This window comes from Pseudomonas sp. ok266 (genome assembly GCF_900110195.1).
Taxonomy (GTDB): Bacteria; Pseudomonadota; Gammaproteobacteria; order Pseudomonadales; family Pseudomonadaceae; genus Aquipseudomonas; species Aquipseudomonas neuropathica.
Genome location: NZ_FOCU01000012.1, coordinates 49207 through 104504, shown reverse-complemented (window position 1 = coordinate 104504; position 55298 = coordinate 49207). Strand labels below are relative to the sequence as shown.

The window sequence follows — 55298 nt, the reverse complement described above, 5'->3', positions numbered from 1 at the left end:
CGCGCACGAACCGCAGAGGTGATAGATCGAGCCACAGTTATCGCGGAAGTACTGCAACATCTGTTCGTCTGTTTCTACCGCCGGCCCAGGCAAAACCTCGTCAACGGTAATGGCCTTTAGCGCCGGCGCATTCATGATCTTGCGCATCAGGCGACTGCCTTGTATCACCTCGTCGATATCCTTTTGCGTGCTCAGGTAATTCGGATCGATCAGCGCCGCATCCCGGGGATTTTTCGAGGCGATTTCGATATACCCACGGCTGGTCGGCCGGCACGGATTGAAGCACAGCAGAAAGCCGGAATACGGCTCAGGCTTGAGGCTGGCCTTGTTGTTTTTCGGGATCTGGTACGACAGCGGGTTGAAATACAGCTGCAGGTTCGGGTGATTCTGCTGCGCGTCGCCACGGAAAAAACCACCGGCCTGATTGACGCTCATGGCCAAGGCGCCCTTGCGCGTCAGCAGGTATTTCACGCCGAGTTTGAACTGACCGAACAGCGAACTCAGTTCATCGTTGAGCGTCGGGATATTGGCCTTGTAGTAATAGCTGGCGCACAGGTGATCCTGCAGGTTCTGCCCGACTGCCGGCAGGTGTTTGACCAAGGGAATCTGATGTTTGGCCAGAAGCTCACGATCCGCCACGCCGGACAGTTGCAGGATCTTCGGTGTGTCGACGGCACCTGCACACAAGATCACTTCCTTGCGTGCAGTAAAGGTTCGTACCACGCCATGCTGAGTAATCGAGATCCCGGTCGCATGTTGTTGCGCGTCATCAAACAACACCCGATCCACCAGCGCGAAGTGCTCGACCGTCAGGTTCGGCCGCTTCAGTGCTGGATGCAGATGCGCGAAGCTGCTGGAGCAGCGCTGACCGTTCTTGGTGTTGACGTCGTAGAGACCCGCCCCTTCGAACTTCGCTCCGTTGAAATCTTCACTGCGCGGATAGCCGAGTTCCGAGCAGCCCTCAAGAAACACATCGCAGATCGGATGGGTCTGGCCCTTCATCGGCGTAATACTGATCGGGCCGCTGCCACCGTGATATTCGCTGTCACCCAGTGGATGATTTTCCAGTTTGCGGAAGTACGGCAACACGTCCTTGAAGCCCCAGCCGTCGTTGCCATTGGCGGCCCAATCATCAAAATCATGAGCCTGGCCGCGCACGTAGATCATCGCGTTGATCGAGCCGGAGCCGCCCTGCACCTTGCCGCGCGGTGCGTAGATTTCGCGGTTGCTCAGTTGTTTCTGTGGCTGGCTGTAATACATCCAGTTGAAGGTCGGGTTGTAATACATTTTGGCGAAGCCGACCGGAATCTTGAACCACAGGGAACTGTCCTTGCCGCCCGCTTCCAGCAACAGCACGGTGTATTGGCCCGAGGCCGAGAGCCGGTTGGCCAGCACGCAGCCAGCGGCGCCGGCGCCAGCGATGATGTAGTCGTATGTCATGCACGGTTACCGCGTAAGTCGTTGTACAAAATTCGCCGCCCTTGTGGGAGCGAGCTTGCTCGCGAAGACTGCCTGTCAGCTCGCATTTTCATTGCCTGACACCCCGTCGATTCGCGAGCGAGCTCACGCCCACAGGGGACTGGCCTGGCAATCAAAGCCTGTGTCAGCCGCGAGCTGGTGAGCTGTCTTTCACGTCCACCGGGGTCGGCGCCATCTGCAGGTGCAAACGCTCGCCGGTGTACGGCGAATGCTTGCGTACCACGTCCATGTTCAGCTCAACCCCCAGGCCCGGCTCGGTGGACGGAATGATGTAGCCGTCCTCCCACTGCAACGGTTTGGTCAGCACTTGCGCGTGGAAGCCACCCCACGTCTCGATGCTTTCCTGAATCAGGAAATTCGGCGTACAGGTCGCCAACTGGAAACTCGCCGCCGCGCCAATCGGCCCGTTGTACAAGTGCGGGGCGATTTGCGCGTAGTAGGCTTCGGCCATGCTGGCGATCTTCTTGGCTTCGAGCAGACCGCCGCAGCGCGCCACGTTCATCTGCAGAATCGACGCGCCGCCAGCCTGCAACAGCTTGAAGAATTCGTACTTGGTGGTCAGGCGCTCGCCAGTGGCGATCGGGATGCTGGTCTTCGCCGCGACCTGCGCCATGGCCTCTTCCTGTCCCGGCGGCACAGGCTCTTCGAACCACAGCGGGTCGTATTTCTCCAGACGCTTGGCCAGGCGGATTGCCGACGAGGGCACCATCTGCCCGTGGGTACCGAAGAGCAGGTCGCACTTGTCGCCGACTGCTTCGCGAATCTTGCGGCAGAAGGTTTCGCATCGCTCCAGCACTTCCAGCGAAATCTGGTGCCCGGAGTACGCGGTGTAAGGGCCGGCCGGATCAAACTTCACGGCGGTGAAGCCTTTGTTCATGTTCTCTATCGCGCACTCGGCGGCCAGATCCGGGTCGTCGTAGTCGTACTCGCCACGGCTGTTGACCGGGTACAGGTAGGTGTAGGAACGCAGACGTTCATTGACCTTGCCGCCGAGCAACTCGTAAACCGGTTTGTTCGCGGCTTTGCCGATGATGTCCCAGCAGGCCATCTCCAGACCGCTGACCACGCCCATCATGGTCAGATCGGGACGCTGGGTGAATCCGCTGGAATACGCCTGGCGAAAGAAGCGCTCGATGTGGTGCGGATCGTGATTGAGCAGGTAGCGTTCGAACACGTCCTCAATGATCGGCAACATGGCTTTCGGGCCGAAGGTCGCGGCGTAGATCTCGCCGACACCTTCAATGCCACAATCGGTCTTCAGCTTGACGAACAGCCAGTACATGCCGCCGATGTGCGGTGGCGGTACGGCAACGATATGGGTTTCAAGGGCGATGATTTTCATCTCAGGCACCTGCTTTTTTCGAAGATTGACGATTGATTCGGGCACGCAAGGTCACGGCAGCGAGGGTGCCGATCAGACCGATAGTCGCGATGTAGCCGAAGTAGAGCTTGTAGCCGAGGGCGCCGGGAAAGTGCTCAGTGAGGTAGCCGTTGATCAGCGGGATAAAGGCATCCGGCATGTAACCGACCACCGAGACGATACCGATGGCCAGACCGGTGATGCGCAGCGGAATGTTGCAGCTGTCGAGAATCGCCCAGTACAGACCACGAATCGCGTAAGTCATCAGGCCGATGAAAATCACCGTGGCAATCAACAGGCCAATGCTGTTGAGCGCGGGGAATACGATAAGCCCGACGATGGCCAGACTGGCCAGCAGCAGCGCGACGATCAGTACCGAGATATTCGAGAACCTGTCGCCCAGCCAGCCGCCACCGATGCCGCCGATCGGGCGCATCCACAACTTGATCGTGGTGATGGTGCCGGCCATGACCGCCGTCATGCCGCTGCCTTGCAAGTAATCGGAGAAACTGTAGGTCGCCCAGAAGATGTGATACCCGCAGAACACGATGGCGGTCACCAGCCACAGCTCCGGGATCTTCACCAGCGTGCCCAGATCGCTGAGCAGATTGAACTTGCCCTTCTCCACCGCGGGCGTGTCTTCCATCGACTTCGGGTCCTTGATCAGCACCAGCAAGCAGCCGATGGCGATACAGGTGAAGGCATACAGATAAACCACGTGTTTGAAGCCTTCGGCGGTCGACTCGCCGCGGGTCTCCGTGGCAAACGCGAACAGACCCAGCGCGACCGTCGCCAGCAACGCCTCAACCAGCCCGCGACCACCGTCGAGAATCCCGAAGAACCGGCCCTGTTCCGTGTGATGAGCAATCATCTTCACGCGCTTGAGCACCGAGGCCCAAAAGGTCAAACCGGTGGTCACCCCCCAGCAACCGAAGATGATCATCAGCCCGCTCATCGACGGTGCCGTCGAGTACCAAAGGCCCAGAGCACCAGTGGCCACCAGCGAGAAGAAAATCAGAAAGCGCGGCGCAATGCGGTCGGCCAGCCAACCGCTAGGCAAGTAGCTGAGCAGAAAAATCGTGCCGAGCATCGAGTACAGATAACCCAACTCGCTGTGGTTGATCTGGAACACCTCGAGCATGGTCGTTTGATAGACCTGACGAAGATAGAGAATCGGATAGATTGCGCCGGCGGCGAGCACCAGCAACATCAATTGGAAATAGCGACTTCCCTTGTCGCTCTGGCTTTTCACAGCCGACGTGGAACCCTGAACAGCGGCAGCAGAGGATGCATGCTTGGACATTGAAGTGACCTCGGGCGACCCGTGCTCCGGGCGCCCCTGATAATTGTTTTTATAGGTGCAGCGTGAGGCGTGTTGCGGTGGATCAGTACTTCATGACCACGAGTCGGGTCTGGGTGAATTCGAGCATGCCGTGCTTGCCGTCATCGCCGCCCAGGCCCGAGCGTTTCCAGCCGGCGTGGTAGCCCTGATACGGGTCGGCCGGGGTGCGATTGACGTACAACTCGCCGGCCTCGATGGCGTTGGCGACTTTCTGTGCGGTGCGGTAGTTCTCGGTGTAGAGCACCGACGACAGACCGAACTGATGATCGTTGGCCATGGCCAGCGCTTCGTCGATGTCGCGGTATTTGAGTACCGGCAGCACCGGGCCGAAGATTTCTTCCTGAACAATTTCCATGTCCTGACGGCAACCGCTGAGCAGCGTCGGCGGGTAGAAATGCCCCGGGCCTTGCGGCAGCACGCCACCGCTTTCGAGGATTGCGCCGTCAGCGATGGCGCGCTCGACTAAAGCATGGATGTTCCGCTGCGAACTGGCGTTGACCAGCGGTCCCATCAGGTTGGCGTCGGTGGCGCGGTCGCCGAATTTCACTTCAGCGATTTTGGCCTTGAGCAGTGCGAGGAACCGGTCGTAGACACTTTCCTGCACATAGACACGCTCTACCGCCGTGCACAACTGGCCGCAATGCGTGGTTTTCGACGCGATGATTGCTGTCGCGGCCGCTTCCAGGTCGGCATCCGCTTCGATGATCGCCGGGGTCTTGCCACCCAGTTCCAGCGAAGGTTTGGCGATGTTTGCCTTGCAATAATCGAGAACGATGCGCCCGGCGTTGACGCTGCCGGTCAGGGTAATAAGGCCCACGGCCTTATGGGTGCAAACCGCCGCTGCCGTGGCGTGATCCATGGTCAGGATGTTGATCACACCGGCCGGCATGCCCGATTGCTGCACCGCTTTGGCAATTTCAAATGCCGAGGTCGGTGTGTTGTTGCTCGGGCGCACCACCACGGTGTTACCGGCGATCAGCGCCGGGGCGATTTTGCGCAGCAACGTGTAAACCGGGTAGTTGAACGGGATCAGGCAGGCAACCACGCCGATCGGCTCGCGGTGCAGAAACAGGTTTTCGTCAGGGCTGTCGCTGGGGATGATTTCGCCTTCGATACGGCGCGCCCACTCTGCGTGGTAACGAGTGATCTGCGCGGCGTAACGGGCTTCGTTGCTGGCATCGCTAACGCTTTTGCCGGATTCGGCGGCCAGTGCGGCACCGATGGTTTCAGCGCGATCTTCAAGGGCGGTGGCCAAGGCTCGCAGATGTTCGGCGCGCTCGATGCTGGTGAGTTTGCCCCAGACCTTTTGTGCCGCTGCCGCCGCATCGACCGCCGCGGTGGCTTCTTCGGCGGTGGCACCCGTCACATGGCCGAGCAACGCTTCGGTGGCAGGGTTATAGACCGCGATCAACGCCGCGCTGGCAGGCTCGATAAATTGGCCGTTAACAAAATTTCGCTCGATTCGCATGTGCATCGCCCATCGTTTGTTTTTATCAATGCCACCAGTCTTGTCATCGATGGCGGGTTGAACAAACGATTTATCGGGCGGTTAAACATTCGAAAAATGCAGGTTACCCCCCGCATCGGCACAAATCCCCTGTAGGAGTGAGCCTGCTCGCGATGGCGGTGTGTCAGCCACCTATTTTTCGCTGATACACCGCCATCGCGAGCAGGCTCACTCCTACAAGGGAATCTGGGCTGATTCAGATAGCAGCGGTCGAGGGCTCTAACTGGCGCTGCGCCAGCCAGATTTCCTCTTGCAGCCATTGCGAAAAAACCTGCAACTGCGGCATCTCGGTCTGCTCCGGCCGGGTCACCAGCCAATACGACTGGTGCCCCTCCACATGCACATTCAGCACTTGCGTCAACTGCCCGCTGGCCAGTTCCGCAGCGACCATGTGCCAGTCGGCTATGGTGATGCCCAGACCATCGATCGCCGCCCGAATCGCCAGATCCAGCAGATCGAACTCGTAGCCGCCCTGGGTATCCACGCCGGTGATCCGCGCCGCATCGAGCCAATGTTTCCAGGTCAGATAACGCTGATCCTCCTTGGCCAATACGTGCAACAACGTCAGGCGATTGAGATCAATGCCCGACTCGCCACTTTCACGGGCATACAGAGAGGGGGCGCACACGGCGATATGGCGCTCCTGAATCAACAATGAACTGTCGAGACCGTCCCACTCGCCGTCGCCAAAACGGATCGCACAATCGAGCGTGCTGGTTTCCGCGAGGCTGTCCTGCAAGCGTGTGGTGATGCTCAACTCAAGCTCCGGGTGTTGCTCGCGCAAACGGCCCAGACGCGGCATCAACCAGCGGCTGGTAAAGGTTGGCGGCGCATTGATATGCAAGCGGTTGGAGTGGGTTTTCTGCTGAATGCTGCGCACTGTCAGCTCGATCTTGTCGAATGACTGGTGCAATGCCCGCAGGAGGATCTTGCCGGCACCGGTCAGCTCCAAATGGTGATGGCGGCGCTCCAGCAAACTCTCGCCGAGCTGTTCTTCCAATTGCCGCACCTGCCGGCTGACGGCGCTTTGGGTGACATTGAGCAACTCGGCGGCGCGGGTAAAACTACCGGTGCTGCCGGCCACCTCGAACGCTTTGAGTGCGTTCAGGCCGGGCATTTTGCGTTTCATATCAAGGCACTCGAAAACCACTGACAGGGCACAAAGCATCCCACGACTGTGCCGGACTGTCCTACAGGAATTTCCGAGTAACATGCATTCCATGCAGGTTTACTCACCGTTTTTATCGTTTGTTCAACCACCAGCGGATGGCAAAACTGCGCGGCATCTCTAATAAAAACAATCGAGAGCCGCTCCATGCCCTTCTCTGCTTCCTTTCGCTTGCGCACCACGTCCATCGTCCTGTTCTGCAGCATTGCCGCTCCGGCGATGGCTGTGCAGGTCACCGACAATCTTGATCTGGGCGGCGCCATTCGTGCGCGCTGGGACCTGGACCCGGATCGCGACATTCAGAAGTTCGGTCTCGACACGGTATTCCTCAGTGCCAAGTACAATTCCGACAGCTGGATCGGTGAAGCGCAGTACCGCTTTTACGGTCGTTCGTATCCCTACCAGTACACGAAAAACTACGGCGACATCCAGTTCGCCAAGTTCGCGTGGGTCGGCTACAAATTCAATCCCGATCAGCAAGTGCAGGTCGGCCTGAACACCGTGCCGTTCGGCTTGCAGCCGTACTTCGGCAGCACCTTCTACGAAACCCTTGGCAACGTTATCGGCCTCGAAGACGTGCAACAGGTCGGCGCCAAGTACATCCAGCAAAGTGGCGACTGGAACGTCCAGGCCGGTTACTACCTGCGCCCGGCGTGGCAAGGCAAAGGCACCAGCAATGGCGTGAGCTACTCCAGCATCGTCTCCGAGGCCGACAGCTATGTCGCCGATGGCAGCGACAACCAGGAACGCAACACCGTGGTGCTGCGCGTGGCCAAGGCACTCGATCTGGGTCCGTGGAAATCCGAGGTCGGCGTCTCCGGCCTGACTTCCAGCCTGCAGAACCGCGACACCCACAACGATGGCCGGCGCAACGCCGTGGCCATTCACTATCTGGGCAAGAACGGGCCTTGGGGCGTGCAACTGCAAGCGGCGCGGCAACAGATGTCGCCGCGCAATCCCGGCAGTGATGAAGTGGTCACCCTCGGCGGCTACGACGGCACCTACAACGTCGCCAGTCGCGGCAATCTGTACGTGGCCGACCTGAGCTATGACGTCGGAGGCAAATACCTCTTTGATCAGGTCAGCGGGGTCAAGCTTTACGCCAACTACAGCGCCTTCGACAAATCCGCCAGCGGCTACAAGACGTCAGAGCGGATGATCCTCGGCAGCTCGTTTTCGGTGAGCAAATTGTGGGTCGCGGCCGAGTGGTTGTTTGGCCGGAATGATCCGTACATTGGCGGCAGCAGTTACACCCAGAGTCTGGCTGCGGGTGGGCTGGATCAGTGGGAGAACCAGTTGTATGTGAACGTTGGTTACTACTTCTGATCCAGATTGTTCGAATTCATGAAATAGCTATCGCGAGCAGGCTCGCTCCCACATTGGAATGCATTCCAGGGTAGGAGCGAGCCTGCTCGCGAAGGCGCCCGCACAAACTCCACTTGCATCAAACCCTCACCAATAGTCAGATACCCCCTACAAACAAAACCTACAAAAACAAACCGAGCCAAACGCTCGATCCGGGGTTCTGCCTCCATGCGTCAACTGCCCTCCCTCAACACCCTGCGCGTGTTCGAAGAAGTCGCGCGTCATCGCAGCTTCAGCCAGGCCGCACTCGGCCTTAACGTCACCCAGGGCGCAGTCAGTCGCCAGATCAAACAACTCGAAGACTACCTCGGCGTCGCGCTGTTCGTGCGCACCCCGCAAGGCCTCTCGCTGACCGAAGCCGGCAGCAATCTCAAACCGCATCTGGCCGAAGCCTTCGATCATATGGAGCGCGCCCTGCAAGCGGTACGCGTGCCCAATCTGCGCCAGCGCCTGCGCGTACTCGCCCCACCGACCTGGGCCACGCGCTGGCTGTCGCCACACCTGCGCGCGTTCTGCCAGCGCTACCCCGACATCAGCCTCAGCGTGACCAATCAGGCCAGTCACGACAGCCTCGCGGACATCGATTGCCACATTCGTTTTGGCCTCGCCGCGTCAACGCACTGCGCCAGTCAGCTATTGGTCATGGAACGGCATATTGCGGTGGCCAGTCCGGAGCTGTTTAACGGCGATCAAGCGCCAGACCTGCACGAGTTTCCGTTGTTGCACATTCTGCATGACGGCAAACGCCTGAAGGTCTGGGAGAACTGGCTGGCGGCGATGGGGCGAGAGGATATCGATGCGGGACAAGGCTTGGAATTCAGCACACTCGATCAGGTGATTCACACCGCACTGGCGGGTGGCGGACTGGCGGTGATTGATCGGCAGATGATCGAGAAGGAGTTGGCCAACGGCAGCCTGGTGCCGATCACTCCGATTGAAGTGATCGGGCCTTATGGCTATTGGCTGGATGTGGCGAATGACAAGCAAGGCCTGTCGAAAGTGAAGCTGTTCACCGATTGGCTGAGCCTGGTGAGCAATCCCTGAAAGAGCCCCTCACCCTAGCCCTCTCCCGGAGGGAGAGGGAACTGACCGAGGTGATTATTCGAACTACGCCGACCTGAGATACCGAGTCGAACGTAGATTTTGAATATTACATAGATCGCCCCCTTTCCCCCTCGCCCCTTGGGGGCGGTCCGACGTTTCGGGAGGGCTGGGGTGAGGGGGAGGTTTTAAGCCTTGCACATCAAATCGGCGTGACGACTTTGCTCACCACAATCGAACTCCCCTCCACCGTGGTCTGCGCCTTGCACGCCTGACTCAACGTCAGCGATTTGGTCTCCGGCGCCCACGCCCACGACAGCCATGCGCCAATCGCCAGAATCGCCGCGAGAATGCCCATCGTCGGGCTCAAGCCGATCCCGGCCACACTTACCGGCAGCAGGAACGTACTCACGGCCGACCCCAAACGACTCACTGCCGTCGCCAGCCCGATACCGCTGGCGCGAACCTCGGTCGGAAAGCTCTCCGCCGGGAACACCCCGACCAGATTGCTCACCGCCGACAACACCAACGTAAACAGACCAAACACCAGCACCATCAGCCACGCCGCACTGCCCGGCAGTACCGCCAGCAGAAACAGCGCCGCCGCGAGAATGATGAACGAGTTGATGAGGAATCCACGCCGGGTGAATTTGATCGTGCACCAGATACCGATCAGCGCGCCGAGGATCAGCAGCATGTTCAACATCAACTCGGTACCAAATCCTTCGGCCAGGCCCATCTTCTGCAAAATCGACGGCAGGAACGTGTAGATCGCAAAGTACGGCATCACGATGCACACGAAGAACAGGCAGTTGAACGCGGTGCGCTTGCGGTACTCACGGCTGAACAGCACCGCATACCCGGAACGGGTTTCCGTGGAGCGGGTTTCGTCGAGTTCGACGTTATCGCCCAAGTGTTTTTTGACGATCGCCCGCGCCTCGGCGATGCGTCCCTGATTGACCAGCCAGCGTGGCGATTCCGGCGTGCCGATGCGCGCGATCAGGATCAATGCCGCCGGAATCGCCGACGATGCCAGCATCCAGCGCCAGGCATCATCGCCAAGGCTGAGCATCGCCGTGCCGACGAAGGTTGCGGCAACGTAACCGAAGGTCCAGATCACGCTGAAAGAACCGAGCAAAACGCCGCGATGTTTCTTCGGCGAGAACTCGGCCAGCATCGCGTGGCCGACGCTGAAATCGCCGCCCAAGCCGATGCCGATCAGCACCCGGCAGAGAAACAGACTCATCGCTGTTTCGACATAAAACTGCATCACCGAGGCCACGGTGATCAGCACAAAACTGACCAGAAAGATTTTCTGGCGGCCGACCTTGTCGGAGATCCAGCCGAAAAACAGACTGCCGAGAAACAGCCCGATCAACGCCGACGCGCCGATCAAGCCTTGCCAGAACGCATCCAGCTGCATCTGCGGACTGAGCAAGGTGAACGCGATACCGATCAGGCCGAGAATGTAGCCGTCGGTGAAGTGCGCGCCGAAGGTCAGGCCGGCGATCTTGATGTGAAACCGGCCGATCGGCAGGTCATCGATTTTTATGGGTTGAGCGGACATGTTCGTCTCCAATTGTTGTTATTGACGGAGAAACCGATTGCTCTTGCTTTTGCTTTTTGTGGGAGCCGAGCTTGCTCGCGAAGGCGGCATGTCAGTCACATTACTTTCCACTGATAGACCGTCTTCGCGAGCAGGCTCAGCGCCCACAAAGATTGTTGTTTTCGGGGAATCAGAGACCACCCATCAACAGGTATTTGATCTCCAGATAGTCATCCAGACCGTACTTCGAACCTTCGCGGCCGAGGCCCGATTCCTTGATTCCGCCGAACGGTGCCACTTCCGTGGAGATGATCCCTTCGTTGATCCCGACCATGCCCGCCTCCAGGCCTTCAGCCATACGCCAGACCCGGCCGATGTCGCGGCTGTAGAAATACGCCGACAACCCGAAAGGCGTGTCATTGGCGCGTTCCAGCACTTCGGCCTCGTCCTTGAAGCGGAAGCACGCTGCCACCGGACCGAAGGTTTCGTCCTGGGCAATCAACATGTCGCCGTTGACCTCAGTGAGGATGGTCGGCTCGTAGAACGTGCCGCCCAAGGCGTGACGACGACCGCCACACAACAATGTCGCGCCCTTCTCCAGGGCATCGCTGACATGGCTTTCCACCTTGGCCAGCGCCGCGCTGTTGATCAGTGGACCTTGTTCGGTATCACCGTCCAGTGCACTGCCGACGCGCATCGCCGCCACCGCTTCCGCAAGCTTGCCGGTGAAGGCTTCGTAGACGCCGTCCTGAATAAAGAAGCGATTCACGCACACGCAAGTCTGCCCGGTGTTGCGGAATTTCGAGGCCATTGCGCCTTTGACTGCGGCATCCAGATCGGCATCGTCGAAGACAATGAACGGCGCATTGCCACCCAGTTCCAGCGAGACCTTTTTCAAGGTGTCGGCGGCCTGACGCATGAGCAACTTGCCGGTGCGAGTAGAGCCGGTGAAGGACAATTTGCGCACGATGCTCGATGCCTGCAGCGCGCCACCGATGGCGACGGCATCGCCGGACACAATGTTGAAGACACCAGCCGGAATCCCCGCCTGCTCGGCCAACACGGCCAAGGCAAAGGCCGACAGCGGCGTCTCTTCCGATGGTTTGAGAATCATCGTGCAACCCGCCGCCAGCGCCGGCCCGACCTTGCGAGTGACCATCGCCAACGGGAAATTCCACGGGGTGATCGCCGCGACCACACCAATGGCTTCCTTGACCACGATGATTCGCGCATCGGCCTTGTGGCTCGGGATCACATCGCCGTAGGCCCGCTTGGCTTCCTCGCCGAACCACTCGAGAAAACTCGCCGCGTAAACCACTTCGCCCATGGCCTCGGCCAGCGGCTTGCCTTGTTCACGACTGAGCAGCGTGGCCAGATCCTTCTGGTTGGCGAGCATCAATTCGCTCCAGCGCTTGAGGCGTTGACTGCGTTCCTTCGCGGTCAATTTGCGCCACGCCGGCAGTGCGCGGTTGGCGGCGTCGATGGCCAGGCTGGTCGCTTCGGCGCCAGCCTTCTGCACCTCAGTGATCAGCTCGCCGTTGGCCGGGTTGCGCACCAGATAGGTCGCGCCGCCCTGCCCCCACTGGCCATCGATGAAGTTGCCGTGACGGATCAAATCGCTCATGCCACCGCTCCCTGCAGAGTGAAACGCTCAAGCCCCGGCCGCGCCGAGCGGAGGATGCGTTTTCCGGCGGTGTAATCGTTGATCACGTCGCACGGGGTGTAATTGCGTTCCAGCTCATGCAGTTCATCAGCGTCGAGCCTGGTTTCAAGTGCGGCCAATGCGCTGTCGAATTGCGCGGTGGTGTCGGCGCCGACCAGCATGCAATCAACGCCCGGATGGTTCGCCACCCAAGCCTGGGCGATCTGCGCATTCGACACACCGCGAGCACGGGCTACGCGCTGCACCGAGTGGGCGATTTCGAACGAGGCTTCGTCGCTGTACATCTGCTGAGTGAAAAAGTCGGTCTGGTTGCGGGTCGACTGCACGTCACCGGTCAACAGACCACGCGCCAAAGGACTGAACACCGAGACGCCGATGCCCTGATCGCGACAGAACGGAATCATTTCGCGCTCTTCTTCGCGGTAAGCACAGTTCAGTTGCAGCTGCATGTTGATCGGTTTGACCCAACCATTGCGCTCGCAGGCCATGAGGATCTTCGCCAGCTGCCCGGTGAGCATGGTCGAAACGCCGATGTAACGGGCCTTGCCGGAGCGCACGATGTCATTCAAGGCGCCCATGGTTTCTTCGACCGGGGTGTTCACATCGAAGTAATGCAGCATGAAGACGTCGACGTAATCCATGTCCAGACGCTTCAGCGAGGCATCGATGCTGTCCATGATGTGCTTGCGCGAATGGCCGCTGGCGTTGATGCCGCTGCGGGTGCCGTAACCGACTTTGGTGGTGATCACCAGGTCTTCGCGACGGGCCAGACGCTTGACGATGCGACCCACCACCTCTTCGCCGACACCGGCGGAATAGAAGTCGGCGAGGTCAATGAAGTTCACGCCGTTGTCCAGTGCGTGCGCGACGATCGGCTCACTCTGCTTTTCATTGAAGATCCACGGTTTCCAGTCCGGCGTGCCCATGTTCATGGTGCCCAGGCACAGACGCGAAACCTGCAGGCCGGAGTTGCCCAAACGGATGTATTGCATGGCGTCGACCTCAGGCTTTTGGCGTGTAGAAAGGATTGCTGATGTGCGCAACGACGTCTTTCAGTTGCGCGGTTTCCGGCTTGCCGGTCAGTGCCGCGCGGATCGCGGTGCGGCAGGCGTTGTAGTTGTTCAGGTACACCGCATCGAGGTCGTCGCACGCAGGATTGACCCAATTGGCGGTGACGATTGCCCATTCGTCTTCGGCTTCCGGCGGCAGCGTGCCGTCGAGCAGCGCTTCGAGCACGGCTTTGGCGATCCCGGCCTGCGAGGCGCCCCACGTGGCGTTGCCGTGCAGGTCGCTGCTGATCGCGGCTTTATTCACGTACAAGGTCATCGGTTTGACCGGGATGTTCGGTTGCGCGATCACCATGAACGGGCAGTGGCCCTGGCTAGGCGATGCGAGGCTGTTGGCGAACGCCTGCCCCGCCGGACCATTGCGCGGGCCGATCAGAATATTGATGTGTGCGGCGTTGACGCCCGGGCCTTCGAAACCTTCACCGATGTACAGGTCGAGTTCTTTCATCAGTCATTACTCTTGTGCGATACGAGGGATGTTCGATAGCTCACGCGCACCTGATAGCGAGCGTGTTCAATAACGGGCGGAGGGAGAGTCGGCGGGATAAAGGGGACATGGCTGCAAACGCTCTCTGGTTGTTATTGATGAGCTGTGTTTGCGATTTTTTAACACCGGGACTGGAGCCGGCTGTAACCATTAAAAATCATGGGGCAATGAGTTTTAGTCATAGCCCTTCTCGCGGGCAAAAAAAACCCGCTCAGAGAGCGGGATGGTTGAAGGCGATGCGTCCGGATTGGCCATTGATGGCGTGTGCTCGATTCACACCGCCTGCAGGCGTCGCTACAGACAGTCACGCACCGATTGGCGCAACGACCCGGACTTGGCCCACGGCGGCCCCTGATACAACGAAACCCGGCTGCCATCCTTGTACTTGACGATGTCGAGGATCTCGTCCGCCGTGATGATGCTTGGCGCGGTGATGCGGTAGCCGTTGGAAATCGACGTCTGCGAAGTCTTGGCCACATCCTTCTGCCACAACGGTAATAAACACGCAGCATAGTCCTTGGGCGACTTGGTACTGGTCTTGCTGATATTCGGCTCACCCGGCACCAGCGATGCCGGCAACGAGCAACCTGCCAACAGGCTCAACGCCAGACTCCCGATCCATATCCGCATGGTGTATTCCTGATCTGAAAAAAGTGAATGTAGCGTGTAAGCGGCGCTACATCCATCGTGGCACCGCGCCCTTGGCGCAATCTGCACAACTTTTCACAACCGTTCAGCGTGCTGACGAACAGGCTTTGCCCATCGACGAAAAATGCGACTACTCTTTTCTACCGAGAATGTTCTGGAGGTGATCATGCGGCTCAATGAATATGAACACGAACTTCAACGCGACCTGCAAAGCGTTGCATCGGACTTGAGATGGTCGGCGGTCGACCTCAAACGTATCGCAGAACAACTGCGCAAATCCGGCAACGAGGCAGATGCGCAAAGCGTGCTGAGATCCTGTGAGGTGCTGCAAAGCGATGAAGAACGGCTGCAACTCTATGCCCGGGAAGTGAAAGCCCGCGCCATCAGCCGGACCAAGGTCCACTGAGACCCACCCACCTACCTCAAACAAAAGCCCCGACACATGCCGGGGCTCTTTCGTTACGGCCTGCCTGTCAGTGGGTTTTGTGACTTTGCGCGCGCGCCGAGCGTTTTTTGTAGCCAGGCAACGCAGCGGCATAGGCCAGTGCTTCCTCCCTGCTGCCAAACGACGCCAGCCGATCGCCCTGAGTGCAAACCCGCCATGGGCCATTGTTCACGCTAAGCACGTCATAGCCGTTCATGTGCATCTTGATCAACATCGGTATGCTCATGGACACCTCCATTTTCGCTAACGGTCAGATCCAGCTTCACGCTTTTACCTTACACCCTGATCCGCCCGAAATGCCGACCGAATGTCGCAAGCCGCGACCATCATGGCGCGGGCACTTTACGCTGCAGCCAACGCTCCAAATCCAAATGAAACCTTTGTTGCTGGCCCCGGCTCAAATATTGCAGTTTTATTACTATTTCGTGACAAGCAATAAACAGGTAACAGATGAAAGTACGCGCAACCGTTATATGCGAACAGGATCGCCACGTTCTCCTGGTACGCAAACCCCGCTGCCGCTGGACATTGCCCGGCGGCAAGGTCGAGCCCGGGGAAACCCGAGCGCAGGCTGCCGTACGTGAACTGCAAGAAGAAACCGGCCTGGACGCCGACGATGTGTTGTATTTAATGGAATTGCAGAGCGGCAGCACACAGCATCATGTCTACGAGGTCTCCGTGCTGGACTTCGAACAGGTGCGGCCGCAGAACGAGATCATTGATTGCATCTGGCATCCGCTGGACGCAGTGCGCAATCTGCACACCAGTGAGGCGACATTGCGCATTGTTGAAGCGTTTCGACGACGTTTATGAGGCGTTAACCAGCAAAGGCCCGGCGACCGGCGCTCATTTCGGTGCGTAACTCACCGATGAAGTTGGAAATGTCACGGATCGTGACGAGGTGTTCCGGGGAAACGCCAGTGAGCAGCAATTCGACACGCCCGCTGTCCGGCTCATAAACCTTGATTTGCAGCAGTCCCTGCGCACTCGGAATGCAGTCACACTTGAACGCAGGAAAGCCGGATTCGACAATCCGGCAAATATCGTCAATGGCAAGCATGAGTGCACGCCTCGCAGGCGTTGGTCGGTCGACTCGTTGAGCATAGATGAGCCATTTGTGGCTTGCCCGATACAAAATGCCAACCCGATCACAACAATCCACCTCGCCCTCAGTGTGCGTCGTGATCCCAGATCCAGTTCCACATCCCCGGCAAATTTACCGGCTCCGAACTTTTTTCCACCGTACGGGCCAATGCGGCTTTCTCAAGTTCAGCGTGATCATCGTAGAAAGGCTTGTCAGCCAGCTTCACGCCCGTGGCGGCGGCGCTATCGAGCAGAATCTGCAGGTATTCGCGCGTGTGCCGCGCGGTATAGCGATTCAGATCATGAAACGTCACTACTACCGGAATCACCCCGTCAACGGTCGGAAATTCGCCAAGGGCAATCCGTTCACGAACTTCTGATAATTGTCGCAGCATGTTTGCCCGACGCCTCGGGCTGGCATTGAAGCCCCAGATCTTGCCATCGTTGGCACTTAAATCCGTGAGCAACACATGCAAATCATGCTGTTGATAAGCGGCAAAGGTACGTTTGTCGTAATTCCAGAACGGCGGGCGCAGCAACTTCGGCGGCGCGCCAGTGATGGCAGCGATATCAGCCGTGCCGTTGGTCAGCGACTCTTCGAGTTCTTGCGGATCGAGCAAGCGATGATTGGTGTGCCAGTGGGTGGCCGTGTGAAACGCCAGTATGTGGCCTTCCTCATACTCACGCCGCATGATGCCGCGACCGATGTCACTGTTGCCAGCTCGCGGTGCGCGCGTCTGCACGAAGAACACCGCTTTGATATTCGGCATCAGCGAATTGTCCTTGAGGCTGTCGAGCACCGTCGCCGACGGATTCCAGAAACTGGATGCGCTGGGGCCGTCATCGAACGTCAACAGGAAGCGCACCGGTGCCTGAGTTTTCAGGCGCGTTTCGGTTTGCGCGGTCATTTCTATCGGGGCGGCGATACAACCGGCCAGCCCGAGGGCGATGAGCGCTGCACAGAGAAGCTTGAATCCGGATGTCATGTTTTGCCTTGAGCACGGCGGCTGCCGTCATGTTGTCGATTGGCAAAACTCCCTCGCCCTTATCCATCCTTGCGCCCCGATCTGCGAGCGGAGGTTGGATAAGGTACACAGGGTTTGGTTCCGGCGCTCGCTCAGTGAGCCAATGCCTGTTGAAAGGACGTGTCAATAATGCCGGCAGTGGCTAACGGAGCCGGCAGCGCTTTCACTTTGAACAGGAAGTCGGCAGTACTTTGCAAATCCGTCGCCGCTTGTGTGTCAACGGGGCCGACCGTCATGTGCGCCTGACGCAACCAGTGGCGCGACACCTGCTGATCGAGATTGGCTTTCTTCGCCCACAGATCGGCGTATTCATCCGTGTGGCTGTCGACCCAGGCCCGCGCCTGCTTCAAGCGCCCGAGAAAATCCGCTATGGCTGCATGTTTGCTGTCGATGGACGGTGTCGACGCCGCGATAGCACTGAGGCCCGGCATCAGATTCTTGGCGGTCAGGATCGGCCGCGCGCCGGAAAATACGATCTGCTGGGAAATGTACGGTTCCCATACCGGGAAAGCGTCGATGCTGCCCTGTGGAAGGGCTGCGGCGGCATCGATCGGCATCAGTTTGACGAAATCGACGTAGTTTTCCGGCAGACCGCCCTGCTCCAGGGCGCGCAAGGTCAACTGCTGACTCCAGGCGCCAGGCCAATAAGCGACTTTCTTGCCCTTCAGATCAGCGATGGTTTTTACCGGCGAGTCCTTCGGCACGAGTAACGCGATGGTGTCCGGATTCTGCCGCGATACGCCAATCAGTTTCACCGGCGCCTGCTTGGCAGCCAGAAACAGAAAACCGGAATCACCCAGAAAGCCCAGATCCAGCGAACCGGTTTGCAAGGCTTCCGCCAAGGGTGCAGCGGCCTGGAAGTGCTTCCAGTCGACGGTATAAGGCGCGTCTTTCAACACGCCGGACGCCTCCACCGAGGCACGGATGTTGTAGTAGTTCTGATCACCGACGTGCAGGACCAAGGGCTCGGCTGCGTAGGAAAGTGGCGAGGTAAATAATGCAGTGATTAACGCACTGCGGAGGAAACGAGAAAGCTTCATGGCGAGTCCTGCGAAGGTAATTGCATAGACCATAACGCTGTTGATTCAAGGTTTTGAAATTCGATAAATGCATAAGCTCATCACGGTTGATACTTGCTGTTTGCTTGCCAACAGTAGCGAATCACACTGTTTCCCACGCAACAGCTGAAATCCTGCACCTGGCGTTAAAACCCTTATAAACCGGCGCTCTCAAGCACATGGCACAGAGCCTGCAATATTCCATTCATGCAGGAAGCATTCGATAAAAATATCTTTTTGGACATAAGAAACCTGTGCCTTTGCCGGAGCGCCCCCATGACATCGTTCTTTCCCCGACTCAAAACCCTGCTGGCTGCCAGCGCCATGGTGCTGAGCCTGCAACCGCTCGCCCACGCGGCTGAAACCGCGCCGGCTGAAGTGCATCTCGACTACGCCTATTACTCGCCAGTCAGCTTGGTGCTCAAGCACTTCGGCTTCCTCGAAAAGGCCTTGCCGCAAACCAGAGTCAGTTGGGTATTGAGCCAGGGCAGCAACCGTTCGCTGGAATACCTGAACAGTGGCGGCGTGGATTTCGCTTCCAGCGCCAGCCTGGCGGCCGTGCTGAGTCGGGCCAATGGCAGCCCGATCAAATCCGTTTACGTCTACAGCCGCGCCGAATGGACAGCGCTGGTGGTGCGCAAGGATTCGCCGTACCAGACCGTCGCTGACCTGAAGGGCAAAAAGATCGCTGCCACCAAAGGCACCGATCCGTATCTGTTTACCCTGCGCAGCCTGCAACAGGCCGGATTGAAAAAAGACGATGTCGAACTGGTTCACCTGCAACATCCGGACGGCCGCACCGCGCTGGAAAAAGGCGATGTAGACGCCTGGGCCGGCCTCGATCCGCACATGGCCGCCAGTCAGGTTCAGGCCGGCTCGCGCCTGCTCTACCGCAACCCCGCGTTCAACAGCTACGGCGTGGTCAGCGTCACTGAGCAATACGCCAAAGAACATCCGCAGACCATAGACACCGTGATCAAAGCCTACGAACAGGCCCGCGACTGGGCGCTGAAAAATCCTGATGAGTTCGCTGCCCTCCTCGCCAAGGAGTCCGGCTTGCCGCTGGACGTAGCCAAGCTGCAACTATCGCGCACCGACCTGAGCAGCCCGCAACTGACCCAACAGGACATCAGCGCCTCCAAGGCTGCGGCGCCGATTCTGGTCTCCGAGGAACTGGTGCGCCGTGGGGTGAATGTCGATCAAGTCATCGACCAACTGCTCGACAGCGGTGTACAGCAAGCCGTCGCCCGCCAGTAACCGATCAGCCTCAGGACAAATCCGCGCCCGTCGCGGATTTGTTGTGAGCGGAGCCAAAAACCATGACCACTCACTGCAAAGACTTGCCCGCGCCACTTGCCGTTCCGCGCCAGCGTCCTGCGCGTTTAAATCCGGCATGGCAGCGCCGCTGCAAGGGCCTGGCCCTGCCGCTGCTGATCATCGTTGCGCTGGAAATTATCGTACGCATCGGGTGGCTGCCGTCCTACCAGATGCCGGCACCGAGCGAGATTGCTCTGACCCTCACCGACCTCGCTGAGGGTGCGCTGTGGAAACACATCGGCGCCAGCCTGATACGCGTGCTGCTGGGTTTTACCATTGGCGCCAGTCTGGCGCTGGTGTTTGCCGCCTGGGTCGGTTTGAGCCGCGAAGCCGAGGCCTATCTGGAACCGACTTTCGCCGCGTTGCGTTCAATCCCGAGCCTGGCCTGGGTGCCACTGCTGTTGTTGTGGCTGGGCATCGACGAGACCTCGAAAATTGTCTTGATCGCCATTGGTGCGTTCTTTCCGGTATACGTCAACGTGGTCGCGGCCATTCGCAACATTGATCGCAAACTGGTGGAAGTCGGCCGCATCTATGGCTTCAGCCGCTTGCAACTGGTGCGACGAATATTGCTGCCGGCCGCCCTGCCCGGCCTGTTCACCGGGCTACGCAGTGGCATGAGCCTGGCGTGGATGTTTCTGGTGGCGGCGGAACTGATCGCGGCCACCAAAGGCTTGGGTTATTTGCTCAGTGACGGCCGGGAAACTTCGCGGCCGGACATCGTGCTGGCCGCAATCATCGTGCTCGCCTTGCTCGGTAAACTCAGCGATGGCTTGCTGGCCATGCTCGAACGCCGCTGGTTGAACTGGCGTGACACATTCACCGGCCAAGGCGCCAGCGACTAAGCTGAAATCTCCAACCGGAGATTCAGCCGATGTGCGGAAGACTCTCGCAGTACCGTGGCATTCACGACTTCGTCGCGGTGCTGAGCATTCCCGACGCGTTGATCAATCACGTCGGCGATGCACCGCTCGACCGCTACAACGCCGCGCCGACTACCGCGCTGGCCGTCCTGCACCAACAAGGGCAACAGCTGCAGGCCGACAATCTGCGCTGGGGCTGGCGCCCGCACTGGGCCAAGGATCGCCCACCACCGATCAATGCCCGGGTCGAGAAAGTCGCCCATGGCCCGTTCTTCCGGACGATCTGGCGACATCGCTTGATTGTGCCCGTGGACAACTGGTTTGAATGGGTTGATAGCGAAGACAAATCCCGACAACCGTGGCTGATTCGTCGGGCGGATCATGGGGCGGTTTTCTGCGCAGCCATCGGCCAATTTCCGACAGCCGAAACAGCGACCCGGGACGACGACGGTTTCGTGATCATCACCGCCGATGCCGCCGGCGGCATGCTCGATATCCACGATCGTCGACCGGTGGTGTTCCGCGCAGAGTTGGTGCGCGAATGGCTCGACCCCGCAACCCCCGTTGAGCGCGCCGAGCAAATGCTGTTGTTCGAAGGTGAAGGCAGTGAAGTGTTCGAATGGTACAAAGTCGGCAAAGCGGTCGGTAACGCACGCAATCAGGGGACCAGTTTGATTATTGAGCAGACTTAAACATTTGCCGACTTCACGCGTCTATCCATGTAGGAGCTGCCGAAGGCTGCGATCTTTTGACGCAGCGTTAGAAGGATAAAACTATTGCAACCTTCAGCGACTCATAAAGGCGAATCACTGCCGTTACAAACTCTGTTTCATCTTTGAAACGCTGCAAATAAAACACACGTTCGAATGAACAAACCGCCTGTCTGACATTTCAACCGTCATACATACATTTAGATGCACTACGGCTAGCATGCGCGCCGCCTTTCCGATTGGTATACCAGTTGACCAAAGAGTCAACAAACCAGGAATCCCCATAACGTCTACAAGCCTTGCAGAGAAATAAGTTGCGCGACGATTTTGCAATCAAACAGGTCAGCGGCCTGGAGTGTATTTATCTGTCCATGACAGAACGCTTTGAACTCGACTGTTTTATCGGCCACTACATCAAGACCCGAAACCTGCGTGCCGTTCCCGATATCGAACGCATCCTGCGCACCACCCTCGAAGGGTATCCCGGCCACGCGCCGGTGATGGTCAACGAGCTGAATGCATGGATCGACCGAACATTGGGATATCGGGCTTCACACCCCGATTTCACGCAGCTGGACGATCTCTGAACCCAAAAAAAGCCCCGCATGTGCGGGGCTTTTTCGTAAAAATCTTCAAAACTTGCGGTCTGGATCTGAAAGCTCTGTGGATTCATCGCGCTTCCAGGTCTGTTCGTTGTGTTTCTCCCGCTCTATTTCTTCTTGCGTCGGTTGATCCGTGTCTTGGTCATCCGTCTCTGGCTGCTTTGGCTCAGTCGTCATGTACACCTCCCGTCATCAGTTACCCGTCATCCTTGAAGCTTAGAACAGTTTCAAACGCACAACTTACAACCACCACCGCAGCAAAAAGAAGAACGCCATGCTCAACAACATACTGAGCAAAGTACTGCGCGTGTAAATCACCAGAGCGATCGCTACCAGCGAACTAAGCAGGTACGGATTGTCCCACTGCAGATTCAGCTGTTTGTCCGGCATGAAGACAATCGGCCCGCAGATCGCGGTGAGCATCCCCGGTACTGCAAAACCGAGAAACTGCCGCGCATTACTACTCAAGCGCACCGGCAAACGCGGTTCAAGAAACACGTAGCGATTGAGAAACACCAGAATCCCCATGCCGAAAATCACCGCCCAAACCATCATGTGCGCTCCCGATACAGCTTGTTGCAGATAAACCCTGCGGTCATTCCTGCCAACCCCGACAACACCAGCGCCGAGCCCCATTGCCAGTAACTGAACAACACCGAACAAAACAGCGACACTGCCACGCAAACCACCGTCGGCACGTTGCGCACTACCGGTGTAATCAGGGCAATGAAGGTGGCGGCAATCGAGAAGTCCAGCCCCAGGTGCTCAAGCCCCGGAATGCTGCTGCCGAGGACAATGCCGGCCAGGGTGAACAGATTCCACGCGATGTAGAACGTCAGGCCGACGCCCAGCGCATACCAGCGGTTGAACTGCTGGCGATCATGTTGACTGGTCAGCGCAAACAACTCATCGGTGAGCAAAAAGCCCAGACCGATGCGCCAGCGCCCCGGCAGTGGCGAAATCACCGAACGCATGCTCATGCCATACAGCAAGTGCTGTGAAGTCAGCAGCAGCGTGGTCAACAGAATCGAAAAAACCCCCGCGCCGCCCTTGAGCATGCCGATCGCGACCAATTGCGCCGCTCCGGCAAACACAATGCTCGACAAGCCCTGCCCTTGCAGCGGTGTGAGGTTGGCTTCGATCGCCATCGAGCCGGCCAGTAATCCCCAAGGCGCGGTGGCCAGAGACAACGGCATGATCGCCACAGCGCCGCGAAGGAACGCACTGCGCGGCATAAGTGAGTCAGACATATCTCTCTTCAACAGTGGAAACAGCAACAGACTCTGCCAGCAAATCCCCTTGTCCGGCTTGAACAATCTTGCGCAATTGCGCTAAATCGCGCCGACTGAGGACAGCCATCGGCGTACCATGTGAGCCATTCACAAATGCGTCAGGGAGACGACATGCTGTACCGAATCGCAGCCGACGGGCTGGTGCTGTTTCATTTGTCCTTCATTCTGTTTGTGCTGTTTGGCGGGCTGCTGGTCCTCAAATGGCCACGTTTGATGTGGCTGCATTTGCCGGCTGCGGCCTGGGGCGTGGCGGTCGAGGTGCTGCACCTGACCTGCCCGCTGACCTACTGGGAAAACCTCATGCGCCACGCGGCCGGGCAGACTGAATATGCCGGCGGCTTCATCGAGCATTACATCTGGCCAATTATCTACCCGGCAGGCCTTACCCCGCAGATTCAACTGGCGCTCGGCAGTGTGGTGCTGGCGGTCAACCTGTTGGTGTATGGCCGTTTAATCCGTTCGTGGAAACTGCGTCGAGCGGTGTAATCAACGCGAAGTCTTCAAGGCTTGCAGCCAGACCGGATCCAGGCGCGTCTGCTCGGTATCGAGTCCCAGCGCCTGCATCCGCTCCTTGTGCGTTTCAACTTCCCGCCACAGTTGCCCGTGATCACTGGAGTTGCCGTCCAGTTCGTGCATTTGCGTCAAGCCGAGATGGTAAAAGCGCAGAACCTTCATAGCCGTCGGATCATTCTGCTCCACGGCTGCAGTGACCTGATGCATGACATTGGTGATGCTCATCAGATTGCGCTTGAGTCGCCAGCTGTACACGGCTGGCGCCATCCAGCTCTGATTCCAGAAGCGCCCGCGCAGTAACGCTGCGGTCAGCAGAAACGCCACAAACACGCCGCCGACATTGAAGCGCAGGTTATCGCCGCCAGGCTCGCCGAACAGCGCCACCGCCACGCTGGAAAACAACATCGCCAGCACCAGGAACAGCACGGCGATGATGATCGTGCTGCGGCGGGTCTGCTGGCGAAAAGTGGCGGCATCCATCGGCTGAATCTCGAACATCACAAATGACTTCCTTGAGCGACAAAAGGGCTAACTGAAAAAACCGGCCGGCGCATTATCGCCTCTACCGCGGATTTAGCTATGCTGGGGCTCCTTTTCATCTTTTCAGCGTCCAACGGGGACATGGCGGTACAGCGCAGATCGTGCCATCTTCATTCATGGATACACACTATTCGGATGCCATCGCCTAGTCTTGAGATGACATCGTTTTAAGGATCATTGCATGACCCAACGACACGTAATCAATGCCTCGGTCAGCCCGAAAGGCAGCCTGGAAACCCTTTCTCAACGTGAAGTTCAGCAACTGAGCGAAGCCGGATCCGGCAGTACCTACACCCTCTTCCGCCAGTGCGCCCTGGCCATCCTCAACACCGGCGCCCATGTCGACAACGCCAAGACCATCCTCGAAGCCTACAAGGACTTCGAAATCCGCATTCACCAACAGGATCGCGGTGTACGCCTGGAGCTGCTGAACGCTCCGGCCGACGCCTTCGTTGACGGCGAAATGATCGCCAGCACCCGCGAAATGTTGTTCAGCGCCCTGCGCGACATCGTCTACACCGAAAACGAACTCGACAGCCAACGCATCGACCTGAGCACCTCGCAAGGCATCAGTGATTACGTCTTCCACCTGCTGCGCAATGCGCGCACGTTGCGTCCGGGTGTCGAGCCGAAAATCGTCGTGTGCTGGGGCGGCCACTCGATCAACACCGAAGAATACAAATACACCAAGAAAGTCGGCCACGAACTGGGCCTGCGCAGCCTCGACATCTGCACCGGCTGCGGCCCCGGCGTGATGAAAGGCCCGATGAAAGGCGCGACCATTGCCCATGCCAAACAGCGTATTCATGGCGGTCGTTACCTGGGTTTGACCGAGCCAGGCATCATCGCTGCCGAAGCGCCGAACCCGATCGTCAACGAGCTAGTGATCCTGCCGGACATCGAGAAACGTCTGGAAGCCTTCGTGCGCGTTGGCCACGGCATCATCATCTTCCCGGGCGGCGCCGGTACGGCTGAAGAGTTCCTCTACCTGTTGGGCATCCTGATGCACCCGGACAACAAGGGGCTGCCGTTCCCGGTGATCCTCACCGGGCCGAAACATGCCGCGCCGTATCTGGAACAACTCGACGCCTTCGTCATCGCCACTCTCGGCGAAGCGGCCAAGCAGCACTACGAAATCATCATCGACGACCCGGCCGAAGTGGCGCGGCAGATGACTCAGGGCCTGAAAGCGGTGAAGCAATTCCGCCGCGAGCGTAACGATGCGTTCCACTTCAACTGGCTGCTGAAAATCGACGAAGGCTTCCAGCGCCCGTTCGATCCGACCCACGAAAACATGGCCAACCTCAAACTGCACCGCGACCAGCCACCGCACGAACTCGCGGCCAACCTGCGTCGGGCGTTCTCGGGCATCGTCGCCGGCAACGTCAAGGACAAGGGCATTCGCCTGATCGAAGAACACGGGCCGTACCAGATCCGTGGTGACGCGGCGATCATGCAACCGCTCGATGCGCTGCTCAAAGCCTTCGTCGCCCAGCACCGGATGAAACTGCCGGGCGGCGCGGCGTATGTGCCGTGTTATCGAGTGGTGGCGTAACCTTTAAGCCATCACACAATCCATGTGAGAGCTGGCTTGCCAGCGATAGCGGTCTTCCAGTCAACAGAGATGTTGAAGCAGATGACCCCTTCGCGAGCAAGCTCGCTCCCACAGGTTCTGTGGCGTGGCACAAATGGTATTTGCAACCTGAATCCCCTGTGGGAGCGAGCTTGCTCGCGAAGGGGCCCGATAGAACAACCTCAACCCGCCAATCGCACAGCCAGCGCCTTGGCCTGCAACGCGACATCCGTCACCGCCGTACTCTCCCACCACATCCCGCGCAATGGCGGCCCCATGGCAAATAACCGGTCAGCGGCACATCCCTCGGCATCCAGCACCGCGCCATCCACTGCCGCTGCGATTCCCAACGCCAACGGCCCCGGCTGCACCAAACCCCGCGCCAACAACTGCTGCGGCAACGGTCGCGCTACCCGGCGCCAGTCGTACTCGATGCCACTGGAGTTGATCAACGCGGCGCCCTGCACCACGCAGGTTTGCGACTCACCGCGACGCCGAGCGCGAATACTCACGCCACCTTCCACATTCGGCTCCAGCCCCTTGAAAGACGCCGCCTGAATCCGCAATCGCCCTTCTTTGTGCAACCGTTCAACCAGCGCCGCACTCAGCGGCGGCGAACGGTGATGGTGGCTTTCCCACCACGGCCGCACATGCCGTACGAATTGTCGACGCTGCGTGTCAGTCGCCTGGCTCCATAAGCGAGCGATGTGCACGCGAACCGTGTCCAGCGGCGCTTGCCAATCGATGCCTTGTGCGATGGCTGCCTGGCATTGCTGGCGTAATTCGCGCAACAGCTGCCGAGGCGTACGCAGGCTGTGATCGTCACCAAGAAAATCCACCCAGGCCGGCGGTTGTCGCCGCACATGGGGCAACAAACCATGGCGGGAAAATACTTCGATCGACCCGCGATGCCCGGCTTGCTCCAGCGACACCACGGCATCGACCATGGTCAGGCCGGAGCCGATGATCAGCACGGTCGATTGCGGGTCGAGCTGGCGCATGGCCGCGACATCCCACGGATCGAGCGCGGCGGCGTTGAGGCCGCTGGAGGTTGTCTGCGGGGTTCGCGCGGCCGGGAACATTCCAGTCGCCAGGACCGCGTAGCCTCCGCGCAGTGCCTGACCATTGCTCAGTGTGAGCTGCACCGAATCGGCCTCGACCTGCAGGTCGACGACCTCCGCGCGAAGGTGTTCAACGCTTGAGCCATTTCTCGCACCGACAAGGCGCGCTTCGGCCAGGCGCTGCTGCACATAGACCCCGAACAATCCACGCGGCGGAAACAGTTCACTGATCGGCACCTTCTGCTCGGCAGACTCCGGCCAGCCGCCAGCGGTAATGTGCTCAGTCAGCCACTGCGTCAGATCATCAGGATTATCCGGATCAACACTCATGCGCGCGGCGTTTCCGTTGAGTGTGTGACCCAACTCGACCGCGCTATAGGCCTCGCCTCGACCGATTTCGGCACGCGGTTCGATAATCAGGACATGGCGCCGGCCCGGCAGACGCAACAATTGCACGGCCAGCATCGTGCCGCTGAGGCCGCCGCCGATAATCAGGATGTCTGCACGCTGATTCATTCAAATCACCACATTACGAACAAACCGCGCCGGCACATCGCCATCGTTGCGATAGGAATGCGGCTGGTTACTGGCAAACATAAAAAACTCGCCCGTGCCGATGTGCTGCGGCTGATCGCCGAGCATCAGGGTCAGGCAACCCTCAAAGACGAAAATCTGCTCGCTCCAGCCCTCGGCATCGGCTTGCGAGGGGTAGACCTCGCCCGGTTGCAGGCACCATTCCCATTGCTCGACTTCGCGCGTCGCCGTGGCTTTGGAGAGCAGCACCGCTTTGCTGCCCGGGTGAGTGCCCGCCCAGGCCACCTCATTGATGCGGCTCGGATCACGCGCATCCGGCGCCTGGATCAGATCGCTGAACGCGACATCGAGCGCTTCGGCGACGCGATCAAGGGTGGTCAGGCTGACATTCTTCTCGCCCGCCTCAATCGCCACCAGCATTCGCCGGCTGACACCGGACTTTTCTGCCAGCGCGGTCTGACTCAGGTCGGCGGCATGCCGCAGACGCCGGACGTTCTGGCTGACGTGTTGCAGGACGGATGCCCGTTGCATTGAATCTTTGTGCACTATATTGCTCACTCGGTGAGGTTGGGCAGTATACTGCGCAACGTTGGGCGCATTGTGCGGCCTCCTTTTTATAGTGCGCAAGGTCATGACGTCGCAGAACAACTCCCCCACTCCACTCCGTTTCTCTCGTTTCAGCAAAGCCGAGTGCGTGCTGGTGCTGATTACCATGGTCTGGGGCGGCACGTTCCTGCTGGTACAGCACGCGATGACGGTCAGCGGCCCGATGTTTTTTGTCGGCCTGCGTTTTGCGGCAGCGGCTTGTATCGTTGCGCTGTTCTCATGGCGTCATCTACGCGAACTGACCCTGTTCGAACTCAAGGCCGGCGCCTTTATCGGCGTGGCGATCATGCTTGGTTACGGTTTGCAGACGGTCGGGTTGCAAACCATTCCGAGTAGTCAATCGGCGTTCATTACTGCGTTGTATGTGCCGTTCGTGCCGTTGCTGCAATGGCTGGTGCTCGGGCGTCGTCCGGGCTTGATGCCGAGCATCGGGATCATGCTGGCGTTTACCGGGTTGATGTTGTTGTCGGGGCCGTCCGGGGCTGCGCTGAATTTCAGTCCGGGCGAGATCGCCACATTGATCAGTGCGATCGCGATTGCCGCTGAAATCATTTTGATCAGTACCTACGCCGGCCAGGTGGATGTGCGTCGGGTCACTGTGGTGCAACTGGCCACGACTTCGGTGTTGTCGTTCCTGCTCGTGGTGCCGACTGGCGAATTGATACCGGACTTTTCCTGGACCCTGCTGGTGACTGCGCTGGGGTTGGGCGCGGCGAGTGCGGCTATTCAGGTGGCGATGAACTGGGCGCAGAAAAGTGTTTCGCCAACCCGGGCGACGTTGATCTATGCGGGTGAGCCGGTGTGGGCCGGGATTGTTGGGCGAATTGCTGGCGAGCGCTTGCCGGCGATTGCGCTGTTGGGCGCGGGGTTGATTGTGGCGGCGGTGATTGTCAGTGAGTTGAAGACCAAGGGGAAGGTTGCCCCAGCAGACGTTGAGCTGGAGCGGGAAACCCAAGGTTAATCTGCAATATCTTTAGTGCTTGGACTATAGCTATCGCGAGCAGGCTCACTCCTACACTTGAAATGCGTTCCCCGCTGTAGGAATGAGCCTGCTCGCGATGAGGCCATTCCAAGCAACATCGATCTACCTGAAACAATGCCAAACAGAAAATTCCAGACTACTTTGTAGGATTCTGAGACATCCTGGCGTTTGGTGATCGGGGAGCTGGCACGTATGATGCTTCACAAACTTCCGCAGATTAGAAGCCTATGTCCCTGATAGTTCTACTGCTTCTGCCATTCATTGGCAGCTGTCTGGCAGCGGTGCTGCCACACAATGCGCGTAATACCGAATCCCTGTTGGCAGGTCTGGTCGCTTTGATCGGCACCGTCCAGGTCGCGATGTTGTACCCGCAAATTGCCCACGGCGGCGTAATCCGCGAAGAGTTCATGTGGCTGCCCAGTCTCGGTCTGAACTTCGTTCTGCGTATGGACGGTTTCGCCTGGCTGTTCTCGATGCTGGTACTCGGCATCGGCACGCTGGTTTCTCTGTATGCCCGTTATTACATGTCGCCGGACGATCCGGTGCCGCGTTTCTTCGCGTTTTTTCTGGCGTTCATGGGCGCCATGCTCGGCCTGGTCATCTCCGGCAATCTGATTCAGATCGTGTTTTTCTGGGAGCTGACCAGCCTCTTCTCGTTCCTGTTGATCGGTTACTGGCACCACCGCGCCGACGCCCGTCGCGGTGCTTATATGGCGTTGATGGTCACCGGTGCCGGCGGGTTATGCCTGCTGGCGGGGGTCATGATTCTCGGCCATGTCGTCGGCAGCTATGACCTCGACAAGGTCCTGGCCGCCGGCGACATGATTCGCGCACATTCCCTCTACCCTATCCTCCTTCCCCTTATTCTCATTGGCGCCCTCAGCAAAAGTGCGCAGTTCCCTTTCCACTTCTGGCTGCCCCACGCAATGGCGGCGCCGACACCGGTTTCGGCCTATCTGCATTCGGCGACCATGGTCAAGGCCGGGGTTTTCCTGCTCGCGCGTCTGTGGCCGTCGCTGTCCGGCAGCGAAGAATGGTTCTACATCGTCAGCGGCGCTGGTGCGTGTACGCTGTTGCTCGGCGCCTATTGCGCGATGTTCCAGAACGATCTCAAAGGTCTGCTGGCTTACTCGACCATCAGCCACCTCGGCCTGATCACGCTGTTGTTGGGTCTCAATAGTCCGTTGGCCGCTGTAGCGGCGGTATTCCACATCCTCAATCACGCGACATTCAAAGCCTCGCTGTTCATGGCCGCGGGCATCATCGACCATGAAAGCGGTACTCGCGATATCCGCAAACTCAGCGGCCTGATCAAACTGATTCCCTTCACAGCGACGCTGGCCATGGTTGCCAGCGCCTCGATGGCAGGTGTGCCGCTGCTTAACGGCTTCCTGTCGAAAGAGATGTTCTTCGCCGAAACCGTGTTCATCAATGCCACGGCCTGGGTCGAAGCGGCGCTGCCGATTGTCGCGACCATCGCCGGTACATTCAGCGTTGCCTACTCGTTGCGTTTCACCGTCGATGTGTTCTTCGGCCCACCGGCCACCGACCTGCCGCACACACCGCACGAGCCGCCGCGCTGGATGCGTGCGCCGGTAGAGCTTTTGGTATTCACCTGCTTGCTGGTGGGGATTTTCCCGGCGCAGATCGTCGGCCCATTGCTCGCGGCGGCGGCATTGCCAGTGGTTGGCGGCACACTGCCGGAATACAGCCTGGCGATCTGGCACGGTCTGAACGCACCGATGATCATGAGCCTGATCGCCATGTCCGGCGGCATCATCGTCTATCTGTTGCTGCGCAATCAGCTCAAGCGCGGACGTTTCAAATATCCGCCACTGGTGGGCCGCTTCAACGGCAAGCGCCTGTTCGAGCGCAGCCTCGTGGTGATGATGCGCCTGGCCCGACGCCTGGAGCGGCGCCTCGGCACCAAGCGTCTGCAGATGCAATTGTTCCTGATGGTATTGGCGGCGGTGCTCGCCGGTCTGATCCCGATGTTGCACAGCAGCCTGAGCTGGGGCGACCGGCCGAAAATTCCCGGCTCGATCGTCTTCGTGACCCTGTGGTTGCTGGCCATCGCCTGCGCCCTCGGCGCCGCGTGGCAAGCCAAGTATCACCGTCTCGCCGCCCTGACCATGGTCAGCGTCTGCGGGTTGATGACCTGCGTGACCTTCGTCTGGTTCTCCGCACCGGATCTGGCCCTGACGCAATTGGCAGTGGAAGTGGTCACCACCGTACTGATTCTACTCGGCCTGCGCTGGTTGCCACGCCGCATCGAAGAAGTCTCGCCACTGCCGAGCAGCCTGCGCAAGGCACGCATTCGTCGTCTGCGCGACTTGCTATTGTCGATTGCCGTCGGCGGTGGCATGGCGCTACTGTCCTACGCGATGCTGACGCGGCAAACGCCGAACGACATCTCCTCGTTCTACCTGAGCCGCGCCATGCCCGAGGGCGGCGGCAGCAACGTGGTCAACGTGATGCTGGTGGATTTCCGTGGCTTCGACACCCTTGGCGAAATCACCGTGCTGGTTGCCGTGGCGCTGACCGTGTTCGCCCTGCTGCGGCGCTTCCGCCCACCGAAAGAAAGCCTGCAATTGCCAGCCCAGCAACGCCTGCTCGCGCCGGACGTGGTCACCGACCTGGTCAACCCGCGTTCCGCCAGCGACACCGCGCTCGGCTTCATGATGGTGCCGGCAGTGCTGGTGCGTCTGCTGCTGCCGATTGCGCTGGTGGTGTCGTTCTACCTGTTCATGCGCGGGCACAACCAGCCGGGCGGCGGTTTCGTCGCCGGTCTGGTGATGTCGGTGGCGTTCATCCTGCAATACATGGTCGCCGGTACACAGTGGGTCGAGGCGCAAATGAGCCTGCGGCCGTTGCGCTGGATGGGCACCGGATTGCTATTCGCCACCGCTACAGGTCTGGGCGCGATGCTGGTCGGTTATCCGTTCCTGACCACGCACACCTGGCATTTCAGCTTGCCAGTGCTCGGTGACATCCATGTCGCCAGCGCGCTGTTCTTCGACATTGGCGTGTACGGCGTGGTGGTCGGTTCGACGCTGTTGATCCTCACCGCCCTCGCCCACCAATCGGTGCGGGGTCACAAGACCGCATCGCTGCCCAAGTCCGTCGCCAGTAAAGGAGCCGTCTGATGGAAGAAGTCATCGCAATCGCCATCGGCGTGCTCGCCGCCTCCGGCGTCTGGCTGATCCTACGGCCACGGACCTTCCAGGTGGTCATGGGCCTGTGCCTGCTGTCGTATGGCGTCAACCTGTTCATCTTCAGCATGGGCAGCCTGTTCATCGGCAAGGAGCCGGTGATCAAGGACGGCGTTACCCAGGACTTGTTGCACTACACCGACCCGCTGCCACAGGCACTGGTACTCACCGCGATCGTCATCAGTTTCGCCATGACCGCGTTGTTCCTCGTCGTTCTGCTCGCCTCGCGCGGCCTGACCGGCACCGACCACGTCGACGGCCGGGAGCCTAAAGAATGATGGCGATGACTCACCTGATCGCCGCACCGATCCTGCTGCCGCTGCTGACTGCCGCGATCATGCTGATGCTCGGCGAGCGGCACCGACCGTTGAAGGCGAAAATCAACCTGTTCTCCAGCCTCGTCGGCTTGTTCATTTCGGTGCTGTTGCTGCACTGGACGCAAACCACGGGGGTGCCCGGTTCTATCGGGGTCTACCTGCCGGGCAACTGGCAGGCGCCGTTCGGCATCGTGCTGGTGGTCGATCGTCTGTCGGCGCTGATGCTGGTGCTGACCGGAATCATCGGCGTCAGCGCCCTACTGTTTGCCATGGCCCGTTGGGACGGCGCCGGTTCAAGCTTCCACGCGCTGTTCCAGATTCAGTTGATGGGCTTGTATGGCGCGTTCCTGACCGCTGACCTGTTCAATCTGTTCGTGTTCTTCGAAGTGTTGCTCGCCGCGTCCTATGGCCTGTTGCTGCACGGCTCGGGTCGGGCGCGGGTTTCATCGGGGCTGCATTACATTTCGATCAACCTGCTCGCCTCATCGCTGTTCCTGATTGGCGCGGCACTGATCTACGGCGTGACAGGCACGCTGAACATGGCCGATCTGGCGCTGAAGATCCCGCTGGTGCCGGAAGCCGACCGTGGCCTGCTGCACGCCGGTGCGGGGATTCTCGCCGTCGCGTTCCTGGCCAAGGCTGGCATGTGGCCGCTGAACTTCTGGCTGGTGCCAGCCTATTCCTCGGCCAGTGCGCCGGTGGCGGCGATGTTCGCGATCATGACCAAGGTTGGCGTCTACACCCTGCTGCGTCTGTGGACGCTGTTGTTCTCAGGGCAGGCCGGTGCGTCGGCATTCTTTGGGGGCGACTGGCTGATCTATGGCGGCATGGCGACCATGGCCTGCGCGGCGCTGGCGATTCTGGCCGCGCAACGGCTGGAGCGCATGGCCAGCCTGAGCATTCTGGTGTCGGCGGGGATTCTGCTGTCCGCCGTCGGTTTCGCCCAGCCAAACCTGATCGGCGCGGCGCTGTTTTATCTGGTCAGCTCGACCCTGGCGCTGAGTGCACTGTTCCTGCTGGCCGAGTTGATCGAACGCTCCCGTTCGGCCAACGAGATCCCGCTGGAAGACGAAAGCGAACTGCTGCCACGTCCACAGGAATCCCTGCAACCACCCAAAGGCATCAACCTCGATGACGAGCAGAAAGCCGTGGTCGGCCAGGTTATCCCGTGGACCATGGCGTTTCTCGGCCTGAGCTTCATCGCCTGCGCTTTGCTGATTATCGGCATGCCGCCGCTGTCCGGATTTATCGGCAAACTCAGCCTGATCGGCGCCTTGCTCAACCCGCTAGGCCTGGGCACTGGCGCGCCGATATCCAACGCGGCCTGGGCGTTACTGGCGTTGCTGATCCTCACCGGGCTGACGTCGTTGATGGCGTTCTCGCGCCTCGGCATCCAGCGCTTCTGGACCCCGGAGGAGCGCCCTTCGCCGCTGCTGCGCAAACTCGAATGCGCGCCGATCTTCCTGTTGCTGGGACTGAGCATCGTCTTGACCTTCAAGGCTGAGCCGCTGCTGCGCTACACCCAGGCCACCGCCGAGGCACTGAACAATCCGCAGCAGTACGTGATGGCGGTGCTCGGCACCCGCGCCGTCCCGAGCCCGGAAGCCAAATCGGCGATGCTGGAGGTGCAGCCATGAAGCGCGTGTTTCCTGCACCGCTGTTGTCGCTGGCGCTGTGCGCCCTATGGCTGACCCTGAACCTGTCGGTCAGCCCGGGCAATCTGCTGCTCGGCGCGATACTGGGTTTTGCTGCGCCGTTGATGATGCGCAAACTGCGTCCGAAACAGGTACGCATTCGCCGTCCGGGAACGATTCTGCGCCTGTTCCTGCTCGTCGGTCGTGACGTGGTGATGTCCAACCTGATCGTCGCGTGGAGCGTGCTCAATGCCGGTCGCCGCCCTCCGCGCTCGGGATTTGTCAAAGTCCCGCTGGACCTGCGCGATGCTCACGGCCTCGCAACGCTGGCGATGATCTGCACGGTGGTGCCCGGCACGGTATGGTCAGAGCTGGCGCTGGATCGCAGCATTTTGTTGTTGCACGTATGGGATCTGGATGACGAAGCGCAGTTCATCGAGCACTTCAAGAGCACCTACGAGCGGCCGCTGATGGAGATTTTCGAATGAGCCCATTACTGTCGAACGCGATCCTGCTGACGCTGTTCCTGTTCTCGCTGGCGATGGTGCTGACCCTGGTGCGCCTGTTCAAAGGCCCTTCGGCGCAAGATCGGGTCTTGGCGCTGGACTATCTGTACATCGTCGCGATGCTGATGATGCTGACCCTGGGCATTCGGTATTCCAGTGACACTTACTTCGAAGCGGCGCTGCTGATTGCGCTGTTCGGCTTCGTCGGCTCGTTTGCCCTGGCGAAATTCCTGCTGCGTGGCGAGGTGATCGAATGAATGCTGAATTGTCGCTATGGATCGAGATTCCGGTGGCGATCCTGCTGGTGCTCAGCGGGCTTTTTGCGCTGATCGGTGCGATCGGATTATTGCGTATGAAGGATTTCTTCCAGCGCATGCATCCGCCGGCACTGGCTTCGACGCTAGGCGCATGGTGTGTGGCGCTGGCATCGATCATCTGTTTTTCGGCGCTGAAGTCCGGGCCGGTCATACATGCCTGGCTGATTCCGGTTTTGCTGGCGATTACTGTGCCGGTGACTACTTTGTTGCTGGCGCGGGCGGCGTTGTTCCGCAAGCGCATGGCTGGGGATGATGTGCCGGCAGAAGTCAGTAGCCGGCGGACTGAAAGCGGTAGCTAGTCCAGAGCTTCGTGTCTCGACTGGCCCCTTCGCGAGCAAGCTCGCTCCCACAGGGTTTTGGGTGAAGTCACATATCTGTGAATACCCACAATCACTGTGGGAGCGAGCTTGCTCGCGAAGGGGCCAGCCAGGTCATCACAAATTTCAGATCAATTTCAAACCCAAGCCACCGCCAACAACCCCGCCCCCAACACCGCACACAACGGCGAATACACCCAGGTGTCCAGTCGCGCAAACCGCGAATCCTTCACGTCCTTGAAGAATCCGACCAGATTCGAATCACCGATCGCCCGGGCAAACATCAACAGCGCAATCGCGCTGATCACCCATTGCAGCGCTTTGTGTGTCACCGCCGGCACTCCCCAGCCAACCCGCATACACACCAACGCCGCAATCACCAACAATGCCGCCGCCACAATCAACGTGAGCCAGCCTGACGGCTTGAACGCCGGCCGTACCGTTGCGACAAATCCGCGCACCGGCACCTGCGGCACCACCACCGCTGCCGCCCACTGCCCACCCAGCGCCCAATACACGTGCATCAAGGCGATCACCGCAAACGTTGTCACCAGCCATTGAGCCAACACAAAGGTCATGGTTGAAATCCTTGGAAAGGGATTTGAACAAATCAGCCTAGTCGCATTTTTTCCAAGTGCACGACCGATCAGCGGTACGGTAAAGTGCCGCCCCATGAAATTCTCCCGTTCCGATCGCTCACTACTGGCCTGGATGCTTTATTGCTGCGTCCTGTTCAACGTGTTCGCCTGCAGCATCGGTCACGGACAAATGGTTGGCATGCAGCTGAACGGTATCGGCGGCCAGTTCTGTACAGTCGACCCGGCCACTCAAGCGCCGCTCGCCAGCAACCCCACTGAAGAACAACTGCCGACCCTGTCCAAGGCATTTGGCTGCCCGCTGTGCTCGGTCGGCGGCGGCATGGGCCCGGCGTTCAACTCCAGCCTGACGCTAGCGATCCTGCCCGAACAACACAGCCCACCACTGGCGCCCATCGTCAGCGCCGACCTCCCTGCCCGCTTCACCTGGCCGTCGGCCAATCCTCGCGCCCCACCGCTCGCCTGAGTGTCTCTGCCTTTTTGATTTGTCAGCCCACTGCGCCAACGCGCGGCGTTTGCCTGTGCGCTGACTCCTAGACAAGCATTCAGGATTCAATGATGAAACAACTCACTCTGCTGGCGAGCCTGTGCGGCTGCCTGTCCGTTAACGTCTGGGCGCAATCCACCGTGGATCTGGCGCCGATCACCATCGATGGCGAGTCCGGCGCAGAACCGGGTCTGAGCCTCGACCAATCCAGCGGCATGGCGTCGCGACTGGGTTTGAGCGTGCGCGACACGCCGGCCTCGGTGGCCATCGCCAATCGCAATGACATCGAACGCCATGGCGCGCAGAACTTCCAGGACGCCGCCAACACCTTGCCTGGGGTCAACGCCAGCGCACCGCCGGGGTTCGGCGGCTTCGTCTCCTATCGTGGCTTCACCAGCAGCCAGATCACCCAGATGTTCAACGGCATCAACGTCTCCGGCGGACTCGCGCGGCCCGTCGATTCATGGATCTATGATCGTGTGGAACTGGTCGGCGGCCCGTCGTCGCTGATCAACGGCGCAGGCTCGGTGGGGGGATCGCTGAACTACGTGACCAAACTCGCCACCCGTGATGAACAAGCGGTTGAAGGCCGGGTCAGCTACGGCACCTACGACACCAGCGAAACCGCTTTCGGCCTCAACCACGCCCTCACCGACCCGAGCGCCGACGTGCAGCACTACGCGCGCCTCGACGTCAGTCACAACACCAGCAACGGCTACATCGACCGCCAGGAGCGCGATGCCTGGAGCGTGGCGTTCTCGCTGCTCAGCGATCTCACACCCGACCTGTCGCACACGTTGGCCCTGGAATATCAGGATGAACACGAAGACAGTCCGTACTGGGGCACGCCCGTGCTCAATCCCAAGGCCGGCGAGTTGAAGATCGATAAACACAACCGCTTCAATAACTACAACGTCGAGGACGGTCGCTACGAGCAGCGGACGATCTGGGTCCGTTCGATCATCGACTACCGGATCAACGACAGCACCACCCTGCGCAATACGCTGTACCACCTCGACAGCCAACGCGATTACCGCAACCTCGAAACCTACCAGTACAACGCCGACAACACCGCGGTGAATCGCTCCACAGCGTATCAGGTGCGTCATCAAGGCGAGCAGAACGGCAACCAGTTCGAGTTGCGCCATGACAACACGCTGTTCGGTCTCGATACGACGTGGTCGGGGGGCTTCGAATACAAGGTCAACCAGACCACCAACTCGCCGCTGAACGTCAAAGGCGCTAGCTCGGTTGACCCGAACAACTACCGTCCGGGGCATTTTTACGACATCCCGGGCACCAACCCCAAGCTGATCAGCGAGAAAACCAACGAGGTCACCACCAAAGCATTGTTCGTGGAAAACCGTTTAGCGTTGACCGACAAACTGTCGCTGCTCACCGGCCTGCGCTATGACGACATTGACCTCGATGTGACCAACCATCGCACGGTAACCGCCACCAACCCGAAACACCTCAAGCGCAGTTGGGAACCAGTCACCGGCCGCGCCGGCCTGACTTACCAATTCATTCCGTCGGCCAACGTCTACGTGCAATACAGCACCGCCGCCGAGCAACCGAACGGCACGCAGGACTTCGACGTTTCCACCGGCAAACAATGGGAGATTGGCAGCAAATTTGATTATCTGAACGGGCGCGGCTCGGCGACGATTGCGGCCTACACCATTGAGCGAAAGGACTTCGCCGTGACCGATCCGCTGGACCCGACCAGCAGTATTCCGGTCGGTCAGCAGACGTCGAAAGGTTTAGAGATCGCCAGCTCGTTTCGGATCACCGACAAGCTGTTGGCTGAAGGCAACTTCGCTTGGGTCGATGCGCAATACGATGATTTCACCGAAAAGAATGCCGCCGGCGTGGTGGTATCACGCAAGGGCAACACGCCGACCAACGTGCCGGATCGGGTTGGCAATCTGTGGCTGACTTATGATTTTTCGCCGCAATGGCAAGGTGGGGTGGATGCACGATATGTGGCGTCGGTGTATGCCGATACTGCGAATACCATGACCGTGCCGTCGTACACATTGTTCGGCAGCTTTCTCAGCTACAAGGTTGATTCGCATACCACCGTCACCGGGCGCGTGCGTAACCTGACCAATGAGGTGTATGCCGAGTTTGCGCATGTTTCGCCGGCGTATTACCTCGGAACACCGCGTACCTTCGAATTGGCGGTGGCTACCAAGTTCTAAAAACTTCGCGAGCAAGCTCGCTCCCACAGTGGATATGTGTCGTTCACAAAACCAATGTGGGAGCGAGCTTGCTCGCGAAGAGGCCGGCCGCTACGGCCTCTATTTAAGATCAGCCGAAACCTTCTCCGCCACATCCTTCGGCAACCAGGCCTGCCACACATCCGGGTGGGCCTTCATGAAGGCCACCGCCGCATCACGCGGCGCCGTGTGCTTCTCGCTCATCTCGGCCAACGCCTTGTTCAACGGCTCGATCGGAAAGTCCACTTTGCTGAAGAATTCGGCAATTTGCGGATATTGCTTCTGGAACGGCGTAGACACACCAATCGATAGCTTCGAAGCCAGCGACCGGGTCGGTTTCGGATTGGGATTATCGGCATCGGTCAGCGTCTTCCACGCCTCGGCATCAAACGGCGGCTCTTCCAGTTGCACCAGTTTGAATTTGCCCAGCAGCGGAGTCGGTGACCAGTAGTAAAACAGCACCGGCTTACCGCGACGAATCGAAGAACTGATCTCAGCGTCCAGTGCCGCACCGGAGCCACTGCGGAAATTGGTGTAATCGTCCTGCAGACCATAAGCCGTCAGCTTCTGCTTGTTGACCACTTCCGACGTCCAGCCGATCGGGCTATTGAGGAACCGACCCTTGCTCGGGGTTTCCGGGTCCTTGAACACGTCCTTGTACTTTTTCAGATCACTGACGCTGCGCAGATCCGGCGCCAGCGGCTTGATGCCTTTGGCCGGGTCGCCCTTGATCACGTACTCCGGCACCCACCAGCCTTCGGTGGCGCCCTTGACCGTGTCACCGAGGCTGACGACTTTTCCTTCGGCCTCAGCCTTAACCCACACCGGACTGCGACCGGCCCACTCCTCGCCAATGACCTGAATGTCATTGTTGGCCAGTGCGGTTTCCAGCGTGATGGTGGTGCCAGGCAACGTGTCGGTCGGCAAGCCGTAGCCCTTCTCGACGATGACCCGCAGAACATCGGTAATCAGGCTGCCGCTTTCCCAGTTCAGGTCGGCAAAATGGATCGGCGCCTGCGCGGCCAGCACCGATGGCGCTGATGTCAGCAAACCAAACGTGGCCACGCTGGCGGCCAATAACCGTCGAAATCCGTTCATGCATTGCACCTCGTGCTGTTCACAGCAATGGCAGGATGGCCTGACAGAAGACCGCAAGCCTCTGAATACTCAGTCAACTGACTGTAGCCGAGGTTCCTGCTTTTTCCGGGCCATGCTGCGGACGAGGTTATGAATCAGACTTTTCCTGCAGGCTTTGCAGCTCGCGTCTGACCATGCTGGCGTATTCCGCGGGGCGCAACTGATAGATCTGCGCAGCCAGCCAATTCAGCCAGGCACCTTGCAGTTGCGCCTTGGCGGCGAACAACCGCTGGGCTTCCTCGCGTGCAGTGTCGAGGTTCTGCGAATGGAAATCCGCGCGGCTCACTCGCTGGCCTTGAACGTCACCAGTTCGCCCTTGCGCCACTTGGCGGCTTTGGCCGTAACGGCTTTCAGCGTCTTGGTCAGGCCTTCCTGCAATTGCTCATGGGCGGCGAACACGGTCACCACGCTATGGCCTTCCTTGAACAGGATGGCGTGCCCGTCAGCGGTATCGACGAAAGCGTAATCGCCCAGTCCATAGACCGTGAGTTTGATTTCGCGAAAACGCAGATCCATCTTGCCGCCTTCGCGGCTGGGCAAGACCGATGCACTGAAATGATCGCCGACCTTGAGCTTGAGCCCCGGTTTGTCATCGACCACCAAGGCACTTTCGGTGTCGATCTCGGCCACGTAAATGCCTTCGGCGTTCTGCTCGGTGATGTAAACAAAACGCGACTGGAACAGCTTGACCAGCTTTGCACGCAAATCACCCAACACGAACAAAGCATGCATATCGAGATTACTGACTGCCAAAGAAACATCCCCACATCTGAAAAAACCGCACACGGAAAACGCGCACGGCAAAAAAACGGCCAGGCCGATGTCACTGCAAACAAATCAATAAAGCCCGAATCGAGCAGAGTGCTCATTCAACGCGAGGTTGGTAAGACTACTGGATTGTCACTCGGGAAACTCATCCCGATGTCGCCAAAACCTGAAGGAAAAATCCTCAGCGTCGGCAAGAGCAGTCTGACTACGAACTTTAGGGAAAATTCTCACGAAAAAAAGCACTTCTCCGACATATCGCTGGCGAAAAATTGCTTTAGATAAGCCCTGTCGTCAACAGGTACTGGCGATTCTAGAGCAGCGATGCTCATTCCGACTACCCGAAACGGCCGGTAAATACCGGCCAACTGATGAAAAGGACTTCATATGTGCACTCGGACTCACTTTGCCATGACCGTTGACGCCCGGATCGAATCGCCGCTGATACTAAGTGCCACCACGATCAACGACGATTACCCGCGTTTCCAAGTGGTACCCGCCGGCAACGCCTTCTTCCATATAAAGGAAACATCGACCGGGCGCGTAAGAGGTTTCCGTGAAGATCACAACGAAGCCTGCGCCCTCGCCCGCTCACTTGAGTCAAAGATCGAACTCCTGGCGAATGGCTGCCTCAGATAAAGAGAGCGACCGATTGTGCCATCCCGGCGCAAATCAAAAAGGAGAACACGATGGATCTGGAAGGTTATAACTTGAAAACTCTGTTCGATCAGTTAGGTCTTCCTTCAGAAGGACCGGAGATCGACGATTTCATCGACGCGCATCCTCTCGACGCTGACACCAAACTGGTCGATGCCCATTTCTGGTCGGACTCTCAAAGGCAAACGCTGCAAGAGTGGATCAGCAAAGACGATGACAGGGCAATCGTCTTCGACGAGCTGAACGTACGCCTTCACGACGGCAAGTAACCGAACTCAGTGCAGGCTGTCACCACACTCGGCTTGCAATTGCGCGAGCCACGCAGCCTTGCACTCCTCGGCCTCGTTGCGACTGGCAAACGCGGTGCCGCGACGCTCGCCATTGAGCAAAACCACCCAGCACACGCTCTGCCCCATTGCGCGCAAACCGGCCGGTACGCCACTGCCGATCATCACGGCAACATCAACTCTGCACTGCATGCAGCCCCCGAAATCATTAGCAACCTAACTAAGCGGGCAGATTAATGGTTTCTTTCGAGCGGAAACAGCAAGCTCCGTGCACAGATTCATTGCACCGCAAGTAACAATCCCTCAGCGCGGTTTCTCCGGCTTATAGCCCAAACGCAATCCACCCCAGTGCCGCCCCTTGATCGTGATCGGCACCGACAGGTCATGCATCAGTTCACCGGTGTCGCGGGTGTAAGTCTGCAACAGCACCGGTTGCTGATGGCTGCCGCAGCGAATACCGGTGCGATCCGCGAACTTGCGTTTGGTGCGATTGTTCACCGCATCGACCTGCGCATCGCCAGTCAACGGCTGACTGAACTGCTGATTGTGCGTTGGCACATAACCTTGCTGCGTGCAGGCAATGGCGAACACCAACCCCTCGTGACGCGGCAACAATGGCTCCTGAATCGCCGGCAGCACCTGATCGGTGTAACGGTCGAAACGGGTCTGAAACTTCGCCGGTTGGGTATTCGGGATCGGTTGATACTGGCGATCAAACAGATCCTCCAGGCTAATCTTTCCTTGTTCGACATCCGCCTCGAACCGCGCGGCAATCTGGCTCGCCCCTTCGCGGGCCAGATCGTAGATGCGCTGGTGATAGTCATCCAGACCGACTTCGGCCAGCCGCTCGCTGATGGTTTCCGCCTGCCCTTCCATTTGCACCGCCGCTTCAGCGAGACGGCGAGTCTGTTGATCGCTGATCGCCAGATCGCTGCGCATCTGCTCGATGGCCTTGAACAGGCTGTCGAGTTGCTCGCGATTGGTTTCCGCACCCTGAGCGATTTCACCGACCTGGCTTTCCACCCCCGCAGCCAGTCGCGCGATGTTCTGCAGATGCTGGCCGGTGTGTTCGACCTGCTCGACACCGGTCTGCAGATCACTCGACAACTCGCGAATCTGCTCCACCACCTGCGCCGTGCGTTGCTGAATGTCGGCGACCATCTCACCCACTTCACCGGTGGCCGACGCCGTGCGCGCCGCCAATCCACGCACTTCATCCGCGACCACGGCAAAACCGCGCCCATGCTCACCGGCTCGCGCTGCCTCGATCGCCGCGTTCAATGCGAGCAGATTGGTTTGACTAGCAATCGACTGAATTACCAGGGTCACGCGCTGAATATCGTCACTGCGCAGGCTCAAGGCTTCGATCAACTCACGGCTGGCATTGGCGCGCTGACTGAGTTGATGCATGCGCGCGATCGAATCCACCAGTTCCGTGCGCCCCGCCGCGCTGCTGTGATGCGCCTGACTGGCCGCCTCAAGCGCGGCACGGCTGAGTTGTGAAGTGGCGTGTTCAGTCGCGATCATCACCTCGGCGTTGCTGACGATCCGCGCCGCCGCATCGAGTTGCGATTCGAGTTTGCTCGCCAGTTCCTTCACCGAAAACGCCACGCCGGCCGCCGACAAGGCGTTATGGCTGGTGGTGTAGGAAAGGTCGCGGGTCAGTTCGGACATGGCGCTGCCCGTGTCGGCAGGCTGGGCATCGGGGATGGCGCGGGAACGCAAGCGCGGTAGCCAGACAATCAGCACCGCTAGCGGCATGCCAATGTACAGCGACCATCCACCCAGCGTCATGCCGGCCAGCAACAGCATCAGGGCGATGCTTTGCAGGGTCGGCGCGATCCAGCGGTTTTTCGGCAAAAGCACTGGTGCAGGCAAAGCCCCAACCAGAGATCCGTCTCTCGTCATATCAACACCCCACGCTTGTTCTCATTATTGTGACTGCATTAAACGCCACTACAACGCCATTATCCATGGTCCGTTAGTCGTGGGGTCTGTGGCAGGTCAATGGAACGGCGCGGGCTTATTGCAGACGAGCAAAAACAAAGATCGCAGCCTTCAGCAACGCCCATGTAGGAGCTGCCGAAGGCTGCGATCTTTTCAAGGTGCCCTGTTGAAAGGGTCACCCCACAGAATCAGGCCTGACGCTGGTGCTTGTCGATCTGCTCGTGACGCTCTTGAGCTTCGATGCAGTACTTGGTGGTCGGGCTGATCAGCAGGCGCTTCAGGCCAATGGCCTCGCCGCTGTCGTCGCACCAGCCAAAGCTGTCTTCCTTGATGCGCTCAAGGGCTTGTTCCAGTTGCGGCAGCATGCGCTGGTCGCGATCGATCGCGTTCACCAGCCAAGTGCGCTCTTCTTCAACCGAAGCCGCGTCCGCCGGGTCAGCCGGGGTGTCCAGGCTTTCGATGGCGATACGGTTTTGCTCAATGCGCTCGTGGGTTTCGACTTTCATGTTCTGCAGCAGCTCAGTGAAGAAAGCGTGCTGCTCTGCATTCATGTAGTCATCTGCCGGCATGGCCAGCAACTTGTCCTTTGTCATTGATATCTCTATAAAAAAACGTGCATTAAGGCGAATTAGGGAGCGTTTCGGCGAACCGCGTGCGGTCGGCGAAAAGGCATCGTTTATTGCAAATGCCACCCGGCACTCAATTTACGAGGGGCGGCAGTCTAAGGCCCGATCGAGGCCTCAGCAACTGTAAATACAGGGAATTTGTCCGACAACGCCCGGAAACTGCTCTGACACAGGGTTCACACGGCCATCGGAGTGCGTTTATAGCAAGAAATTCAGTCGAGCGGCTGTATATAGAAGACAAACGGCTAACCACGCAGCGCCCAGACGCAGTTTTTTACCACGCACTGCATCGTTTCAGCAAAGCAGAACCGCAAAAGCCCCCCTAATATCAGGCCCACCGTGTGATCAATCAGCCTGAAGGATGACCTATGCCCCGCCCCGATCTGCCGGCCACCGACGAGGTCTCACTCGTCAGCCCCCCGATCAATGCCGAGCGCCTGCTGCAACTGATCACCGACGAATACGACGCCCTGCCGCGCCAGCTCAAACGCATCGCCAGCTACATCAGCCAACAGAGCGACCGGATCATGGTCGACCGCATCAGCGACATCGCCCGCGAGTGCGAAGTGCACCCGTCCGCCATCGTGCGCTTCTCGCAACGCTTCGGTTTCAGCGGCTTCAGCGAAATGCAGGCGCTGTTCCGCAGCGCCTACACGCACAAAGCCTCGCCGGTGCAAAACTACCAGCAACGCATCCGCAGCATGATCGCCGACCAGTCGCAGCAAGCCAGCGCCGGCGACCTCGCCCGCGAATGCATCGACGCCACCCGCTCCGGCATCGAACGCCTGGGCCGCGAACTCGACGACGCCGCGTTCGAAAAAGCCGTCGACCTGATCGTCAACGCCGACAACATTTATGTCGTCGGCGTGCGCCGCTCCTTCGCCGTCGCCGACTACCTCGTTTACAACTTGCAACACACTCAGAAAAAAATTCATCTGGTGTCCGGGCTCGGCGGCAGTTATCGAGAGCAGATGCGCAGCGTGCGCGCGAACGATCTGGTCATCGCCATCAGCTTCGTGCCCTACGCCAAGGAAACCCAACATTGCCTGCGCTTCGCCCGCCAGCAACAGGCCAACACCCTGATCCTCACCGACAGCCAGCTCTCGCCGCTGGCGAAACTCGCCCACAGCGTATTGCTGGTCAACGAAGGCAGCGCCCTCGCCTTTCGTTCGTTGAGTGCGACGTTGTGTTTGTGTCAGGCGTTGTTTGTGGCGGTGGCTTATCGGCTGGAACTGAATGTTGATGAGATTCACGAACAACCCGGCTTCGACGACTGACAATTGCCTCAGCGTCGGCTAGGTTATGCCTTCCCACCGGTTTGACTTGAAGGAACGCGTCATGAAACTGATCGGCATGCTGGACTCCCCTTACGTGCGCCGCGTGGCGATCTCCGCCAAACGCCTTGGCATCGACCTCGAACACGAGTCAGTCTCGGTGTTCCGCCACTTCGAGCAATTCCAGCAGATCAACCCGGTGGTCAAAGCCCCCACGCTGATCCTCGACGACGGTGTGGTCCTGATGGACTCGACCCTCATCCTCGACTACCTCGAAGCCAGTTCCGGCAAAAGCCTGCTGCCAACCGACCTGAAACAACGCGCCCACGCCCTGCGCCTGATCGGCCTCAGCCTCGCCGCCTGCGAAAAAGCCGTGCAGCTATATTACGAACGCAACCTGCGCCCGGCCGACATTCAATACCAGCCGTGGGTCGAACGCGTCGAAGGCCAACTCGCTGCCGCGTTCACCGCCCTCGAACACGAACTGGAAAAAACCGGCCTGCCCACCGACGGCACCCTCACCCAGGCCGGCATCAGCCTCGCCGTCGCCTGGAGCTTCACCGGCCTCGTCGTCCCCGACCAGATCGACACCCGCCGCCACCCCCACATCGCCCAATACACCGCCTACGCCGAAACCCTCGAAGCGTTCGTCAGCACCCCGATGACCTGACCATGAGCACCACCGAAACCGCCGCCCCGGCGTTAAAGGAAATCTTCAACGCCGAGCGCTTGCAGCACATCGCCCGCGAAATGAGCGCCGTGTACCCGGCGTTCAAGGCCAAGGCGTTTCTCAAACACGCTCAGGACGGACTCGCCGAATTATCAGTGATGCAACGCATGGCCCGTGTCAGCGAAAGCCTGCACGCCGTGTTGCCGCTGGATTACCAAGATTCCCTCGATGTATTGCGTGAACTCGCGCCAAGACTGAACAGCGGATTCGTCAGCATGTGTTTGCCGCATTACGTCGCCAGCTACGGCGGACATGCGTTCGACACCTCCATGGACGCCCTGAAGTACTTCACCACCTTCGGCTCCTCCGAATTCGCCATCCGCCACTTTTTGCGCAGCGACCTGGAGCGCTCGCTGGAACGGATGCACGACTGGACCCGAGACGAAAACCACCACGTTCGACGGTTAGCCAGCGAAGGCAGCCGCCCTCGCCTGCCTTGGTCGTTTCGGTTGGACGCGGTGCAGGCGGATCCGCAGTTGGCAGCGGGGATACTGGATCGGTTGAAGGCGGATGAGAGTTTGTACGTGCGCAAGTCCGTGGCGAATCATTTGAATGATGTGACGAAGGTGCATCCGGAGTGGGTGTTGGAGACGATTGAAGGTTGGTCGTTGGAGAACAAGCACACGGCCTGGATTGCGAAGCATGCGTTGCGGAGTTTGATCAAGCAGGGGGATTTAAGGGCGCTGACGGTGATTGGTGCGGGGGCGAAGGCTGAAGTTGAATTGTTGGATGTGCGGGTTGAGCCGGCGGTGGTTAGGTTGGGGGAAGCGATTACTTTGTCGTTTGTGGTGAAGTCGACGGTGGCGCATGAGCAGCGGTTGGTGATTGATTATGCGATTGACTATGTGAAGGCGAATGGCGGGGTTTCGGGGAAGGTTTTTAAGTTGAAAACGGTGGTGTTGGCGGGGTTTGAGAGTGTGGTTGTGGGGAGGCGGCAGGTGATTAAAAACTATACGACGCGGAAGCATCATGGTGGACGGCATGAGGTTCGGATGATCGTTAATGGCGGGGTTTTAGCTAGTACCGCATTCAATATTTTCATAGAGTTTGAGCCAAATTCGCACTGAAATATTTTTGTAAATGCCAAAAACCAGCTTGCAAGCAGGATTTTTCAGACAAATGATCAGATGTCAACTAAAACCATCTAACCCAATCGCTTCTAAAATCGTCTAATGCTGATCACTCATCGTAAGGGTCTTTTAGAGGAGAGCACTGGACTCTATGAATACTTTCGATCCAAAGGATTAGGCCTCCATCGTGATTGAGACGACCTAGGCAGCCCTGCTATGCACACGCAATAATGGCCTTTTGCTTTTTTTAAGAATTTGATAATGTTGCTGAAATTTAGCAAAGGATTGACATATGCACTTGACTCCGTCTGACCCAGATATTGCGACTCTATATCGAAAGATACGAACCGACCGTCTTGATCTCCAGCCAAATTTCCAAAGGGGTGAAGTGTGGGGAAAAGGAAAAAAGCAAAGATTAGTGGATAGTGTGCTGAGAGGCTGGCACATTCCTCCTATCCATGTAATTCAAGTTCCCAATAGCGAACGCCAAGAAGTACTTGATGGTCAGCAGCGCCTAGCCGCGATCAGGGACTTCATGCAAAATGGTTTTCCTATAAATGGCGAGCAAGAACCCTTAGAGAAGTCCATATATGAATTAGATGGGCTATTTTGGGACGACCTGAGTGAAGAAATACAGGGAAAATTTGAAGATTTTACAATACGAGTACTGACCATCTCCGATTACAAACCTAGAGAACCAGGCGAGCTTTTTTATCGACTAAACCAACCTACAAATCTAACTTCTGCAGAGCAAAGAAACGCCTACTTTGGCGAAGCAAGACAGCAAATCAAGAAACTAACAGAGTTCATGGAGGAAATAGGATTCAGCCGAGAACTCATGGGGTTTTCAAACTCACGAATGGCCTATGACGATATACTTGCAAAATTCTTACTAACACTAGAAAGCGGAACACTTACAAAAAAAATAACGGCAAACACTGTCACCAGTAGGTACAGAGAATCTACTGGCTTCTCTGACATATTGATCAGAGCCGCCATGGATTGCTTAGAAATTCTACATGATTGCCTCACGAATAGAAAAAGTGCCAGCAAACTGAACAAAGCAACAATCTCCTCCTGGCTAATATTTATCTATCGCGCACTACAAGAAGAGCTAGATTTAAATACTATATTAGATTTTTATGGGCGCTTCGAATACTTGCGAGAAAACCATGAAGACGTCATTAGGAAGGATTCAATACCAAGTGGCATCACACATTCTTTCCTGATGAAAGTTATGCAAATCTATCAAGATCGAGCAAGTTCTCGCGTTGCAGATACAAGCTCCGTGATATTAAGAGACGCTATTCTTTGGGGAATGTATGCATCGTTCAACCCAAAGGACATTGAGACCACTACTCCATTATTAGAGCTACATGCTCAGTTTCACTATCTGAGTTCACGAAACGATCATGGCTTTAGCGAAGCAAACCTGAGCAAAGCAACACGCGACCTACGATGGGGAGATGCGTTGTGATCGTCTTAAAGGAGGCTAGAATTGATGACTATTGGAAAATCTTCAAGAATCGCAATTACTCACTAAAGCTGACCTCGCTTAGAATACTAAACCACGAAATCTTCGAAAAACTGGAACTTGGTCTTTTTGGAGGAGTTAACATTTTCGTAGGCAGGAATGGCGTTGGAAAAAGCAATTTAATGCGATTAATTTATAATTGCATGATAGCTGAAGGAAGCAATCGTACTGCGTTTTCAACCCCCATAATTAGCAGAGCCCAAATAGAACTAGATTTGCAGATAGGCACACAAAACATTACTAGAGGAGGCAACCAGGCTCTCGACGGTTCGGATCAAGCCGATGTGACATCGTTCATGTTCGACCCATGCACGCTGATTCCAATACTCCAACAGATGCTGTTACAACAATCAAACTTCGTCGAACTAGTCGAACAGCACGGACAAAACTCTGCGAACGAGGAGGAATTAAAACTCATAAACTACTTAACGGGGAATGAATACTCCAAGGTAGTTATCACTACGATTGAAGGGGAATTTGATGACTACCCTGCGTTTCCTTACTTCAGCGTTCAATTAGACACGGTCGAATATGACAGCTCCTCTATGGGAATGGGAGAGCTTTCTCTATTTTATTTCTGGTGGCTGGTTAGCTATATGGACCGTATGGAGGGGCAGAAGATCTTATTGATTGAAGAACCAGAGAGCTTTTTGCCGCCTGCTAGTCAAAAGCGCTTGGCCAATTTGATTGCAATGACGTGTGCCACTCAGGGAGTGAGTTTGGTATTATCTACCCACTCCGAGCACATTCTGAGTCGTATGCCGTCAAATAGTATGCACCTAGTTCTACGAACTGAGGGCGGCATTTGCAGTTATCCAGTCTCAGGTGGAACGGTGAGTCACATGGATAGCTTAGGTTTGATAGTGCCTAAACTCGGAATGCTGTTTTTGGAGGATATTGGAGGAATTCTTTTCGCCAAATCACTTTTTAATAGATCCACTCAATTCTCTATTGATAATTTCTACTATCACAACTCCGGCTCTGAAAGTGAAATAACCACAGACATCAAACGTTTAGCTCCAGCTCAGAAGGGTTGGTTGTTTGCTGGCTTATATGATGGCGACTGCCGAACAAAAAAACTAAACATACCTACAAGTGGAAAGCATTTTTTTCTTCCTGGCAACGAGGCTCCAGATGAACTTCTGACAAAACACTTTAAATCAAAATCATCGACAGATCTTTCTAAAAAATTGATGAGACCTCTAGCACTGATTATCCAGGCCAAAGCTACTGCCTCGGGGTCTGACTTCCATGATTACTTTCATTTAGTTGGCGGCGTCCTAGGAATGGATTTCAATCGAATCTATTCTTCTGCATGTGATATATGGATAGATGATAATACTGAAGCGTTAGAGTTATTCATCAGGGATGCAAGTCATACTTTACTTAACTCCAGAGCATAGCAGTGACAAAGGTAGTTTCCATTGAGTTACTGCCAAAAAAAACAATCACCAACAAATTACAAAATACTGAAATCAAGGGTGATAGGGGTTAGACCGCATAGATCCAAAATGTGGCCCCCCCCTTTTTGCCAATATGCCTACTTCATTTAGGCTCGGGAGTTTCGCGGTAACTCTGATGAGTTGACGCATACCGCACGCAGGCTCCGTGTCATCATTTGATTCTGAAGCACCCGCGCCCTCTCTCCTCTCACAAAAGGGTTTACCGTTGATGCGGTGGATGGATCTGTCTACAGCCCACATTTTCATGAAATTGGACCTGACTAACGCTGGTTCTCACCAAGAGTATTCTGGATAGCTTTCTCCTGAGTGGGAGTTTTTGACCTAACAACCGGGGAAGATCAAAACGATCACAAAGTTACAAGCATTTTCATTAGCAAAGCGCCCAACTATTCAATTGCCGCGACTACCAACTCCCATACGGAATGCCGAACTTGTCGATATACCTCTTGGCTTTTTCACTCACTGGATAGGCGTAACGCCCACCGTGCTTCCCCTGCTCTGGCCCGAGAGGTTCAAGTTCACCTTGGGCATGAGCGACTTGGACCGGGCGATGGCATGAGTCTCTGACCCATGCTTGTAATACACCTCCTGGCGCTAGCCCCACGTACAGCGACGCCATGTATCGAGCGGCCTTTTCGGGTGTTTCTGGGCAACGTTGGTGCGTTGAGTCCACCATCAATTGCCTGGCTGATTCTGGGATTTCGATGAATCCCTTGTAGGTCTTCTGCTCTGATATGGACTGCCAACTGACGAAGATGAGTTTGGGAAGATCGGCACCGATTACCGGCATACCGGAACCACTGACAGTACCCCAACCTCGGGCAGACTCTGTGCCATCTTCTGGTTCACCTCCGGCTGCGGTTCTCCCGCCTGCCTTGAAAAACGTCCTGTTTTTGATGTCCAGAACTGTGTTGTCTTCTACCCAAACCTTCATGTAAGCCGGTTCAGTGAAGGCCAGTCCCCACCAATCGGATCTCGGATCGTTCTCGGCTGAAAGTGGGTCGGTAGCCTGGCATCCAGCTACCAGTAAAACACTCAACATTAATATGATTTGCTTCATTGGCGGACGGTTACCAACTCCCGTAAGGGATGCCAAATTTCTCGATATACCGCTTGGACTTTTCGGTGACGGGATACGCGTAGCGTCCTTGGTTTTTGCCTTGACTAGGCCCTAGCGGTTCGATCTCCGCCTGTGCTCTGGCGACATTGACAGGATGGTGGCATGAGTCTCTGACCCAGACTTGCACGACACCACCGGGCGCCAGGCCCAAGTGGATAGACGCGTTATAACGCCCCTTTTGTTCAGGTGTTTTTGCGCAGCGCTGGTTGACGGAGTCAAGCATGAGTTGTCTGGCTTCCTCTGGAATGTCGACCCAGACCTTATACGTTTGCGGTTCAGCAATGGATTGCCAACGGACATAGATCCGTTTGGGAAGATCAGCACCAACAACAGCTTTTCCTGTGCTTCCCACGCCATGCCAACCACGGGCAGAGTCTGTGCCGTCTTCCGGTTGGCCACCTGAGGCGGATCCTCCACCAGTGCGCAAGAACGTCTCACCCATGATGTCTTCCACTGCAGTGTCCTCTACCCAAACCTTCATGTAATTAGGCTCGGTGAACGCGAGTTCCCACCATGGAGACCTAGGATCATTTTTTGTGGAAAGCGGATCAGTTGACTGGCAACCGATAATTAACAAAGCACCAAGCATCGTTATCAGTTGTTTCATTGGGCGACAATTACCAACTCCCATAGGGAATGCCGTACCTGTCGATATACCGCTTCGCCTTCTCACTCACGGGATAAGCATACTGACCACCATTCTTACCCAACTCGGGTCCCAGCGGCTCCAACTCAGCCTGGGCACGAGCGACTTTCACTGGGCGCCGGCATAAATCTCTTACCCACACTTGCACCACACCACCCGGGGCGAGTCCCAAATAGACGGAGGCCATGAAGCGTGCGGTTTTCTCGGGAGTTTCCGGGCAGCGCTGATGGGTAGACGTCAGCATCACTTGCCTGGCTTCTTCAGGGATATCTACCCATGCCCGGTAAGTTTTTTGCTCCGGTATCGATTGCCAGCGGACAAAAATCCGCTTAGGTAGTCCTGCACCAATCACCGGCTTGCCCGTACCTCCAACACCAATCCAACCGCGCGCAGATTCTTTGTCGTCATTCGGCTCTGCACCGCTGGCGTTCCCTCCCCCGGCTCGCATAAAGGTCTTACCTTCAATATCCTCCACGGAGCTGTCTTCAACCCAAGCGTTCATGAAATAGGGTTTGATGAACGCCAGCTCCCACCACGGGTATTTGGGATCGTTTTCACCTGAGTTGGAGCTTGTTGCGTGACAGCCTGTGAAGGCCAAAGCGCTCAATAGAGCTACAAGTATTCTCATTACCAAAGCTTCCAATCAGCTACATGAGGATGCTGTACGCGAATGCCATCCTCCGTGGGTGCATTGATGTAGAAAAAGCGAGACAGATTTATTTTTTGAACATCACTTCGTTGAGATCTAGCTCTTCATAGGCCCCCACCTCCGTCTTATAGACGGAGATCGAGGATGTACCAAGTTTGGATTGTAAAAAATCAACAAGCATTCTGAGGTTGCAGTTTTTATACATGGAAGTCGGACGTACTACCATTGCCTTACCGAGGTCACCATCGTAGGTTCTGATGTGAAACTCAACCATTTCATTCCGAATCACGTAGTTGAAACCACGGTACTCATATCCCGCGTCGTGGTCGACATCATCGAAGCGTGTAGTTTTTTCAATTCTCAAAATAAATTCCCGTGATCCGACTAGCGCCAACCAAACGCCATGCGACACTCAGATAGCGTACGAGAACAGCCTCGTGAAGCGCTTCATTCAAGGCGAGGTTGGAGGTCAAAAAAACGCTACTCACCAACTCCCGTACGGAATGCCGTACTTTTCGATGTAACGTTTGGACTTTTCGCTAATGGGATATGCGTAGCGCCCTTGATTCTTCCCCTGACTGGGCCCCAGCGGATCGATCTCCGCCTGAGCTCTTGCCACCTTGACAGGACGGTGGCAAGAGTCTCTGACAAAAACCTGGACTACGCCTCTAGGAGCCAGCCCCAAATAGATAGAAGCGCTATAGCTAGCCTGCTGTTCCGGAGCTTCCGGACACCGCTGATTCACCGACTTCACCATCAGGTTCCTCGCCTCTTCGGGCACATCAACCCAAACCTGATATGTCTGTGGCTCGACAATTGATTGCCAGCGCACGTAAATACGCTTGGGAAGATCAGCGCCAATCACTGCTTTTGCAGCACCACCTACTGCGTGCCAGCCCCGAGCAGATTCTTTTCCGTCTTCAGGCTCCCCGCCTGCGGCTGTTCCGGACCCCGTGCGCTTGAATAGCTTGCCGTTGATGTCTTCTACGGCGCTGTCCTCAACCCACACTTTCATGTAATAGGGCTCGGTGAACGCAAGCTCCCAAGATTCGGATTTGGGGTCGTTCTTCGCCGACAACGGATCAGCAGATTGACAGGCAGTCATGAATAGCGCGCACAGCAGGGTCACAAGAACTTTCATTACCAAAGCGTCCAGTCAGGTACATGAGGATGTTGCACGCGGATTGAGTCTTCCGTGGGGGCGTTGATGTAAACCGCGTTGATCCCGCTGCCATCTTTTCGGCCAAGCGGATGGTTCCAGTTGGCTGAGGTGTGAATGTACTTCAATTTCAGCAATTCATCTTCCTGCGGGGTGACGCAGTAGTCCCCCGCCAAAAACCTATCGCACAGGGGTTGCAGCTCTTCAGGAATGGCCAGATCAGGCGTATCTGGAATGTCGTTGAATCGAGCGCCCTTTTCTTTTGCCAAACGGTGCATCACTCGCAGGTAGACCCTCGACAACATGCCACTCACCGGGCGTTTAAGCTGCAGAGCGGCGTACACGCGCTTCACATTGGGACTGAGTCGATCTTGCGGGCTGTTCGGCATCAGCATTGCGTCGGGCGTTACGATTTCAAGCATTTCCGTAGGCCAACCTTTGGCTAACCACTGGGTCTTGGCATTGACGGCATCACGGTAAATCGAGGTAGTCGTGACATCAGTATTCAAAGGCACGATCAGTGTTTGCATGGGACTTACAAGCACACATTCCTGTGCCTCTTCCAGATAGCCTCCGCCGATATCCGAATGCACACCCGGCAAGGTTATCTCCAAGTGATCCGCTTTGACGCGACTGAGTGCGAAGTTGGCGCGGCATTCGTCACGGGCAGACAACTGGACGACATCGGTAAAAAAACGACGATCAAGATAGAGTTTAACGCCGGTCGCTACAGCACTTTTGATGTTGCCCAGATTTGACCAACCCGCAATCGATGGGACGGTATCGAACAAGCCGATAAACCCCATGTTGATGTCACCTTTATACTGGTCGTTAAATTTAGGGCTGAAGGCTCTGGGCAGGTTTCTCAGCACGGTGCCAAGCGGGCCACGACTGGTGCGGACGATCTCATTGGCAAAATGTCGAGCCGCTGCGGCGCCACGACTGAAGCCAAACGTGTCGAACGTCAAGGAAGCGATTTCACTGCCAGGGTTATCGATCAAGACTCGGCTGATAGCTTGTTGAATGACAGGAAATGAGGACTCGACTCGACCGGCAACACCTGTTTCACCGCGTCCGGTGCCAGAACCGAATTTACTGTCTTCTTCTCCGGAGCGGGTGCCAATGCCCTCGATATAGACGACGCGAGAGGTTCGCTTCAGCGGCCCCTCTCCAACTGCGTCGGGTACGGCGTCATACAAGTCGCTCAGCCTTTTCACATTGCTGACATCGTTGCCGTAACTGCTATCAGGGTCGCTCATGTAAGGCTGACAGCTAGCAGGAATATCCTGAGGCGCAATCGGATGCTGCGCCCCACACAGCAATCCAGCCGCCGTGTTGTTCGCATTATTCCCAGTGCCATCAAAGAAAACCCCAATCCTCAACGCGATCCCGATTTTCTCAGGTTCGCGCGCAGGTTCTTTCCCGTGTTTCTCATATTCCGCCCAACGCTGGGCGTGAATATCGACGGGTTTGGCTTCTTCGTAGCGGTAGTTTTTCGGGGGGTTGGGTACGTAGCCACTCATCCGTGATTCCTGGTTCTGATCCTTGAGAACGGCCCGAAGGTTGACAGCCGAGGCTGGGGGGCGCAAGCCGTGGCCGTGTGCCAGCCAGGGTGTGACCGCGGGGTTAGACGAGGGTTTCCCCTCGTCGGGGTGGGGGTTAGCTGGCGATTTCGACGTTATCCAGCGCTTGGTTGACGGCGATTTCGCCGAGCATCACGACTTGGGCGATGCCCAGTGCGGTTTTGCG

59 protein-coding genes (1 of these 59 running past the window's edge) are annotated in these 55298 nt (G+C 57.6%); 27 read left to right on the top strand and 32 right to left on the bottom strand.

Annotated features, from left to right (window positions below; translation table 11 throughout):
- From BMY54_RS22170 to BMY54_RS22150, 5 genes are all read right to left on the bottom strand, one after another.
- Positions 1-1440, bottom strand: the 5' portion of a protein-coding gene (locus BMY54_RS22170; protein ID WP_093437440.1) for a GMC family oxidoreductase. Its footprint begins 174 nt before the window's first position; only the first 1440 of its 1614 coding nucleotides appear in the window; it begins with the start codon at positions 1438-1440; its stop codon lies beyond the left edge, outside the window.
- Positions 1441-1603: 163 nt separating this feature from the next.
- Positions 1604-2821 (bottom strand): mandelate racemase/muconate lactonizing enzyme family protein, encoded by a 1218-nt coding sequence (locus BMY54_RS22165; RefSeq protein ID WP_093437436.1) that lies wholly within the window; start codon positions 2819-2821, stop codon positions 1604-1606.
- A gap of 1 nt (position 2822) precedes the next feature.
- Positions 2823-4142, bottom strand: coding sequence for an MFS transporter (locus BMY54_RS22160; RefSeq protein WP_093437433.1), 1320 nt, complete (start codon positions 4140-4142; stop codon positions 2823-2825).
- Positions 4143-4224: 82 nt separating this feature from the next.
- Positions 4225-5649, bottom strand: coding sequence for an aldehyde dehydrogenase (gene aldA / locus BMY54_RS22155; RefSeq protein ID WP_093437988.1), 1425 nt, complete (start codon positions 5647-5649; stop codon positions 4225-4227).
- A gap of 235 nt (positions 5650-5884) precedes the next feature.
- A complete protein-coding gene (locus BMY54_RS22150; RefSeq protein WP_093437429.1) occupies positions 5885-6817 on the bottom strand; it encodes a LysR substrate-binding domain-containing protein in 933 nt (310 codons plus the stop codon).
- 186 nt (positions 6818-7003) lie between these two features.
- Between BMY54_RS22150 and BMY54_RS22145 the strand changes: the two genes are divergently transcribed.
- Positions 7004-8182 (top strand): hypothetical protein, encoded by a 1179-nt coding sequence (locus tag BMY54_RS22145; RefSeq protein ID WP_093437425.1) that lies wholly within the window; start codon positions 7004-7006, stop codon positions 8180-8182.
- Positions 8183-8389: 207 nt separating this feature from the next.
- Complete coding sequence (locus BMY54_RS22135; RefSeq protein ID WP_093437416.1) at positions 8390-9265, top strand: LysR substrate-binding domain-containing protein; 876 nt, start codon at positions 8390-8392, stop codon at positions 9263-9265.
- Positions 9266-9464: 199 nt separating this feature from the next.
- On the opposite strand, the gene BMY54_RS22130 is transcribed toward BMY54_RS22135, so the two are convergent.
- From BMY54_RS22130 to BMY54_RS22110, 5 genes are all read right to left on the bottom strand, one after another.
- A complete protein-coding gene (locus BMY54_RS22130; protein WP_093437413.1) occupies positions 9465-10829 on the bottom strand; it encodes an MFS transporter in 1365 nt (454 codons plus the stop codon).
- A gap of 169 nt (positions 10830-10998) precedes the next feature.
- Positions 10999-12432, bottom strand: a complete 1434-nt coding sequence (locus BMY54_RS22125) for an NAD-dependent succinate-semialdehyde dehydrogenase (protein ID WP_093437409.1) — start codon at positions 12430-12432, stop codon at positions 10999-11001.
- Positions 12429-13463: an aldo/keto reductase gene (locus BMY54_RS22120; RefSeq protein WP_093437404.1), complete on the bottom strand. Its 1035-nt coding sequence runs from the start codon at positions 13461-13463 to the stop codon at positions 12429-12431. The genes BMY54_RS22125 and BMY54_RS22120 overlap by 4 nt, the downstream gene beginning before the upstream one ends.
- A 10-nt stretch (positions 13464-13473) precedes the next feature.
- The gene (gene fae, locus BMY54_RS22115) at positions 13474-13986 is read right to left on the bottom strand and encodes a formaldehyde-activating enzyme (RefSeq protein WP_093437400.1); all 513 of its coding nucleotides are present in this window, start codon (positions 13984-13986) and stop codon (positions 13474-13476) included.
- A gap of 333 nt (positions 13987-14319) precedes the next feature.
- Positions 14320-14655 carry a hypothetical protein gene (locus BMY54_RS22110; RefSeq protein ID WP_093437395.1) on the bottom strand — a complete coding sequence of 112 codons (336 nt, stop codon included), beginning with the start codon at positions 14653-14655 and terminating at the stop codon, positions 14320-14322.
- 184 nt (positions 14656-14839) lie between these two features.
- Between BMY54_RS22110 and BMY54_RS22105 the strand changes: the two genes are divergently transcribed.
- Complete coding sequence (locus BMY54_RS22105) at positions 14840-15079, top strand: hypothetical protein (protein ID WP_007910805.1); 240 nt, start codon at positions 14840-14842, stop codon at positions 15077-15079.
- 67 nt (positions 15080-15146) lie between these two features.
- Here BMY54_RS22105 and BMY54_RS22100 read toward each other — a convergent pair whose 3' ends face one another.
- The gene (locus BMY54_RS22100; protein ID WP_093437390.1) at positions 15147-15344 is read right to left on the bottom strand and encodes a DUF2188 domain-containing protein; all 198 of its coding nucleotides are present in this window, start codon (positions 15342-15344) and stop codon (positions 15147-15149) included.
- 224 nt (positions 15345-15568) lie between these two features.
- Between BMY54_RS22100 and BMY54_RS22095 the strand changes: the two genes are divergently transcribed.
- On the top strand, positions 15569-15931 hold the full coding sequence (locus tag BMY54_RS22095; RefSeq protein WP_093437386.1) for an NUDIX hydrolase: 363 nt from the start codon (positions 15569-15571) through the stop codon (positions 15929-15931).
- Between the two features lie 4 nt (positions 15932-15935).
- Here the strand turns inward: BMY54_RS22095 and BMY54_RS22090 are convergent, their stop codons facing one another.
- The 3 genes from BMY54_RS22090 to BMY54_RS22080 all read right to left on the bottom strand — a co-directional run bounded on the left by BMY54_RS22090 (position 15936) and on the right by BMY54_RS22080 (position 18266).
- Positions 15936-16178: a DUF1652 domain-containing protein gene (locus BMY54_RS22090; protein ID WP_093437383.1), complete on the bottom strand. Its 243-nt coding sequence runs from the start codon at positions 16176-16178 to the stop codon at positions 15936-15938.
- Between the two features lie 109 nt (positions 16179-16287).
- Positions 16288-17187 carry a polysaccharide deacetylase family protein gene (locus BMY54_RS22085; RefSeq protein WP_093437378.1) on the bottom strand — a complete coding sequence of 300 codons (900 nt, stop codon included), beginning with the start codon at positions 17185-17187 and terminating at the stop codon, positions 16288-16290.
- 131 nt (positions 17188-17318) lie between these two features.
- Positions 17319-18266, bottom strand: coding sequence for an ABC transporter substrate-binding protein (locus tag BMY54_RS22080; protein ID WP_093437374.1), 948 nt, complete (start codon positions 18264-18266; stop codon positions 17319-17321).
- A 294-nt stretch (positions 18267-18560) separates the two neighbouring features.
- On the opposite strand from BMY54_RS22080, the gene BMY54_RS22075 reads away from it, so the two are divergent.
- The 4 genes from BMY54_RS22075 to BMY54_RS22060 all read left to right on the top strand — a co-directional run bounded on the left by BMY54_RS22075 (position 18561) and on the right by BMY54_RS22060 (position 21761).
- A complete protein-coding gene (locus tag BMY54_RS22075) occupies positions 18561-19541 on the top strand; it encodes an aliphatic sulfonate ABC transporter substrate-binding protein (RefSeq protein WP_093437369.1) in 981 nt (326 codons plus the stop codon).
- Between the two features lie 62 nt (positions 19542-19603).
- The gene (locus tag BMY54_RS22070) at positions 19604-20446 is read left to right on the top strand and encodes an ABC transporter permease (RefSeq protein ID WP_093437364.1); all 843 of its coding nucleotides are present in this window, start codon (positions 19604-19606) and stop codon (positions 20444-20446) included.
- A gap of 29 nt (positions 20447-20475) precedes the next feature.
- Positions 20476-21156, top strand: a complete 681-nt coding sequence (locus tag BMY54_RS22065) for an SOS response-associated peptidase (RefSeq protein ID WP_093437359.1) — start codon at positions 20476-20478, stop codon at positions 21154-21156.
- A gap of 332 nt (positions 21157-21488) precedes the next feature.
- On the top strand, positions 21489-21761 hold the full coding sequence (locus BMY54_RS22060; protein ID WP_093437355.1) for a hypothetical protein: 273 nt from the start codon (positions 21489-21491) through the stop codon (positions 21759-21761).
- A gap of 45 nt (positions 21762-21806) precedes the next feature.
- Here BMY54_RS22060 and BMY54_RS30650 read toward each other — a convergent pair whose 3' ends face one another.
- The 3 genes from BMY54_RS30650 to BMY54_RS22050 form a co-directional block, all read right to left on the bottom strand.
- Entirely contained in the window at positions 21807-21953 is a 147-nt protein-coding gene (locus BMY54_RS30650) for a hypothetical protein (protein WP_175559648.1), read from the bottom strand.
- A gap of 63 nt (positions 21954-22016) precedes the next feature.
- On the bottom strand, positions 22017-22328 hold the full coding sequence (locus tag BMY54_RS22055) for an AzlD domain-containing protein (RefSeq protein WP_174244501.1): 312 nt from the start codon (positions 22326-22328) through the stop codon (positions 22017-22019).
- Positions 22328-23026: an AzlC family ABC transporter permease gene (locus tag BMY54_RS22050; protein ID WP_093437346.1), complete on the bottom strand. Its 699-nt coding sequence runs from the start codon at positions 23024-23026 to the stop codon at positions 22328-22330. The genes BMY54_RS22055 and BMY54_RS22050 overlap by 1 nt, the downstream gene beginning before the upstream one ends.
- Before the next feature lie 153 nt (positions 23027-23179).
- On the opposite strand from BMY54_RS22050, the gene BMY54_RS22045 reads away from it, so the two are divergent.
- Positions 23180-23554 carry a DUF2784 domain-containing protein gene (locus BMY54_RS22045; RefSeq protein WP_093437340.1) on the top strand — a complete coding sequence of 125 codons (375 nt, stop codon included), beginning with the start codon at positions 23180-23182 and terminating at the stop codon, positions 23552-23554.
- Here BMY54_RS22045 and BMY54_RS22040 read toward each other — a convergent pair whose 3' ends face one another.
- The gene (locus tag BMY54_RS22040) at positions 23555-24079 is read right to left on the bottom strand and encodes a DUF3087 domain-containing protein (RefSeq protein WP_093437335.1); all 525 of its coding nucleotides are present in this window, start codon (positions 24077-24079) and stop codon (positions 23555-23557) included.
- Between the two features lie 223 nt (positions 24080-24302).
- Here BMY54_RS22040 and ppnN point away from each other — a divergent pair, with 223 nt between their 5' ends.
- Positions 24303-25676: a nucleotide 5'-monophosphate nucleosidase PpnN gene (gene ppnN / locus BMY54_RS22035; protein WP_007910770.1), complete on the top strand. Its 1374-nt coding sequence runs from the start codon at positions 24303-24305 to the stop codon at positions 25674-25676.
- A gap of 200 nt (positions 25677-25876) precedes the next feature.
- Here the strand turns inward: ppnN and BMY54_RS22030 are convergent, their stop codons facing one another.
- Both BMY54_RS22030 and BMY54_RS22025 read right to left on the bottom strand, forming a co-directional pair.
- Positions 25877-27271 carry an FAD/NAD(P)-binding protein gene (locus tag BMY54_RS22030; RefSeq protein WP_093437330.1) on the bottom strand — a complete coding sequence of 465 codons (1395 nt, stop codon included), beginning with the start codon at positions 27269-27271 and terminating at the stop codon, positions 25877-25879.
- On the bottom strand, positions 27272-27835 hold the full coding sequence (locus BMY54_RS22025) for a helix-turn-helix domain-containing protein (RefSeq protein WP_093437325.1): 564 nt from the start codon (positions 27833-27835) through the stop codon (positions 27272-27274).
- Positions 27836-27920: 85 nt separating this feature from the next.
- Between BMY54_RS22025 and BMY54_RS22020 the strand changes: the two genes are divergently transcribed.
- From BMY54_RS22020 to BMY54_RS21990, 7 genes are all read left to right on the top strand, one after another.
- Positions 27921-28856 (top strand): DMT family transporter, encoded by a 936-nt coding sequence (locus BMY54_RS22020; protein WP_093437320.1) that lies wholly within the window; start codon positions 27921-27923, stop codon positions 28854-28856.
- Positions 28857-29104: 248 nt separating this feature from the next.
- Complete coding sequence (locus BMY54_RS22015; RefSeq protein WP_093437315.1) at positions 29105-32023, top strand: monovalent cation/H+ antiporter subunit A; 2919 nt, start codon at positions 29105-29107, stop codon at positions 32021-32023.
- Positions 32023-32367, top strand: coding sequence for a Na+/H+ antiporter subunit C (locus BMY54_RS22010; RefSeq protein ID WP_007910763.1), 345 nt, complete (start codon positions 32023-32025; stop codon positions 32365-32367). Before BMY54_RS22015 ends, BMY54_RS22010 begins: the two co-directional genes overlap by 1 nt.
- Positions 32364-34043, top strand: a complete 1680-nt coding sequence (locus BMY54_RS22005; protein WP_093437311.1) for a monovalent cation/H+ antiporter subunit D — start codon at positions 32364-32366, stop codon at positions 34041-34043. Before BMY54_RS22010 ends, BMY54_RS22005 begins: the two co-directional genes overlap by 4 nt.
- Entirely contained in the window at positions 34040-34528 is a 489-nt protein-coding gene (locus BMY54_RS22000; protein WP_093437306.1) for a Na+/H+ antiporter subunit E, read from the top strand. The genes BMY54_RS22005 and BMY54_RS22000 overlap by 4 nt, the downstream gene beginning before the upstream one ends.
- Positions 34525-34803: a K+/H+ antiporter subunit F gene (locus tag BMY54_RS21995; protein WP_007910754.1), complete on the top strand. Its 279-nt coding sequence runs from the start codon at positions 34525-34527 to the stop codon at positions 34801-34803. Before BMY54_RS22000 ends, BMY54_RS21995 begins: the two co-directional genes overlap by 4 nt.
- Complete coding sequence (locus tag BMY54_RS21990) at positions 34800-35162, top strand: Na+/H+ antiporter subunit G (protein ID WP_093437301.1); 363 nt, start codon at positions 34800-34802, stop codon at positions 35160-35162. Before BMY54_RS21995 ends, BMY54_RS21990 begins: the two co-directional genes overlap by 4 nt.
- Positions 35163-35317: 155 nt before the next feature.
- Here BMY54_RS21990 and BMY54_RS21985 read toward each other — a convergent pair whose 3' ends face one another.
- The gene (locus tag BMY54_RS21985) at positions 35318-35758 is read right to left on the bottom strand and encodes a DUF3995 domain-containing protein (protein WP_093437296.1); all 441 of its coding nucleotides are present in this window, start codon (positions 35756-35758) and stop codon (positions 35318-35320) included.
- 94 nt (positions 35759-35852) lie between these two features.
- Between BMY54_RS21985 and BMY54_RS21980 the strand changes: the two genes are divergently transcribed.
- Positions 35853-36242, top strand: coding sequence for a DUF2946 domain-containing protein (locus BMY54_RS21980; protein ID WP_016982997.1), 390 nt, complete (start codon positions 35853-35855; stop codon positions 36240-36242).
- Between the two features lie 92 nt (positions 36243-36334).
- A complete protein-coding gene (locus BMY54_RS21975; protein ID WP_093437293.1) occupies positions 36335-38467 on the top strand; it encodes a TonB-dependent receptor in 2133 nt (710 codons plus the stop codon).
- 99 nt (positions 38468-38566) lie between these two features.
- Here BMY54_RS21975 and BMY54_RS21970 read toward each other — a convergent pair whose 3' ends face one another.
- From BMY54_RS21970 to BMY54_RS21960, 3 genes are all read right to left on the bottom strand, one after another.
- A complete protein-coding gene (locus tag BMY54_RS21970) occupies positions 38567-39583 on the bottom strand; it encodes an ABC transporter substrate-binding protein (protein ID WP_093437288.1) in 1017 nt (338 codons plus the stop codon).
- A gap of 127 nt (positions 39584-39710) precedes the next feature.
- On the bottom strand, positions 39711-39908 hold the full coding sequence (locus tag BMY54_RS21965) for a hypothetical protein (RefSeq protein WP_093437284.1): 198 nt from the start codon (positions 39906-39908) through the stop codon (positions 39711-39713).
- Complete coding sequence (locus BMY54_RS21960; protein WP_175559647.1) at positions 39905-40354, bottom strand: hypothetical protein; 450 nt, start codon at positions 40352-40354, stop codon at positions 39905-39907. Before BMY54_RS21960 ends, BMY54_RS21965 begins: the two co-directional genes overlap by 4 nt.
- Between BMY54_RS21960 and BMY54_RS30275 the strand changes: the two genes are divergently transcribed.
- The 3 genes from BMY54_RS30275 (at position 40349) to BMY54_RS21950 (ending at position 41313) form a co-directional block, all read left to right on the top strand.
- Positions 40349-40672 (top strand): hypothetical protein, encoded by a 324-nt coding sequence (locus BMY54_RS30275; RefSeq protein WP_139213432.1) that lies wholly within the window; start codon positions 40349-40351, stop codon positions 40670-40672. The two genes, BMY54_RS21960 and BMY54_RS30275, sit on opposite strands and share 6 nt — an antisense overlap.
- Positions 40673-40774: 102 nt before the next feature.
- Complete coding sequence (locus BMY54_RS21955; protein ID WP_093437274.1) at positions 40775-41026, top strand: hypothetical protein; 252 nt, start codon at positions 40775-40777, stop codon at positions 41024-41026.
- A 50-nt stretch (positions 41027-41076) separates the two neighbouring features.
- Entirely contained in the window at positions 41077-41313 is a 237-nt protein-coding gene (locus BMY54_RS21950) for a DUF2789 family protein (protein WP_093437270.1), read from the top strand.
- A 6-nt stretch (positions 41314-41319) separates the two neighbouring features.
- Here the strand turns inward: BMY54_RS21950 and BMY54_RS21945 are convergent, their stop codons facing one another.
- The 3 genes from BMY54_RS21945 to BMY54_RS21935 all read right to left on the bottom strand — a co-directional run bounded on the left by BMY54_RS21945 (position 41320) and on the right by BMY54_RS21935 (position 43871).
- Positions 41320-41523, bottom strand: coding sequence for a hypothetical protein (locus tag BMY54_RS21945; protein ID WP_093437265.1), 204 nt, complete (start codon positions 41521-41523; stop codon positions 41320-41322).
- Positions 41524-41634: 111 nt separating this feature from the next.
- On the bottom strand, positions 41635-42858 hold the full coding sequence (locus tag BMY54_RS21940) for a methyl-accepting chemotaxis protein (protein WP_371914458.1): 1224 nt from the start codon (positions 42856-42858) through the stop codon (positions 41635-41637).
- 608 nt (positions 42859-43466) lie between these two features.
- Positions 43467-43871, bottom strand: coding sequence for a TraR/DksA family transcriptional regulator (locus BMY54_RS21935; protein ID WP_003225981.1), 405 nt, complete (start codon positions 43869-43871; stop codon positions 43467-43469).
- Between the two features lie 401 nt (positions 43872-44272).
- Between BMY54_RS21935 and BMY54_RS21930 the strand changes: the two genes are divergently transcribed.
- The 5 genes from BMY54_RS21930 to BMY54_RS21910 all read left to right on the top strand — a co-directional run bounded on the left by BMY54_RS21930 (position 44273) and on the right by BMY54_RS21910 (position 49915).
- Entirely contained in the window at positions 44273-45181 is a 909-nt protein-coding gene (locus BMY54_RS21930; RefSeq protein ID WP_093437256.1) for a MurR/RpiR family transcriptional regulator, read from the top strand.
- A 61-nt stretch (positions 45182-45242) separates the two neighbouring features.
- On the top strand, positions 45243-45848 hold the full coding sequence (locus tag BMY54_RS21925) for a glutathione S-transferase (RefSeq protein WP_093437251.1): 606 nt from the start codon (positions 45243-45245) through the stop codon (positions 45846-45848).
- 2 nt (positions 45849-45850) lie between these two features.
- Entirely contained in the window at positions 45851-46975 is a 1125-nt protein-coding gene (locus BMY54_RS21920; protein WP_093437246.1) for a DNA alkylation repair protein, read from the top strand.
- 295 nt (positions 46976-47270) lie between these two features.
- Positions 47271-48455 (top strand): DUF262 domain-containing protein, encoded by a 1185-nt coding sequence (locus BMY54_RS21915; protein ID WP_093437242.1) that lies wholly within the window; start codon positions 47271-47273, stop codon positions 48453-48455.
- On the top strand, positions 48452-49915 hold the full coding sequence (locus tag BMY54_RS21910; RefSeq protein ID WP_175559646.1) for an ATP-dependent nuclease: 1464 nt from the start codon (positions 48452-48454) through the stop codon (positions 49913-49915). Before BMY54_RS21915 ends, BMY54_RS21910 begins: the two co-directional genes overlap by 4 nt.
- Positions 49916-50378: 463 nt before the next feature.
- Here BMY54_RS21910 and BMY54_RS21905 read toward each other — a convergent pair whose 3' ends face one another.
- From BMY54_RS21905 to BMY54_RS21880, 5 genes are all read right to left on the bottom strand, one after another.
- On the bottom strand, positions 50379-51035 hold the full coding sequence (locus BMY54_RS21905) for a DUF2931 family protein (protein ID WP_093437235.1): 657 nt from the start codon (positions 51033-51035) through the stop codon (positions 50379-50381).
- A gap of 10 nt (positions 51036-51045) precedes the next feature.
- On the bottom strand, positions 51046-51702 hold the full coding sequence (locus BMY54_RS21900; RefSeq protein WP_093437231.1) for a DUF2931 family protein: 657 nt from the start codon (positions 51700-51702) through the stop codon (positions 51046-51048).
- A gap of 10 nt (positions 51703-51712) precedes the next feature.
- On the bottom strand, positions 51713-52369 hold the full coding sequence (locus tag BMY54_RS21895; protein ID WP_093437227.1) for a DUF2931 family protein: 657 nt from the start codon (positions 52367-52369) through the stop codon (positions 51713-51715).
- Between the two features lie 505 nt (positions 52370-52874).
- A complete protein-coding gene (locus BMY54_RS21885; protein ID WP_093437218.1) occupies positions 52875-53531 on the bottom strand; it encodes a DUF2931 family protein in 657 nt (218 codons plus the stop codon).
- The gene (locus tag BMY54_RS21880; protein WP_093437214.1) at positions 53531-55072 is read right to left on the bottom strand and encodes a DUF2235 domain-containing protein; all 1542 of its coding nucleotides are present in this window, start codon (positions 55070-55072) and stop codon (positions 53531-53533) included. Before BMY54_RS21880 ends, BMY54_RS21885 begins: the two co-directional genes overlap by 1 nt.
- Between the last annotated feature and the right edge of the window lie 226 nt (positions 55073-55298).

What these genes read in the sequence shown, in the direction of transcription:
- fae (WP_093437400.1), bottom strand. Translation starts at nt 13,986, where the DNA reads ATGAAAGAACTCGACCTGTACATCGGTGAAGGTTTCGAAGGCCCGGGC.
- BMY54_RS21955 (WP_093437274.1), top strand. Translation starts at nt 40,775, where the DNA reads ATGTGCACTCGGACTCACTTTGCCATGACCGTTGACGCCCGGATCGAA.
- BMY54_RS22040 (WP_093437335.1), bottom strand. Translation starts at nt 24,079, where the DNA reads ATGTTCGAGATTCAGCCGATGGATGCCGCCACTTTTCGCCAGCAGACC.
- BMY54_RS22085 (WP_093437378.1), bottom strand. Translation starts at nt 17,187, where the DNA reads ATGACATCCGGATTCAAGCTTCTCTGTGCAGCGCTCATCGCCCTCGGG.
- BMY54_RS21930 (WP_093437256.1), top strand. Translation starts at nt 44,273, where the DNA reads ATGCCCCGCCCCGATCTGCCGGCCACCGACGAGGTCTCACTCGTCAGC.
- BMY54_RS21880 (WP_093437214.1), bottom strand. Translation starts at nt 55,072, where the DNA reads ATGAGTGGCTACGTACCCAACCCCCCGAAAAACTACCGCTACGAAGAA.
- BMY54_RS30650 (WP_175559648.1), bottom strand. Translation starts at nt 21,953, where the DNA reads ATGACGACTGAGCCAAAGCAGCCAGAGACGGATGACCAAGACACGGAT.
- BMY54_RS21985 (WP_093437296.1), bottom strand. Translation starts at nt 35,758, where the DNA reads ATGACCTTTGTGTTGGCTCAATGGCTGGTGACAACGTTTGCGGTGATC.
- BMY54_RS22030 (WP_093437330.1), bottom strand. Translation starts at nt 27,271, where the DNA reads ATGAATCAGCGTGCAGACATCCTGATTATCGGCGGCGGCCTCAGCGGC.
- BMY54_RS22050 (WP_093437346.1), bottom strand. Translation starts at nt 23,026, where the DNA reads ATGTCTGACTCACTTATGCCGCGCAGTGCGTTCCTTCGCGGCGCTGTG.
- BMY54_RS22135 (WP_093437416.1), top strand. Translation starts at nt 8,390, where the DNA reads ATGCGTCAACTGCCCTCCCTCAACACCCTGCGCGTGTTCGAAGAAGTC.
- BMY54_RS22075 (WP_093437369.1), top strand. Translation starts at nt 18,561, where the DNA reads ATGACATCGTTCTTTCCCCGACTCAAAACCCTGCTGGCTGCCAGCGCC.
- BMY54_RS21950 (WP_093437270.1), top strand. Translation starts at nt 41,077, where the DNA reads ATGGATCTGGAAGGTTATAACTTGAAAACTCTGTTCGATCAGTTAGGT.
- BMY54_RS22120 (WP_093437404.1), bottom strand. Translation starts at nt 13,463, where the DNA reads ATGCAATACATCCGTTTGGGCAACTCCGGCCTGCAGGTTTCGCGTCTG.
- BMY54_RS21990 (WP_093437301.1), top strand. Translation starts at nt 34,800, where the DNA reads ATGAATGCTGAATTGTCGCTATGGATCGAGATTCCGGTGGCGATCCTG.
- BMY54_RS22130 (WP_093437413.1), bottom strand. Translation starts at nt 10,829, where the DNA reads ATGTCCGCTCAACCCATAAAAATCGATGACCTGCCGATCGGCCGGTTT.
- BMY54_RS21900 (WP_093437231.1), bottom strand. Translation starts at nt 51,702, where the DNA reads ATGAAACAACTGATAACGATGCTTGGTGCTTTGTTAATTATCGGTTGC.
- BMY54_RS21975 (WP_093437293.1), top strand. Translation starts at nt 36,335, where the DNA reads ATGAAACAACTCACTCTGCTGGCGAGCCTGTGCGGCTGCCTGTCCGTT.
- BMY54_RS22165 (WP_093437436.1), bottom strand. Translation starts at nt 2,821, where the DNA reads ATGAAAATCATCGCCCTTGAAACCCATATCGTTGCCGTACCGCCACCG.
- BMY54_RS21885 (WP_093437218.1), bottom strand. Translation starts at nt 53,531, where the DNA reads ATGAAAGTTCTTGTGACCCTGCTGTGCGCGCTATTCATGACTGCCTGT.
- BMY54_RS22095 (WP_093437386.1), top strand. Translation starts at nt 15,569, where the DNA reads ATGAAAGTACGCGCAACCGTTATATGCGAACAGGATCGCCACGTTCTC.
- BMY54_RS21945 (WP_093437265.1), bottom strand. Translation starts at nt 41,523, where the DNA reads ATGCAGTGCAGAGTTGATGTTGCCGTGATGATCGGCAGTGGCGTACCG.
- BMY54_RS21915 (WP_093437242.1), top strand. Translation starts at nt 47,271, where the DNA reads ATGCACTTGACTCCGTCTGACCCAGATATTGCGACTCTATATCGAAAG.
- BMY54_RS21905 (WP_093437235.1), bottom strand. Translation starts at nt 51,035, where the DNA reads ATGAAGCAAATCATATTAATGTTGAGTGTTTTACTGGTAGCTGGATGC.
- BMY54_RS21925 (WP_093437251.1), top strand. Translation starts at nt 45,243, where the DNA reads ATGAAACTGATCGGCATGCTGGACTCCCCTTACGTGCGCCGCGTGGCG.
- BMY54_RS21940 (WP_371914458.1), bottom strand. Translation starts at nt 42,858, where the DNA reads ATGATCGCGACTGAACACGCCACTTCACAACTCAGCCGTGCCGCGCTT.
- BMY54_RS22100 (WP_093437390.1), bottom strand. Translation starts at nt 15,344, where the DNA reads ATGAGCATACCGATGTTGATCAAGATGCACATGAACGGCTATGACGTG.
- BMY54_RS22020 (WP_093437320.1), top strand. Translation starts at nt 27,921, where the DNA reads ATGACGTCGCAGAACAACTCCCCCACTCCACTCCGTTTCTCTCGTTTC.
- BMY54_RS22045 (WP_093437340.1), top strand. Translation starts at nt 23,180, where the DNA reads ATGCTGTACCGAATCGCAGCCGACGGGCTGGTGCTGTTTCATTTGTCC.
- BMY54_RS21960 (WP_175559647.1), bottom strand. Translation starts at nt 40,354, where the DNA reads ATGCATGCTTTGTTCGTGTTGGGTGATTTGCGTGCAAAGCTGGTCAAG.
- BMY54_RS22010 (WP_007910763.1), top strand. Translation starts at nt 32,023, where the DNA reads ATGGAAGAAGTCATCGCAATCGCCATCGGCGTGCTCGCCGCCTCCGGC.
- BMY54_RS22065 (WP_093437359.1), top strand. Translation starts at nt 20,476, where the DNA reads ATGTGCGGAAGACTCTCGCAGTACCGTGGCATTCACGACTTCGTCGCG.
- BMY54_RS22125 (WP_093437409.1), bottom strand. Translation starts at nt 12,432, where the DNA reads ATGAGCGATTTGATCCGTCACGGCAACTTCATCGATGGCCAGTGGGGG.
- BMY54_RS22070 (WP_093437364.1), top strand. Translation starts at nt 19,604, where the DNA reads ATGACCACTCACTGCAAAGACTTGCCCGCGCCACTTGCCGTTCCGCGC.
- BMY54_RS22150 (WP_093437429.1), bottom strand. Translation starts at nt 6,817, where the DNA reads ATGAAACGCAAAATGCCCGGCCTGAACGCACTCAAAGCGTTCGAGGTG.
- BMY54_RS22015 (WP_093437315.1), top strand. Translation starts at nt 29,105, where the DNA reads ATGTCCCTGATAGTTCTACTGCTTCTGCCATTCATTGGCAGCTGTCTG.
- BMY54_RS22160 (WP_093437433.1), bottom strand. Translation starts at nt 4,142, where the DNA reads ATGTCCAAGCATGCATCCTCTGCTGCCGCTGTTCAGGGTTCCACGTCG.
- aldA (WP_093437988.1), bottom strand. Translation starts at nt 5,649, where the DNA reads ATGCGAATCGAGCGAAATTTTGTTAACGGCCAATTTATCGAGCCTGCC.
- BMY54_RS22080 (WP_093437374.1), bottom strand. Translation starts at nt 18,266, where the DNA reads ATGAAGCTTTCTCGTTTCCTCCGCAGTGCGTTAATCACTGCATTATTT.
- BMY54_RS22055 (WP_174244501.1), bottom strand. Translation starts at nt 22,328, where the DNA reads ATGGTTTGGGCGGTGATTTTCGGCATGGGGATTCTGGTGTTTCTCAAT.
- BMY54_RS21935 (WP_003225981.1), bottom strand. Translation starts at nt 43,871, where the DNA reads ATGACAAAGGACAAGTTGCTGGCCATGCCGGCAGATGACTACATGAAT.
- BMY54_RS22105 (WP_007910805.1), top strand. Translation starts at nt 14,840, where the DNA reads ATGCGGCTCAATGAATATGAACACGAACTTCAACGCGACCTGCAAAGC.
- BMY54_RS21980 (WP_016982997.1), top strand. Translation starts at nt 35,853, where the DNA reads ATGAAATTCTCCCGTTCCGATCGCTCACTACTGGCCTGGATGCTTTAT.
- BMY54_RS22090 (WP_093437383.1), bottom strand. Translation starts at nt 16,178, where the DNA reads ATGCTTGCCATTGACGATATTTGCCGGATTGTCGAATCCGGCTTTCCT.
- BMY54_RS30275 (WP_139213432.1), top strand. Translation starts at nt 40,349, where the DNA reads ATGCATATCGAGATTACTGACTGCCAAAGAAACATCCCCACATCTGAA.
- BMY54_RS21920 (WP_093437246.1), top strand. Translation starts at nt 45,851, where the DNA reads ATGAGCACCACCGAAACCGCCGCCCCGGCGTTAAAGGAAATCTTCAAC.
- ppnN (WP_007910770.1), top strand. Translation starts at nt 24,303, where the DNA reads ATGACCCAACGACACGTAATCAATGCCTCGGTCAGCCCGAAAGGCAGC.
- BMY54_RS21995 (WP_007910754.1), top strand. Translation starts at nt 34,525, where the DNA reads ATGAGCCCATTACTGTCGAACGCGATCCTGCTGACGCTGTTCCTGTTC.
- BMY54_RS22000 (WP_093437306.1), top strand. Translation starts at nt 34,040, where the DNA reads ATGAAGCGCGTGTTTCCTGCACCGCTGTTGTCGCTGGCGCTGTGCGCC.
- BMY54_RS22110 (WP_093437395.1), bottom strand. Translation starts at nt 14,655, where the DNA reads ATGCGGATATGGATCGGGAGTCTGGCGTTGAGCCTGTTGGCAGGTTGC.
- BMY54_RS21970 (WP_093437288.1), bottom strand. Translation starts at nt 39,583, where the DNA reads ATGAACGGATTTCGACGGTTATTGGCCGCCAGCGTGGCCACGTTTGGT.
- BMY54_RS22145 (WP_093437425.1), top strand. Translation starts at nt 7,004, where the DNA reads ATGCCCTTCTCTGCTTCCTTTCGCTTGCGCACCACGTCCATCGTCCTG.
- BMY54_RS22005 (WP_093437311.1), top strand. Translation starts at nt 32,364, where the DNA reads ATGATGGCGATGACTCACCTGATCGCCGCACCGATCCTGCTGCCGCTG.
- BMY54_RS21895 (WP_093437227.1), bottom strand. Translation starts at nt 52,369, where the DNA reads ATGAGAATACTTGTAGCTCTATTGAGCGCTTTGGCCTTCACAGGCTGT.